The organism is Bacillus sp. EKM206B, from assembly GCF_011066015.1.
GTDB classification, from domain to species: Bacteria; Bacillota; Bacilli; order Bacillales; family Bacillaceae; genus Bacillus; species Bacillus velezensis.
The window spans coordinates 1-55,657 of sequence record NZ_JAAMNL010000014.1; the positions used below are offsets into that span (position 1 = coordinate 1).

Below are 55,657 nucleotides of genomic sequence, written 5' to 3' on the forward strand. Positions count from 1 at the left end.
TGGAGCTGACAGATACTAATCGATCGAGGACTTAACCAATTTGAATGTATGCTTACTGTTATCTAGTTTTGAGAGAACACTCTCAATGGTTTGGTGGCGATAGCGAAGAGGTCACACCCGTTCCCATGCCGAACACGGAAGTTAAGCTCTTCAGCGCCGATGGTAGTCGGGGGTTTCCCCCTGTGAGAGTAGGACGCCGCCAAGCTATCATTATGGTAAAGGCAGCTCATCATGAGCTGCCTTTTTTGTGTTTTTCTGCATACATTATATAATATGAGAAACGTAACGATATGCCTTTTTGCAAAAGCAGGTTTTATGCTTGTGCAAAGTGGAAATAATAGAGATAGAGCGATACAGTTGAAAAATTTTGCGAAACACCTTTATGCTTGTGCAAAGTGGAAATAATAGAGATAGAGCGATACAGTTGAAAAATTTTGCGAAACACCTTATAGTAAGGTTAAAGTCAAATATAGTCAAAGTCAATGAAGGAGGGGGTTGAGTGGGACATAATATTTCTGACATCATTGAACAGTACTTGAAACAAGTATTAGATCAAAATGGCAAAGAAATTTTAGAGATCAAACGCAGTGAAATCGCTGATAAATTTCAATGTGTTCCTTCCCAAATAAATTATGTCATCAACACCAGATTTACAAGTGAAAGAGGATATATTGTTGAAAGTAAACGGGGAGGCGGCGGTTATATTCGTATTATCAAAATTAAAATGAATAACGAAGTCGTCCTCATCAATAATATTATTTCGCAGATTCATACCCACTTGTCCCAGGCAGCCTCTGATGACATTATTCTCAGACTGTTAGAGGACGGAGTTATTTCGGAAAGAGAAGCTAAAATGATGGTGAGTGTAATGGATCGTTCAGTTCTATATATTGATTTGCCCGAACGGGATGAACTAAGAGCCAGAATGATGAAAGCAATGCTCACATCTTTAAAACTAAAGTAAGCGGGTGAAAAGATTGATTTGTCAAGAATGCAATGAGAGACCGGCCACTTTTCACTTTACGAAAGTTGTTAATGGAGAAAAACAAGAAGTTCATATTTGTGAACAATGTGCAAAAGAAAATAGCGATTCATACAGTATAAGTGGAAACCAAGGGTTCTCGATCCATAATTTATTATCAGGGCTGCTGAATATGGAGTCTTCATTTCAAAACACCGGTTCTCAAATGTTCGGCTACTCAGAGCAAGGCACAGCTTGTAAGAAATGCGGTATGACGTTTCAGCAGCTGAGAAAAACAGGGCGTTTCGGCTGTGCGGAATGTTACGATACGTTCTACAGCCAAATTACGCCGATCTTGCGAAAAGTTCACAGCGGGAATACGGTGCATGCCGGGAAAATTCCAAAACGAATAGGCGGAAACCTGCATGTAAGACGGCAAATGGAAATGTTAAAAAAAGAACTTGAATCTTTAATACAACACGAAGAGTTTGAAAGAGCAGCGGAGGTCAGGGATCAGATCCGATCGTTAGAGCAGAAGTTAAAAAGTAAAGACAGTGAGGGGGAACAAGGGTAATGTCGCTCAAGCATTTTATTCAGGACGCACTAAGCAATTGGATGAAGCAAAAGGGACCTGAAAGTGACATTGTACTCAGCAGCCGTATACGGTTGGCCCGAAACTTTGAAAATATAAAGTTTCCTGCCAGGTATACGAATGAAGAAGCCTCATCCATCATTCAGCAATTCGAAGATCACTTTTCAGGAAAAGAACTGCCTGATATCGGTCAATTTCATTTAATCAGAATGAGTGAAGCTCAGCCTTTGGAAAAACGGGTGCTGATGGAGAAACATCTGATCAGTCCTAATTTAACGGAATCTCCTTTTGGCGGCTGTCTGCTTTCTGAAAATGAAGAAGTCAGCATTATGTTAAATGAAGAAGATCATATCAGAATTCAATGCCTCTTCCCCGGCTTCCAGCTTCTCAACGCTATAAAAGCGGCGAACCAGGTTGATGACTGGATTGAGGAGAAAGTGGATTACGCCTTTGGAGAGAAGAGAGGGTACTTAACAAGCTGTCCTACAAATGTAGGGACGGGACTAAGGGCTTCAGTCATGATGCATTTGCCGGGCCTTGTATTAACTAGGCAAATGAATCGAATTATACCGGCAATTAACCAATTAGGTTTAGTTGTTAGAGGAATTTACGGTGAAGGCAGCGAAGCATTAGGAAATATCTTTCAAATTTCAAATCAAATCACACTCGGAAAATCAGAACAGGACATTGTAGATGATTTAAACAGTGTGGCTGCCCAGCTGATTGAGCAGGAACGTTCAGCCCGAGAAGCGCTTTACCAAACCTCGAAAATTGAATTGGAGGACCGGGTATTCAGGTCTTACGGTGTTTTATCCAACTGCCGTATGATTGAATCAAAGGAAACGGCGAAATGCCTTTCTGACGTTCGGCTGGGGATAGACCTGGGGATCATTAAAGGGCTATCAAGCAATATACTTAATGAACTGATGATTTTGACACAGCCGGGTTTTCTCCAGCAATATTCGGGCGGTGCATTACGGCCGAACGAAAGAGACGCGAGAAGAGCGGCGCTTATCAGGGAAAGGCTGCATTTAGAAATGAGTGCAAATAGACAGGAGGATGATTCGATATGATGTTTGGAAGGTTTACAGAGCGAGCTCAAAAGGTATTGGCACTGGCACAGGAAGAAGCACTGCGCTTAGGCCATAACAATATTGGAACTGAACATATCTTATTAGGTCTGGTTCGTGAAGGAGAAGGGATTGCGGCTAAAGCACTCCAAGCACTCGGACTCGGTTCGGATAAAATTCAGAAAGAAGTGGAGAGCTTAATCGGACGGGGACAGGAAATGTCTCAAACGATTCATTATACGCCAAGAGCAAAAAAAGTCATTGAGCTCAGCATGGATGAAGCCAGAAAGCTAGGACATTCTTATGTGGGAACAGAACACATACTTCTCGGACTGATTCGTGAAGGAGAAGGCGTGGCGGCGAGAGTTCTGAATAATCTCGGTGTCAGCTTGAATAAGGCGAGACAGCAAGTGCTGCAGCTTCTGGGAAGCAATGAGACGGGATCTTCTGCATCCGGTACGAACAGCAATGCAAACACGCCGACGCTGGACAGTCTGGCGCGTGATTTAACTGCGATTGCGAAGGAAGACAGTCTTGATCCGGTTATCGGCCGAAGCAAAGAAATTCAGCGTGTTATTGAGGTATTAAGCCGCAGAACGAAGAATAACCCCGTTCTTATCGGAGAACCGGGTGTAGGTAAAACTGCGATTGCTGAAGGCCTCGCACAGCAGATCATCAATAATGAAGTGCCGGAAATTTTACGTGATAAACGCGTAATGACATTAGACATGGGTACGGTTGTAGCCGGGACGAAATACCGCGGAGAATTTGAAGACCGCTTGAAAAAAGTAATGGATGAAATACGTCAGGCCGGCAATATTATTTTATTCATTGACGAACTGCATACACTGATCGGAGCGGGGGGAGCAGAAGGTGCGATTGACGCGTCGAATATCTTAAAACCTTCACTGGCCCGCGGAGAGCTTCAATGCATCGGTGCGACAACGCTTGATGAATACCGTAAATATATCGAAAAAGACGCCGCTCTCGAGCGCCGTTTCCAGCCGATTCAGGTCGATCAGCCCTCAGCCGATGAAAGCATTCAAATTTTAAAAGGACTCCGTGACCGCTATGAAGCGCATCACCGCGTATCCATTACCGATGAAGCGATTGAAGCGGCGGTAAAATTGTCCGACCGTTATATTTCTGACCGCTTCCTTCCGGATAAAGCGATCGATTTAATTGATGAAGCCGGTTCAAAAGTGCGTCTCCGTTCGTTCACAACGCCTCCGAACTTAAAAGAGCTTGAGCAGAAACTCGATGAAGTTCGCAAGGAAAAAGACGCTGCCGTTCAGAGCCAGGAGTTTGAAAAAGCGGCTTCCCTTCGTGATACGGAGCAGCGTTTGAGAGAACAGGTGGAAGACACGAAAAAAACGTGGAAAGAAAAACAAGGCCAGGAGAACTCCGAAGTTTCTGTAGAGGATATCGCGATGGTTGTATCCAGCTGGACCGGGGTGCCTGTATCTAAAATTGCCCAAACGGAAACAGATAAGCTTCTCAATATGGAAAACATTCTGCACTCCCGCGTCATCGGCCAGGATGAAGCCGTTGTAGCCGTTGCAAAGGCTGTCAGACGTGCAAGAGCCGGTCTGAAGGACCCGAAACGCCCGATTGGTTCATTCATCTTCTTAGGCCCTACAGGCGTTGGGAAGACAGAGCTGGCACGAGCGCTGGCGGAATCCATTTTCGGTGATGAAGAAGCGATGATCAGAGTGGATATGTCCGAATACATGGAGAAACATTCGACTTCACGTCTTGTCGGTTCTCCTCCGGGGTATGTCGGCTATGATGAAGGCGGCCAGCTGACAGAAAAAGTGAGAAGAAAACCTTACTCTGTCGTACTGCTTGATGAAATTGAAAAAGCGCATCCTGATGTGTTTAACATTCTCCTGCAAGTGCTTGAAGACGGACGCTTGACTGATTCAAAAGGACGCACTGTGGATTTCCGCAACACGATCCTGATTATGACGTCAAACGTCGGAGCGAGCGAGCTGAAACGCAACAAATATGTGGGCTTCAATGTGCAGGATGAATCACAAAACCATAAAGACATGAAAGACAAAGTCATGGGAGAGCTGAAGCGTGCCTTCAGACCTGAGTTTATCAACCGGATTGACGAAATTATCGTCTTCCACTCCCTTGAGAAAAAACATCTTACAGACATCGTGTCGCTTATGTCTGATCAGTTAACAAAACGTCTGAAAGAACAAGATCTCTCTATCGAGCTGACGAATGCTGCAAAAGCAAAAGTGGCAGAAGAGGGCGTCGATTTGGAATACGGCGCACGTCCGTTAAGAAGAGCGATTCAAAAGCATGTGGAGGACCGGTTATCAGAAGAACTTCTCAGAGGCAATATTGATAAAGGCCAGCACATTGTTCTTGATGTTGAGGACGGCGAATTTGTCGTAAAAACAACTGCTAAAACGAACTAATATAGTGACAAACATGAGGCATACGTAAGCAAGTGTATGCCTCACTTTGTTATATAGAGAAATATTCGATAAGGAAGAGGTCTTACAACATATATGGCTAAATCAAAAACAAAATTCATCTGCCACTCATGCGGTTATGAATCCGCAAAATGGATGGGAAAGTGCCCGGGCTGCGGGGCTTGGAATACAATGGTGGAAGAAACCATAAAAAAAGCGCCGGCGAATCGGCGGGCGGCTTTCTCCCACTCCGTTCAAACCGTCCAGAAACCATCACCCATTACATCAATTGAAACATCGGAAGAACCCCGCGTTCACACAAAGCTTGAAGAATTCAACAGAGTGCTTGGCGGCGGCGTTGTGAAGGGCTCGTTAGTATTAATCGGCGGCGATCCCGGGATCGGAAAATCAACGCTCCTTCTCCAAGTATCCGCACAATTAGCAGATACGGCCGGCAGTGTGCTTTACATTTCAGGGGAAGAATCCGTGAAGCAAACGAAGCTGCGCGCCGACAGACTTGGAATCAACAGCCAAATGTTACATGTTTTATCTGAAACCGATATGGAGTATATTTCGTCTGCTATACAAGAGATGAAACCCGCATTTGTTGTCGTAGACTCCATTCAGACCGTTTATCAAAGTGATATCACCTCGGCTCCCGGCAGTGTATCACAAGTAAGAGAATGTACGGCTGAATTGATGAAAATCGCGAAAACAAACGGCATACCTATTTTTATCGTCGGGCACGTCACAAAAGAAGGATCGATCGCGGGTCCGAGATTGCTTGAGCACATGGTCGATACCGTTCTATACTTTGAAGGAGAGCGGCACCATACATTCCGTATTTTGCGGGCCGTAAAAAACCGTTTTGGCTCAACAAATGAAATGGGTATCTTTGAAATGCGGGAAGAGGGGCTTACGGAAGTGCTGAACCCTTCTGAAATTTTCTTGGAAGAGCGTTCTGCCGGGGCATCGGGTTCGAGTATCGTTGCGTCAATGGAAGGAACGAGACCGATCCTGGTTGAAATTCAGGCGCTCATATCACCGACCAGTTTTGGAAACCCGCGCCGCATGGCTACAGGCATTGACCACAACAGGGTATCGTTAATTATGGCTGTGCTTGAGAAGCGGGTGGGTCTTTTGCTTCAAAATCAAGATGCGTATTTAAAGGTCGCCGGCGGGGTCAAACTGGATGAACCGGCGATTGATTTGGCAGTAGCCGTCAGCATTGCCTCAAGCTTCAGAGATACACCGCCGAATCCCGCAGATTGCTTTATCGGTGAAGTGGGTCTGACAGGAGAAGTCCGCAGGGTGTCAAGAATCGAACAGCGCGTAAAAGAAGCGGCAAAACTCGGCTTCAAGCGCATGATCATACCTGAGGCGAATGCAGATGGGTGGACAATACCAAAAGGGATTGAGGTTGTCGGAGTAGCAAATGTTGCAGAAGCGCTTCGTACTTCATTAGGAGGATCATAATAGATGGAAAAAGAGAAAAAAGGGGCGAAACAAGAGCTTGACCTGTCTGCAATTCTGCAGTTCGTTGCACCGGGCACCCCGCTCAGAGCCGGGATAGAGAATGTACTTCGGGCAAATACAGGCGGCCTGATTGTTGTCGGATACAATGATAAGGTAAAGCAAGTCGTGGATGGCGGTTTTCATATTAATACATCATTTGCGCCCGCTCACTTATACGAGCTGGCCAAAATGGACGGTGCCATTATTTTAAGTGATTCCGGCCAGAAAATTCTTTATGCGAATACGCAGCTTATGCCGGAGGCGACCATTTCTTCTTCAGAAACGGGAATGAGGCACCGTACGGCGGAACGGGTGGCGAAGCAGACCGGCTGTCTCGTCATCGCCATTTCTGAGCGCAGAAATGTCATTACGTTATATCAGGACAGCATGAAGTACACACTAAAGGACATAGGATTTATTTTAACAAAGGCAAATCAGGCCATTCAAACGCTTGAGAAGTATAAAACCATTTTAGACAAAACGATTACGGCTTTAAACGCATTAGAGTTTGAGGAGCTTGTGACATTCAGTGACGTGCTGTCCGTCATGCATCGATATGAAATGGTGCTCCGAATAAAAAATGAAATCAATATGTATATTAAAGAACTCGGAACGGAAGGCCACTTAATCCGTCTGCAGGTGATTGAACTGATTACGGACATGGAAGAAGAGGCGGCACTTTTCATCAAAGACTATGTCAAAGAAAAAATCAAAGATCCGTTCGTGCTGTTAAAAGAGCTTCAGGATATGTCCAGCTATGATCTGCTTGATGATTCCATTCTGTTTAAGCTGCTTGGATATCCGGCTTCTACCAATATTGATGATTATGTGCTCCCGAGAGGATACAGGCTGCTGAACAAAATTCCGCGTCTGCCGATGCCGATTGTTGAAAATGTGGTTGAGGCGTTCGGATTTTTGCCAAGCATAACGGAAGCCACTGTAGAAGAGCTTGATGATGTTGAGGGTATCGGCGAAGTGCGCGCCAAAAAAATCAAAAAAGGCTTAAAACGCCTTCAGGAAAAACACTATATAGATAGACAGCTTTAAGAATCGCTTAAACCTGTCGGAATCCGGGTATATTATTGTTAGTTTTTGTTTATTCTGAATTTGTAGGCTCTGACCCAGTCTGCTGAAAAAATGCTACTTAAAAGGAGGTGGAGGTATGTTAAAACGAATAGTTCAGGCGTTCTTCATTATTGTGGGCGGCGTTGTCGGTATCTTTTTAATACCTGAATTGTTTGTGCTGTCAAATATACAGGACATACCTTTAATAACAAACGCATATACGTCTGCTGCAATTGGTGCTATTATCTTTTTTCTCATCAGTATATGGACGACAGAATATGTGATTAATTGGGTAAAATGGATTGAAGATTCTTTGCTGAGAGCTCCGGTGCCGGATCTGTTATTCGGGAGTCTCGGATTGGTTTTTGGACTTATCATCGCATATCTCATTGTAAACGTGATTCCGCTGGACAATATTCCGTACCGTATATTCAGCACCATCATTCCGGTCTTTCTGGCTTTCTTTCTCGGTTATCTGGGCTTCCAAGTCGGATTTAAGAAAAAGGATGAACTGATCAGTCTTTTCTCCATTTCTGCAAGAATGCAGAAGAAAAAGGGAAGTGCTGATGAGGAGCAGGAGGAACAGGATAAAAGGCTGAAAATCTTGGATACAAGTGTTATTATTGATGGGAGAATTGCAGATATTTGTCAGACGGGCTTTTTAGAAGGCGTCATTGTCATTCCTCAATTTGTGCTGGAGGAATTACAGCATATCGCTGATTCTTCAGATGTTTTAAAACGTAACAGAGGGCGCCGCGGACTGGATATCTTGAATCGCATTCAAAAGGAACTGGATATTACGGTTGAAATTTATGAAGGCGACTTCGAAGACATTCAGGAGGTTGACAGCAAGCTTGTCAAACTTGCGAAGCTGACATCCGGTGTCGTTGTGACGAATGATTTTAATTTAAATAAAGTATGTGAGCTTCAGAAGGTTGCGGTACTGAATATTAATGACCTTGCAAACGCGGTGAAGCCGGTTGTGCTTCCGGGCGAAGAGATGAATGTGCAGGTGATTAAGGACGGGAAAGAGCATAATCAAGGTGTGGCTTACTTGGATGACGGGACGATGATTGTTGTGGAAGAAGGCCGCAATTATATAGGGAAACATATTGATGTGCTCGTAACCAGCGTACTGCAGACAGCGGCGGGACGAATGATTTTTGCCAAGCCCAAGCTGCTTGAGAAAGCTCTTTAAGAGGGAGTTCATATGGAGTATGTTGTCGTTATTCCGGCTGCCGGACAAGGAAAACGGATGAAGGCCGGGAAAAATAAGCTGTTCATCAGCTTAAAAGGTGCGCCTGTTATTATACACACACTGCGGGTTTTTGAAAGCCACGCACCCTGTCAGAAAATAATCCTGGTGATAAACGAGAGTGAACGGGAAGATTTTCGCCAGCTGCTGGCCCAATTTCCGATTCAGACGGAAATTGAGCTTGTTACCGGGGGGGCGGAGCGTCAGCACAGTGTATACGAAGGACTGAAAGTGATTGATAAGGAATCGGTCGTACTTGTTCATGACGGAGCGCGCCCGTTTGTCACACATCAGCATATCGATAAGCTCGTTGAAACAGCAGAGGAGGCGGGAGCGGCTGTCCTGGCTGTTCCTGTGAAAGACACGATAAAACGGGCGGAAGGCTCCCGGGTTGCGGAGACCTTTGATCGTTCAAGCTTGTGGGCCGTTCAAACGCCGCAGGCTTTTCGTCTTTCTTTATTGAAGACGGCGCATATGGAAGCGGAAAACAAAGGCTTCTTAGGGACGGATGACGCCAGCCTCGTCGAGCGTCTTGATGGATATCAGGTGAGTATCGTTGAAGGCAGCTATACCAATATTAAGCTGACAACGCCGGATGACCTTATATTTGCGGAAGCAATCATGAAAGCGGAAAGTGGGAATCATAATGTTTAGAATCGGACAAGGATTTGATGTGCATCAATTAACGGAAGGCCGTCCTCTCATCATCGGCGGAATTGAAATTCCTTATGAAAAGGGGCTGCTCGGACATTCAGATGCTGATGTATTGCTGCATACAGTCGCAGACGCGTGTCTCGGAGCGGCAGGTGAAGGAGATATCGGCAAGCATTTCCCGGATACTGATCCGGAATTCAAGGATGCGGATTCTTTTAAGCTGCTTCAGCATGTCTGGAACATTGTAAAAGAAAAAGGGTACGTACTCGGAAATATAGACTGCACGATTATTGCGCAAAAGCCGAAAATGGCGCCGCATATTGATGCTATGAGAAAACGGATAGCGGAAGGTCTTGAGGCGGACGTCTCTCAAGTAAACGTAAAAGCGACGACGACAGAAAAGCTCGGGTTTACCGGAAGAGCCGAAGGAATTGCCGCTCAGGCGACCGTTCTGATCCAAAAAGCCTGATCATTGTTTTGATGCCCGGTCTATTTGGTGGTAGAATAGATACATATATTCGGCTAGAGGCTACAGACGAGATGAAAGGAAGTATTTGAACATGGGAAATGAAGTACGCGTTCGTTATGCACCGAGTCCGACCGGACATTTGCATATCGGTAACGCCAGAACGGCGCTTTTTAACTATTTATTTGCCCGCAGCCAAGGCGGAAAGTTTATTATCCGGATTGAGGATACGGACAAAAAGCGAAATATTGAAGGCGGAGAGCAAAGCCAGCTCAACTATTTGAAATGGCTCGGCATGGACTGGGATGAAAGTGTGGATATCGGCGGAGAATACGGCCCGTACCGCCAGTCTGAGCGTAACGACATTTACAAAAAGTACTATGAAGAGCTTCTTGAAAAAGGGCTTGCTTATAAATGTTTCTGTACGGAAGAAGAACTTGAGAAAGAGCGTGAAGAGCAAATCGCCCGCGGGGAAATGCCGCGCTATTCCGGCAAACACAGAAACCTGACTCAGGAAGAGCAGGAGCAGTTTTTAGCCGAAGGCAGACAGCCGAGCATCCGTTTCCGCGTGCCGGAAGGGAAAATCATCGCATTTAACGATATCGTAAAAGGTGAGATTTCTTTTGAATCAGACGGCATCGGCGACTTTGTCATCGTCAAAAAAGACGGAACACCGACGTATAACTTTGCCGTCGCGATTGACGATTACTTAATGAAAATGACGCACGTGCTCCGCGGTGAGGATCACATTTCAAATACACCGAAACAGATCATGATTTTCCAGGCATTCGGCTGGGATGTTCCTGTCTTCGGACATATGACGCTTATCGTAAACGAAAGCCGCAAAAAATTAAGTAAACGTGATGAATCAATTATCCAGTTTATTGAGCAGTATGATGAGCTGGGTTACCTGCCTGAAGCGCTGTTTAACTTTATCGGACTTCTCGGCTGGTCTCCCGTCGGTGAAGAAGAGCTTTTCACAAGAGAACAATTCATTGAAATTTTTGATGTAAATCGTTTGTCTAAGTCACCGGCTCTGTTTGATATGCATAAACTGAAATGGGTCAACAACCAATACGTCAAAGCGCTGGATCTTGATCAAGTGGTTGAGCTGACCCTGCCGCACCTGCAAAAAGCAGGAAAAGTCGGCACTGAGCTGTCTGCCGAGGAGCAGGAATGGGTTCGTAAATTAATATCTCTTTACCATGAGCAATTGAGCTACGGCGCTGAAATTGTCGAGCTGACTGATTTGTTCTTTAAAGATGAGATCGAGTATAATCAAGAGGCAAAAGCCGTTCTGGAAGAGGAACAGGTGCCTGAAGTGCTCAGCGTATTTGCTGCGAAGCTTGAAGAGCTTGAAGAATTTACGCCTGAGCTGATCAAAGCCTCAATCAAAGCTGTTCAGAAAGAAACAGGCCATAAAGGCAAAAAGCTGTTCATGCCGATTCGTGTAGCGGTTACCGGTCAGACACACGGTCCTGAGCTTCCGCAGGCCATTGAGCTGATCGGCAGAGAAACAGCCGTCAGACGCCTGAAAAGCATTTAAATATACGATTGTTGACAGGGAAGAGTATAAAACAATGACCATTACAGAAAGAATCTTCATCGGCTGAGAGAGATTCATGCGTCATGTTTTAGAAGTGCGCCCTTAAGACCTTTGAAGAACATTTCTGCGGAAATCAGTATTTAAAGGCGGCCGCCGCCGTTACCGGCTTTTGAGTTGGGAAAACAGTGACTTGTTTTTCAAACAGAGTGGAACCGCGCGGTAAAAGCGTCTCTGTCATGTTTACATGCAGAGACGCTTTTTTTATAGGCGGAAAAACAGACTGGAGCGGGGAGAGAATGGGGGGAAGCATGTGTTTTTTAAAATGCTAAAAGAAGACATAGATACAGTGTTCGATCAAGATCCGGCAGCAAGAAGCTATTTCGAAGTTGTTTTAACTTATTCTGGTTTACATGCTATATGGGCGCATCGGATTGCACATGCTTTATATAAACGGAGGTTTTTCTTCCTGGCGCGCCTGATATCACAGATTGCCCGTTTCTTTACCGGAATTGAAATCCATCCCGGCGCGACCATCGGGAGAAGGTTTTTCATTGACCACGGTATGGGGGTCGTCATAGGGGAAACATGTGAAATCGGCAATAACGTGACGGTATTCCAAGGTGTCACTCTCGGGGGAACGGGAAAAGAAAAGGGGAAGCGGCATCCGACCATAAAAGATGATGCTTTAATTGCAACCGGAGCGAAGGTGCTCGGCTCTATTACGGTCGGGCAGGGTTCTAAAGTAGGGGCCGGTTCCGTTGTGCTTCGTGATGTTCCCGACTTTTCAACCGTTGTCGGCATACCTGGAAAAGTCGTCATTCAGAACGGAAGAAAAATCAAACGCGATCTCAATCACCAAGACTTGCCCGATCCGGTTGCTGACCGGTTTAGAGCATTGGAGCAGCAGATTTTTGAACTGCAGGCTGAACTGGAAGATAAAAAAGAAAGGATCAACCAAAAATGACCATTACACTTTATAATACATTGACACGGAAAAAGGAAACATTCGTTCCTCTTGAGGAAGGAAAAGTAAAAATGTACGTGTGCGGACCGACTGTATACAACTATATTCATATCGGCAACGCCCGTCCGGCGATTGTGTATGATACCGTACGCAACTATTTAGAGTATAAAGGATACGATGTTCAATACGTATCGAATTTCACCGATGTTGACGACAAACTGATTAAGGCGGCCAACGAGCTCGGCGAAGACGTCCCGACCGTTTCTGAACGGTTCATTAAAGCGTATTTTGAAGACGTGGGCGCCCTCGGATGCCGGAAAGCGGATCTTCACCCCCGGGTCATGGAAAACATGGACGCCATTATTGAATTTATCAGCGAGCTGATTAAAAAAGGCTACGCTTATGAATCAGAAGGCGACGTCTATTTCAAAACAAGAGCCTTCGAAGGCTACGGAAAGCTATCTCAGCAATCAATTGATGAACTCAGATCAGGCGCGCGTATCCGTGTCGGCGAGAAGAAAGAGGATGCGCTGGACTTTGCTCTTTGGAAAGCTGCTAAGGACGGAGAAATTTCATGGGATAGCCCTTGGGGAAAAGGCCGCCCGGGCTGGCATATTGAATGCTCCGCAATGGTGAAAAAGTATTTGGGTGACGAAATCGATATTCATGCCGGCGGTCAGGACCTGACATTCCCGCACCATGAAAACGAAATCGCCCAATCTGAAGCATTAACAGGCAAGACATTCGCAAAATACTGGCTTCACAACGGATATATCAATATCGATAATGAGAAAATGTCAAAATCGCTCGGCAACTTTGTTTTGGTGCACGATATCATTAAGCAATATGACCCGCAGCTTTTGAGATTTTTCATGCTGTCCGTTCATTACCGCCACCCGATCAACTATTCGGAAGAGCTGCTTGAGAAAACAAAAAACGCGTTTAACCGCCTGAAGACGGCCTACAGTAATTTAAACCATCGTTTGATTAGCAGCACGAATCTGACTGACAATGATGAGGAATGGCTCGCTAAAATCGAAGAGCACCGCACTGCGTTTGAAGAAGCAATGGATGATGATTTTAATACGGCGAATGCAATTTCCGTTTGGTTTGATCTGGCGAAGCTCGCTAATTACTACATGCAGGAAGACAATACGGCGGATCACGTCATTAAAGCCTTTATCAGCATGTTTGACAGAATCGGATCTGTTCTCGGACTTACGCTCGGCGAAGAAGAGCTTGTCGACGAAGAGATTGAAGAGTTGATTGAGAAGAGAAATGAAGCCCGCCGCAATCGCGATTTTGCTTTGTCAGACCAGATTCGCGATCAGCTGAAAAGCATGAATATCATTCTTGAAGATACGGCCCAGGGAACTCGCTGGAAGCGGGGAGAGTAAGCGGATGCTTCAATTTGAACAAATCAAAGATTCAAAGCAGTTAAACGGTCTTGCGCTTGCTTATATGGGTGATGCCATTTTTGAAATATACGTCCGGCATCACCTGCTTAAGCAGGGCTTTACGAAACCGAATGACCTTCATAAGAAGGCGAGCCGGATTGTATCGGCAAAATCACAGGCAGACATATTGTTCCGCCTTCAGGACGAATCCTTTTTCACGGAGGAAGAGGAAGCCGTGCTGAGAAGAGGCAGAAACGCGAAATCAGGGACGACGCCTAAAAACACAGATGTACAGACGTACCGCCATAGTACAGCTTTTGAGGCTTTACTCGGATACCTTTTTCTTGAGAAAAGAGAAGAAAGACTGAATCAGCTGATTGCTGAGGCTATACAAGTCGGGACGTCAGGGAGGAAAACAAATGAGTCAGCAACATGATTACGTCATAGGAAAAAACGCGGTGATTGAGACGTTGAAGTCAGATCGCATGCTGTATAAGTTATGGATGGCGGAAAACACAGTAAAAGGACAGGCGCAGCAAGTTATGGAGCTTGCTAAAAAGCGCGGCGTCACCATTCAATTTGTACCGAGGAAAAAACTCGATCAGATGGTGGAGGGGCAGCATCAGGGTGTTGTCGCCCAGGTGGCGGCATATGAATATGCACAATTAGACGAATTATATAAAAGAGCGGAAGAGAGAAACGAACAGCCTTTCTTTCTCATATTGGACGAGCTGGAAGACCCTCATAATCTCGGTTCCATCATGAGAACGGCTGACGCTGTCGGTGCACACGGCATCGTGATTCCGAAACGCAGAGCGGTCGGACTGACTTCGACGGTCGCAAAAGCTTCGACCGGTGCGATTGAACACATTCCCGTCGTGAAGGTGACCAACCTTGCCCGGACACTTGATGAAATGAAGGAGCGGGGGATTTGGGTCGTCGGAACGGATGCATCCGCCCGGGAAGACTACCGCTCTATGGACGGCAAGATGCCTTTGGCGCTCGTTATCGGAAGCGAAGGCAGAGGAATGGGCCGGCTTGTGAAAGAGAAATGTGATTTTCTCATTAAGCTTCCGATGGCCGGAAAAGTCACGTCTCTGAATGCGTCGGTAGCGGCCGGCCTTCTCATGTATGAAGTCTACCGGAAGCGCAATCCTTTAGGGGAATGAAGACAGATGGACATCCTGTTAGTAGACGGATACAACATGATTGGAGCTTGGCCGCAGCTAAAGGATTTAAAAGCGAACAGTTTTGAAGAAGCGAGAGATGTACTGATCCAGAAGATGGCGGAATATCAGTCCTACACGGGAATCAGAGTCATTGTGGTGTTTGATGCACACCTGGTAAAAGGCATAGAGAAAAAACAAACGAATCACAGAGTCGAAGTGATTTTCACACGGGAGAATGAAACGGCGGATGAGCGGATCGAGAAGCTTGCCCAGGCGCTGAATAATATTGCGACACAGATTCATGTCGCAACCTCCGATTATACGGAGCAGTGGGCGATTTTCGGACAAGGGGCTCTCCGTAAATCCGCCCGGGAGCTCCTGAGGGAAGTGGATACGATAGAACGCCGGATTCAAAGGCGGGTTTCAAAGATCACTTCTGAAAAACCACCGGGTAAAATCGAGCTGTCCGAAGAGGTTTTGAAAACGTTTGAAAAGTGGCGCCGAGGCGGTCTGGATTAGGTTGACGCTTTTTCGCCCATTAATGTATAATATTTCTATCTACGTGCGCCGGGGGGATCGCAGTGAATCTACAGAACAGCAAGGGAAAGTTCAACAAAGTGCAATTTTGCCAGTTGGAGGACGAGCAGGTCATTGAAAAGGTTCATGTTGGGGATAGTGATGCGTTAGATTACTTGATTACGAAGTACCGTAATTTTGTACGGGCGAAAGCAAGGTCTTATTTTTTAATAGGGGCCGACAGAGAAGATATTGTACAGGAAGGGATGATAGGCTTATATAAGTCTATCCGAGACTTTAGAGAGGACAAGCTTACTTCATTTAAAGCTTTTGCAGAATTATGCATTACCCGCCAGATTATTACCGCAATAAAGACAGCTACCCGTCAGAAACACATTCCTTTAAATTCCTATGTTTCTTTAGACAAACCTATTTTTGATGAAGAATCTGACAGAACACTGCTTGATGTCATTTCAGGCGCTAAAACGTTAAATCCTGAAGAGATGATTATTAATCAGGAAGAATTTGATGATATCGAAATGAAAATGGGAGAACTGCTGAGCGATCTGGAGAGAAAGGTGCTTGTTTTGTACTTGGACGGAAGAAGTTACCAAGAGATTTCAGATGATTTAAACCGACACGTAAAATCAATCGATAATGCCCTGCAGCGCGTAAAGCGCAAGCTTGAAAAGTATTTAGAAATAAGAGAGATCAGCCTGTAGCAGGTTTCTGTGTCATATTGACAGAATTTTTCTGACTGTGCTATTTTATTAAGATAAATGAATGTTTAGGAAAAGGTGTAACGACATGAGAAAAAAGATTACGCTGGCATGCAAAACATGCGGAAATCGTAATTATACGACAATGAAAAGCTCTGCATCAGCGGCTGAGCGGTTAGAAGTTAAGAAGTACTGCAGCACTTGCAATTCACATACAGCTCATTTAGAAACAAAATAGTGTTCGCTTTTTAAATTGTGGAGGTCTTTTACATGCGCATGATGAGTTTCTTTAAAGATGTTGGGAAAGAAATGAAAAAGGTTAGCTGGCCTAAAGGCAAAGAGTTAACGCGCTATACGATCACGGTGATTTCAACGGTTATCTTTTTTGTTATCTTTTTTGCCCTCCTTGATACAGGAATTTCTCAATTAATTCGTTTAATAGTTGAATAATGATCAGCAATACGTGCTATAATAGATCATAATATCGTTTGCCAAAACCCGTTCAGCGGGTTTTTTATTGTGTTGTTGAAAAAAGGATTCATAGGCCCTGAGCCTATTTTTTGTTTTACACTTCATTTTTAAATGCGGGGAGGGAAGGACTGCAGAGTCCTGATAGAATGGAAAAGAATTGGTATGTTGTTCATACGTATTCCGGTTATGAAAACAAAGTAAAAGCGAACCTTGAAAAACGTGTGGAATCAATGGGAATGCAGGATAAAATTTTCCGCGTTGTCGTCCCTGAAGAAGAAGAGACTGATATTAAGAACGGCAAGAAAAAAGTAGTCAAAAAGAAAGTGTTCCCGGGTTATGTGCTTGTTGAAATCGTCATGACTGATGATTCCTGGTATGTGGTCCGCAACACGCCGGGCGTTACCGGATTCGTCGGATCAGCCGGTTCAGGCTCAAAGCCGACTCCGCTTCTTCCTGGCGAAGCGGAAACCATCTTAAAACGCATGGGCATGGATGAGCGGAAAACCGACATTGATTTTGAATTGAATGAGACAGTCAAAGTCATAGACGGACCTTTCGCCAACTTTACAGGATCAATTGAAGAGATTGATTATGATAAGAGCAAAGTGAAAGTATTCGTTAACATGTTCGGCCGTGAAACGCCGGTTGAACTGGAATTTACCCAGATCGACAAATTGTAATGTGAAAAAACTTGAAATTGCTATATATTAATGATAATATAGCAAAGGTACGTCTTGGACTAATCCAAGGCAGCTAGCTTGATATTTCGTCATTCATATAAAGAATGAAACCTTGAGTGGGAGGGTTTACCCTATTACCACATCACGGACTTAAGGAGGTGTGTCTCGTGGCTAAAAAAGTAGTAAAAGTTGTAAAATTGCAAATTCCTGCTGGAAAAGCTAACCCAGCGCCGCCAGTTGGACCTGCACTAGGTCAAGCCGGTGTAAATATCATGGGATTCTGTAAGGAGTTTAACGCTCGTACAGCTGACCAAGCTGGTTTAATCATTCCTGTTGAAATTTCGGTTTACGAAGACCGTTCATTTACATTTATTACAAAAACTCCGCCTGCTGCAGTATTGCTTAAAAAAGCAGCTGGAATTGAGTCTGGTTCTGGTGAACCAAACCGTAATAAAGTGGCAACCGTTAAGCGCGATAAGGTTCGCGAAATCGCTGAAACGAAAATGCCTGACTTAAACGCAGCAGACGTTGAAGCGGCAATGCGCATGGTTGAAGGTACTGCCCGCAGTATGGGTATCGTTATCGAGGATTAATTTGTTTCTTGTCGGGTTGCGAGTTTTCACAAGTTCGCAACCCTTATTCGTGGGAGGTTATTCCGCTATAACCACATAAGGAGGAAATTTTAAAATGGCTAAAAAAGGTAAAAAGTACGTTGAAGCTGCGAAGCTTGTAGACCGTGCGAAAGCTTACGACGTCGCTGAAGCAGTGGCGCTTACTAAAAAAACAAACACAGCTAAATTCGACGCTACAGTTGAAGTTGCTTTTCGTTTAGGGGTTGACCCTCGTAAAAACGATCAGCAAATCCGCGGTGCAGTTGTACTTCCTAACGGAACTGGTAAAACTCAGCGCGTGCTTGTATTCGCTAAAGGCGAAAAAGCAAAAGAAGCTGAAGCTGCCGGTGCAGACTACGTTGGCGATTCTGATTACATCGCGAAAATCCAGCAAGGCTGGTTCGAATTCGATGTAATCGTTGCGACTCCTGACATGATGGGTGAAGTCGGTAAAATCGGCCGTGTGCTTGGACCAAAAGGTCTTATGCCGAACCCTAAAACAGGAACTGTTACATTCGAAGTAGAAAAAGCAATCGGCGAAATCAAAGCTGGTAAAGTAGAATACCGCGTTGACAAAGCTGGTAACATCCATGTTCCGATCGGAAAAGTTTCTTTCGAGGATGAAAAACTTGTTGAGAACTTCACAACAATGTATGATACAATCCTGAAAGCAAAACCGGCTGCGGCTAAAGGTGTTTACGTGAAAAACGTTGCCGTTACTTCTACTATGGGCCCTGGTGTCAAAGTAGACGCTTCTACTTTCAACGTAAAATAATATTTGACTTTAGATCAGCATTCTGATATGATTCAAAATGTTGTAAAATATAATATGTCATTTATACCGTAGACAGCAGGGGCCGTTGAGGCTTAATATCCTGCCGAGGTGTATATATATCACAGCTATTACGTTACGTATGCTTGTATATACAGCCTCCATGTCCACATGGAGGCTTTTTATATGAAATCGTCGTCACAGTCGTGATCACCTAGCGGTATAAGTGTTACACAAAATCTACAGGAGGTGTAACCATGAGCAGCGCAATTGATACAAAAAAAGTTGTTGTTGAAGAGATTGCTTCTAAACTGAAAGAAAGCAAATCAACGATCATCGTTGACTACCGCGGACTTAACGTTTCTGAAGTAACTGAACTCCGTAAACAGCTTCGCGAAGCTAACGTAGAGTTCAAAGTGTACAAAAACACAATGACTCGCCGTGCGGTTGAACAAGCTGAACTTGATGGTTTGAATGATGTCTTAACTGGACCGAATGCGATCGCATTCAGTACTGAAGATGTTATCGCTCCGGCAAAAGTTCTTAACGAGTTCGCGAAAAATCACGAAGCTCTGGAAATCAAAGCGGGCGTTATCGAAGGAAAAGTATCTTCTGTTGAAGAAGTGAAAGCTCTTGCTGAACTTCCTTCACGCGATGGCTTACTTTCTATGTTGCTTAGCGTACTTCAAGCTCCAGTTCGCAACCTTGCACTTGCAGCTAAAGCAGTTGCAGACCAAAAGGAAGAACAAGGCGCTTAATCTGATTTTGCCCTAAAATAAAACAAATGGAGGAATTTCAAATGGCTTTAAATATCGAAGAAATCATTGCTTCCGTTAAAGAAGCAACTGTACTTGAATTGAACGACCTAGTAAAAGCAATCGAAGAAGAATTTGGCGTAACTGCTGCTGCTCCTGTAGCTGTAGCTGGCGGAGCTGCTGCTGGCGGCGCTGCTGAAGAGCAAAGCGAATTCGACCTTATCCTTGCTGGTGCAGGTTCTCAGAAAATCAAAGTTATCAAAGTTGTTCGTGAAATCACTGGTCTTGGCTTGAAAGAAGCTAAAGAACTTGTTGACAACACTCCAAAACCACTTAAAGAAGGTATTGCGAAAGAAGAAGCTGAAGAGCTTAAAGCTAAACTTGAAGAAGTTGGCGCTTCTGTAGAAGTTAAGTAATCTTCACTTGCCTGTAGGGGAAGCTCGCTTTTATGAGGCGGGCTTTTTCTTTGCTTTTCTTTAAGTGCAATTAAAAAAGGAGGTTCTAATAATGAGTGAACACTATTATTCAGAAAAACCTTCAGTTAAAAGCGATAAACAGACATGGTCATTTACACTGCGGAACAGATCTTATACATTCACAAGTGACAGCGGCGTTTTCTCGAAAAAGGAAGTTGATTTCGGTTCGCGTGTCTTAATTGAAGCGTTTGAAGAGCCGGAGATCGATGGTGACTTCCTGGATGCAGGCTGCGGTTACGGCCCGATCGGTCTGTCGCTCGCCGGTGCATTTACAGACCGGACCGTGCACATGATTGACGTGAATGAAAGAGCCGTAGAGCTGTCAAATGAAAATGCAGAAAAAAACGGAATAAAAAACGTTCGGATTTATCAGAGTGATTTATTTTCAAATATTGATTCTGCTCAAACATTTGCTTCTATTATTACAAACCCCCCAATCCGCGCCGGAAAAAAAGTTGTCCATGCCATTTTTGAAAAAAGCGCTGAGCATTTAAGGGCTTCAGGTGAATTGTGGATCGTTATACAGAAAAAACAGGGCGGGCCTTCTGCCATTGAAAAACTGAAGGAGCTTTTTGACGAAGTTTCTGTAGTTCAAAAAAAGAAAGGCTATTATATCATAAAAGCAAAAAAAGTTTGACTTGAATTTTCAGCTATGTTAATATTGTAAAATGCCAATGTATATATTTTGCATGATATGCTCAAATAATCATAGTGCATGTATAAATTATACAAACATGGAAATGCTAATAAAATCGGTATTTGTTTTTGGATGTGGTTTTCTTAATTAGAAACCCTTTTTTCTTTTGTCTTGTAAAAGTATTTCTTTATCGTAAGAGATGCTTATTACACATATAATACGCATGATTTGAGGGGTGAATCAGTTGACAGGTCAACTAGTTCAGTATGGACGACACCGCCAGCGCAGAAGCTATGCTCGCATTAGCGAAGTGTTAGAATTACCAAATCTCATTGAAATTCAAACCTCTTCTTATCAGTGGTTTCTTGATGAGGGTCTTAGAGAGATGTTTCAAGACATATCACCAATTGAGGATTTCACTGGTAACCTCTCTCTAGAGTTCATTGACTACAGTTTAGGAGATCCTAAGTATCCCGTTGAAGAGTCAAAAGAACGTGATGTGACTTACTCAGCTCCGCTAAGAGTGAAGGTTCGTTTAATTAACAAAGAAACTGGAGAGGTAAAAGACCAGGATGTCTTCATGGGTGATTTCCCTATTATGACAGATACCGGTACTTTTATCATCAACGGTGCAGAACGTGTTATCGTATCTCAGCTTGTTCGGTCTCCAAGTGTATATTTCAGTGGTAAAGTAGACAAAAACGGTAAAAAAGGTTTTACCGCGACTGTCATTCCAAACCGTGGCGCATGGTTAGAATACGAAACTGATGCGAAAGATGTTGTGTATGTCCGCATTGATCGCACACGTAAGTTGCCGGTTACGGTTCTTTTGCGTGCTCTCGGCTTCGGTTCCGACCAAGAGATTCTCGATCTCATTGGTGAGAACGAATATCTCCGCAATACACTGGATAAGGATAACACCGAAAACAGTGACAAAGCGCTTCTTGAAATCTATGAGCGCCTTCGTCCCGGAGAGCCGCCTACAGTAGAAAACGCAAAAAGCTTGCTGGATTCCCGTTTCTTCGATCCGAAGCGATACGACCTTGCGAATGTAGGACGCTATAAAATTAATAAAAAGCTTCATATCAAGAACCGCCTGTTTAACCAGCGCCTTGCAGAAACACTGGTGGATCCGGAAACCGGTGAAATTCTCGCTGAAAAAGGGCAGATTCTTGACAGAAGAACACTTGATAAAGTATTGCCATACTTAGAAAATGGAATCGGCTTCAGAAAACTTTATCCTAACGGCGGCGTTGTCGAGGATGAAGTGATGCTTCAATCCATTAAAATCTATGCTCCTACTGATGCAGAAGGAGAGCAGACGATCAATGTGATCGGCAATGCTTACATCGAAGAGGCGATTAAAAACATTACGCCTGCTGATATTATTTCTTCTATCAGCTACTTCTTCAACCTCCTGCACGGAGTGGGCGACACTGATGATATCGACCATCTCGGAAACCGCCGTCTGCGTTCTGTAGGTGAGCTCCTGCAAAACCAATTCCGTATCGGTTTAAGCCGGATGGAACGTGTCGTACGTGAAAGAATGTCTATTCAAGACACGAATACAATTACGCCGCAGCAGCTGATTAACATCAGACCTGTTATTGCGTCTATTAAAGAGTTCTTCGGAAGCTCACAGCTTTCTCAATTCATGGATCAGACGAACCCGCTTGCTGAATTGACGCACAAACGCCGTCTGTCAGCTCTCGGACCGGGCGGTTTGACACGTGAGCGCGCAGGGATGGAAGTACGTGACGTTCACTACTCTCACTACGGCCGTATGTGTCCGATTGAAACGCCTGAGGGCCCTAACATCGGTTTGATCAACTCATTGTCATCATTTGCGAAAGTAAACCGCTTTGGTTTCATTGAGACGCCATACCGCCGCGTTGATCCTGAAACAGGAAAAGTAACGCCTAGAATCGACTACCTGACTGCTGATGAAGAGGATAACTATGTCGTAGCCCAAGCGAATGCTAAGCTGAGCGATGACGGCTCTTTCTTGGATGACAGCATCGTAGCGCGTTTCAGAGGGGAAAACACCGTTGTAGCCCGCAACCGCGTGGATTACATGGACGTATCTCCTAAACAGGTTGTTTCTGCTGCGACAGCATGTATTCCGTTCTTGGAAAACGATGACTCGAACCGCGCCCTCATGGGAGCGAACATGCAGCGTCAGGCTGTGCCTTTGATGCAGCCGGAAGCGCCGATCGTCGGAACGGGTATGGAATACGTATCCGGTAAAGACTCCGGTGCAGCCGTTATTTGTAAACACCCTGGTATCGTAGAACGGGTGGAAGCGAAAAACGTATGGGTGCGCCGCTATGAAGAAATTGACGGTCAAAAAGTAAAAGGCAACCTGGATAAGTACAGCTTGCTGAAATTCGTCCGCTCCAACCAAGGTACGTGCTACAACCAGCGTCCGATTGTAAGTGTCGGCGATGAAGTAGTCAAAGGAGAAATCCTTGCTGACGGACCTTCAATGGAGCTTGGTGAACTTGCTCTCGGCCGCAACGTAATGGTCGGCTTCATGACATGGGACGGTTACAACTATGAGGATGCCATCATCATGAGTGAACGCCTTGTGAAAGATGATGTATACACATCTATTCACATTGAAGAATATGAATCAGAAGCACGTGATACAAAGCTTGGACCGGAAGAGATCACCCGCGATATTCCAAACGTAGGGGAAGACGCGCTTCGCAACCTTGATGACCGCGGAATTATCCGTATCGGTGCGGAAGTCAACGACGGAGACCTTCTCGTAGGTAAAGTAACGCCTAAAGGTGTAACTGAGCTTACGGCTGAAGAACGCCTTCTTCATGCGATCTTTGGAGAAAAAGCGCGTGAGGTCCGTGATACTTCTCTCCGTGTGCCTCACGGCGGCGGCGGAATTATCCACGACGTAAAAGTCTTCAACCGTGAAGACGGCGACGAACTTCCTCCGGGAGTGAACCAGCTTGTACGCGTATATATCGTTCAGAAACGTAAGATTTCTGAAGGTGATAAAATGGCCGGACGTCACGGAAACAAAGGGGTTATCTCGAAGATTCTTCCTGAAGAAGATATGCCTTACCTTCCTGACGGCACGCCGATCGATATCATGCTTAACCCGCTGGGTGTACCATCACGTATGAATATCGGTCAGGTATTAGAACTTCACATGGGTATGGCTGCCCGCTACCTCGGCATTCACATCGCGTCACCTGTATTTGACGGCGCGCGTGAAGAAGATGTGTGGGAAACACTTGAAGAAGCAGGCATGTCAAGAGACGCAAAAACAGTTCTTTATGACGGCCGTACGGGAGAACCGTTCGACAACCGTGTATCAGTCGGAATCATGTACATGATCAAACTGGCGCACATGGTTGATGATAAACTTCATGCCCGTTCTACAGGTCCTTACTCACTTGTTACGCAGCAGCCTCTCGGCGGTAAAGCCCAATTCGGCGGACAGCGTTTCGGTGAGATGGAGGTTTGGGCGCTTGAAGCTTACGGCGCAGCTTACACGCTTCAAGAAATCCTGACTGTGAAGTCCGATGACGTGGTCGGACGTGTGAAAACATATGAAGCCATCGTCAAAGGCGACAATGTTCCAGAGCCTGGTGTTCCGGAATCATTCAAAGTATTGATCAAAGAGCTTCAAAGCTTAGGTATGGACGTAAAAATCCTCTCAGGCGATGAAGAAGAAATAGAAATGAGAGATCTAGAAGACGAGGAAGATGCGAAACAGGCTGACGGCCTTGCATTATCAGGTGATGAAGCGCCGGAAGAAACAGCATCTCCAGACGTTGAACGTGACGCAGTAACGAAAGAATAGTCTCTGATTGATAAAGGCAAGTGACATCGGTTAATCCGAAGATAAAAAGGGAGGTAGGCCCCTTGCTAGATGTGAACAATTTTGAGTATATGAACATCGGTCTTGCTTCACCGGATAAAATCCGTTCATGGTCTTTTGGTGAAGTGAAAAAGCCTGAAACGATAAACTATCGTACATTGAAACCTGAAAAGGACGGCCTGTTCTGCGAACGCATTTTCGGACCGACTAAGGACTGGGAATGTCATTGCGGCAAGTACAAGCGGGTTCGTTATAAAGGCGTAGTTTGTGACCGTTGCGGAGTTGAAGTAACGCGGGCTAAGGTCCGTCGTGAGAGAATGGGGCATATTGAACTGGCTGCCCCGGTTTCTCACATTTGGTATTTCAAAGGTATTCCGAGCCGTATGGGTCTTGTATTGGATATGTCACCGCGTGCGCTGGAAGAAGTTATTTACTTTGCTTCTTACGTCGTAACTGACCCGGCCAATACACCGCTCGAAAAGAAACAGCTTTTATCTGAAAAGGAATACCGTGCGTATCTGGATAAGTACGGAAACAAATTCCAAGCCTCTATGGGTGCGGAAGCCATTAATAAACTTCTGCAGGACATCGACCTTGTCAAAGAAGTTGATATGTTAAAAGAAGAGCTGAAGACTTCTCAAGGACAGCGCCGTACACGTGCGATCAAACGCCTTGAAGTGCTTGAAGCCTTCCGTAATTCAGGAAACAAGCCGTCTTGGATGATCCTCGACGTGCTTCCGGTTATTCCGCCTGAATTAAGACCGATGGTTCAGCTTGACGGCGGACGTTTCGCAACGTCTGACCTGAACGACCTTTACCGTCGTGTCATCAACCGTAATAACCGTTTAAAACGTCTGTTAGACCTCGGCGCGCCAAGCATCATCGTTCAGAACGAAAAACGTATGCTTCAGGAAGCAGTCGATGCTCTGATTGACAACGGACGCCGCGGCCGTCCGGTTACCGGACCGGGTAACCGTCCGCTTAAATCTCTTTCTCACATGCTGAAAGGGAAACAAGGGCGCTTCCGTCAGAACCTTCTCGGTAAACGTGTAGACTACTCAGGACGTTCCGTTATCGTCGTAGGTCCGCATCTGAAAATGTATCAGTGCGGTTTGCCGAAGGAAATGGCGCTTGAGCTCTTCAAGCCTTTCGTCATGAAAGAGCTTGTTGAAAAAGGCCTTGCTCACAATATCAAGAGCGCAAAACGCAAAATCGAACGCGTGCAGCCTGAAGTATGGGATGTACTTGAATCTGTCATTAAGGAGCATCCGGTCTTACTGAACCGTGCCCCTACTCTTCACAGATTAGGTATCCAGGCTTTCGAACCGACGCTTGTTGAAGGACGCGCCATCCGTCTTCACCCGTTAGTATGTACAGCTTATAACGCTGACTTTGACGGTGACCAAATGGCGGTTCACGTACCTTTATCAGCTGAGGCTCAAGCTGAGGCGCGCATTCTGATGCTTGCGGCCCAAAACATCTTGAACCCTAAAGATGGTAAACCGGTTGTTACGCCGTCTCAGGATATGGTATTAGGAAACTACTACCTGACGCTTGAGCGCGCCGGAGCAGTCGGCGAGGGTATGGTTTTCAAAAATACGGACGAAGCGCTTCTTGCTTATCAAAACGGTTATGTTCACCTTCATACGAGAGTTGCTGTTGCAGCGAACTCCCTTAAGAATGTGACATTTACTGAAGAACAGCGTTCAAAATTGTTAATTACAACTGTCGGTAAGCTCGTCTTCAATGAAATTCTTCCGGAATCATTCCCTTACATGAATGAACCAACGAAGAGCAACATTGAAGAGAAGACACCTGACCGTTTCTTCTTAGATAAAGGTGCTGACGTAAAAGCTGTGATTGCTGAGCAGCCGATCAACGCACCGTTTAAAAAAGGTATTCTCGGTAAAATCATCGCGGAAATCTTTAAACGATTCCATATCACGGAAACGTCTAAAATGCTTGACCGCATGAAAAACCTCGGTTTCAGATATTCAACGAAAGCCGGCATCACAGTAGGGGTTTCTGATATCGTCGTTCTCGATGACAAACAGGAAATCCTTGAAGAAGCACAAAGCAAAGTTGATAATGTCCTGAAACAGTTCAGACGCGGTTTAATCACCGAAGAAGAACGTTATGAAAGAGTCATTTCAATTTGGAGTTCAGCGAAAGATGTTATCCAAGGCAAACTGATGAAATCATTAGACGAAGTCAACCCGATCTACATGATGAGTGACTCAGGAGCCCGTGGTAACGCATCTAACTTTACACAGCTTGCGGGTATGCGCGGTCTGATGGCCAACCCGGCTGGACGAATCATTGAATTGCCGATTAAATCAAGTTTCCGTGAAGGTCTGACAGTATTGGAGTACTTTATCTCCACTCACGGTGCGCGTAAAGGTCTTGCCGATACCGCCCTGAAAACAGCTGACTCAGGTTACCTTACACGCCGTCTTGTTGATGTTGCGCAGGATGTTATCATTCGTGAAACTGATTGCGGAACAGACCGCGGTATTCTTGCAAAACCGCTCAAAGAAGGCACGGAAATCATCGAGCGTCTGGAAGAGCGTCTGATCGGACGTTTCGCCAGAAAACAGATCAAACATCCTGAAACGGGTGCTGTGCTCATTAAAGAAAATGAATTGATCGATGAAGATAAAGCGCTGGAAATCGTTGAAGCCGGAATCGAAGAAGTGTGGATCCGTTCCGCGTTCACATGTAACACTCCTCATGGTGTATGTAAACGATGCTACGGACGTAACCTTGCAACCGGAACTGATGTTGAAGTCGGCGAAGCAGTAGGTATTATCGCCGCTCAATCTATCGGTGAGCCTGGAACACAGTTAACAATGCGTACGTTCCACACAGGCGGGGTTGCCGGAGACGATATCACACAAGGTCTTCCGCGTATCCAAGAGCTTTTCGAAGCGCGTAATCCGAAAGGTCAAGCGACGATTTCTGAGATTGACGGTACAATTGCCGAAATCAATGAAGTCCGCGACAAACAGCAGGAGATTGTTGTTCAGGGCGCTGTTGAGACACGTTCATACACGGCACCTTACAACTCACGCCTGAAAGTGGCTGAGGGTGATCAGATTACCCGCGGTCAAGTGCTGACAGAAGGTTCAATCGATCCGAAAGAACTTCTTAAAGTCACTGACCTGACAACGGTTCAGGAATATCTTCTGCATGAGGTTCAGAAAGTTTACCGTATGCAGGGGGTTGAAATCGGCGATAAACACGTAGAAGTAATGGTTCGCCAGATGCTTCGCAAAGTCCGTGTGATCGATGCCGGAGATACTGATGTTCTCCCTGGCACATTGCTTGATATTCACCAATTCACAGAAGCGAACAAAAAAGTGCTGCTTGAAGGCAATCGACCTGCTACAGGACGTCCTGTTCTTCTCGGTATCACAAAAGCTTCACTCGAGACGGATTCATTCTTGTCTGCCGCATCATTCCAAGAAACAACACGCGTTCTTACAGATGCTGCGATTAAAGGCAAGCGCGATGAACTTCTCGGCCTGAAAGAGAATGTTATCATCGGTAAGCTGGTTCCGGCCGGTACCGGTATGATGAATTACAGAAAAGTAAAACCTGTTTCAAACGTTCAGCCTTCGGAAGATATGGTTCCGGCTGAATAATAGAAACTGCTGCAGGAAAGGCTGTTTCGACAGCTTTTCCTCAGTATTAGAATTATTCTGGCGGTGGCCTGCACTAAAAAATGTCATACGTTGTTGACATCCGTCCCGCAGAGTGATAATATAACCAAGGTGCTCGAAATAAAACCTGTTACTTTGGAGGATATGTTTATGTCTTATGATAAAGTATCACAGGCCAAATCAATTATTATTGGTACGAAGCAAACAGTGAAAGCTCTAAAACGAGGTTCAGTGAAGGAAGTCGTCGTGGCAAAAGACGCGGATTCAGTTCTTACAGCTGGCGTTATCCAGCTTGCAAAGAACCAAAATACCGCTGTCTGTATGGTGGATTCCATGAAAAAGCTCGGCAAAGCCTGCGGAATTGAAGTGGGAGCAGCAGCTGTTGCCATTATGTTATAGCGTACTTTTTGTTTTTATATAAGATATCAATCTTGTGTAAAGACATTGTTTTTTGCCTAATGATGAACCACCTGGGTATGTGGGTTATAAAACGTAATGAAGGGAGGAACACAACATGCCTACAATTAATCAGCTAATTCGCAAGGGACGCGTGAGCAAAGTTGAAAACTCTAAGTCACCTGCACTAAACAAAGGATACAACAGCTTTAAAAAAGAGCACACTAACGTATCTTCTCCACAAAAACGCGGGGTATGTACTCGTGTGGGTACAATGACACCGAAAAAACCGAACTCAGCACTTCGTAAATATGCTCGTGTTCGTTTGACTAACGGAATCGAGGTTACTGCCTACATTCCTGGTATCGGTCACAACCTGCAAGAGCACAGCGTTGTACTGATCCGCGGCGGACGCGTAAAAGACTTACCGGGGGTACGCTACCACATCGTTCGTGGCGCGCTTGATACTGCCGGAGTTGAAAACCGTGCGCAAGGCCGTTCTAAATACGGTACGAAACGTCCTAAAGCAAAGTAATCAAATAAATCATTAAAACTATGAAGGGAGGATATTCAGATGCCACGTAAAGGTCCTGTAGCAAAAAGAGATGTTTTACCTGATCCGCTTTACAACTCTAAGCTGGTATCCCGCCTGATCAACAAAATGATGATCGACGGTAAAAAAGGTAAATCTCAAACAATCCTATACAAGTCATTCGATATCATTAAAGAACGCACTGGCAATGATGCAATGGAGGTTTTCGAACAAGCATTGAAAAACATCATGCCTGTACTTGAAGTAAAAGCACGCCGTGTAGGTGGAGCTAACTACCAAGTGCCTGTAGAAGTTCGTCCTGAACGCCGTACAACTCTTGGTCTTCGCTGGTTGGTTAACTATGCGCGTCTTCGCGGAGAAAAAACAATGGAAGAGCGCCTGGCTAACGAAATTCTTGATGCAGCTAACAACACTGGTGCTGCCGTTAAGAAACGTGAAGACACTCACAAGATGGCAGAAGCGAACAAAGCATTTGCTCACTACCGCTGGTAGGATTCATATAATCAAAATAATAATTCCCTAATAAGGAAGGAGAAATTACCCAATGGCAAGAGAGTTCTCCTTAGAAAAAACTCGTAATATCGGGATCATGGCTCACATCGATGCCGGTAAAACGACTACTACAGAACGGATCTTGTTCTACACAGGCCGTATCCACAAAATTGGCGAAACTCACGAAGGTGCTTCGCAAATGGACTGGATGGAGCAGGAACAAGAACGCGGTATCACAATCACTTCTGCAGCAACGACTGCACAGTGGAAAGGTTACCGTGTAAACATCATCGATACACCGGGACACGTAGACTTCACAGTTGAAGTTGAACGTTCACTCCGTGTACTTGATGGTGCGGTTGCCGTACTTGATGCTCAATCAGGTGTTGAGCCTCAGACAGAAACAGTATGGCGCCAAGCAACAACTTACGGAGTGCCGCGCGTTGTATTTGTCAACAAAATGGACAAAATCGGCGCAGACTTCCTTTACTCTGTAGGCACTTTAAGAGACCGTCTTCAAGCTAACGCTCACGCAATTCAATTGCCGATCGGCGCTGAAGACAACTTCGAAGGTATCATCGACTTAGTAGAAAACGTTGCGTATTTCTACGAAGATGACCTTGGAACTCGTTCAGATGCGAAAGAAATCCCTGAAGAGTACAAAGAGCAAGCTGAAGAGCTTCGCAGCAGCCTGATTGAAGCTGTAGCTGAGCTTGATGAAGAGCTTATGGAAAAGTACCTTGAAGGTGAAGAAATCACTATCCCTGAACTGAAAGCTGCTATCCGTAAAGGTACACTGAATGTTGAATTCTACCCTGTACTTGTTGGATCTGCTTTCAAAAACAAAGGTGTTCAGCTTGTACTTGATGCTGTTCTTGACTACCTTCCTGCGCCAACTGATGTTGCTGCAATCAAAGGTGTACGTCCTGACACAGATGAAGAGATTGTTCGTCATTCTTCTGATGAAGAGCCGTTCTCTGCACTTGCATTTAAAGTTATGACTGACCCTTATGTCGGTAAGCTGACATTCTTCCGCGTATATTCCGGTACACTTGATTCCGGTTCATATGTAAAGAACTCTACAAAAGGCAAGCGTGAGCGCGTAGGACGTATCCTTCAAATGCACGCTAACAGCCGTGAAGAGATCTCTACTGTTTACGCTGGAGACATCGCAGCTGCTGTAGGTCTAAAAGATACTTCTACTGGAGATACTCTATGTGATGAGAAGGATCTTGTAATCCTTGAATCAATGGAATTCCCAGAGCCTGTTATCGACGTAGCGATTGAGCCTAAATCAAAAGCTGACCAAGATAAAATGGGTATCGCTTTAGCGAAACTTGCTGAAGAAGATCCTACATTCCGTACACAAACAAACCCTGAAACGGGTCAAACAATCATCTCTGGTATGGGTGAGCTTCACCTTGATATCATTGTTGATCGTATGAAGCGTGAGTTCAAAGTTGAAGCTAACGTTGGTGCTCCTCAAGTTGCGTACCGTGAGACATTCCGTACCGGTGCAAAAGTTGAAGGTAAATTCGTACGTCAATCAGGCGGACGCGGTCAGTTCGGTCACGTTTGGATCGAATTTGAACCGAACGAAGAAGGCGCTGGCTTTGAATTCGAAAACGCAATCGTCGGTGGTGTTGTTCCTCGTGAATACATCCCAGCCGTACAAGCAGGTCTTGAAGACTCGCTTGAAAATGGTGTCCTAGCCGGATTCCCGCTAATCGACATCAAGGCGAAACTTTTTGATGGATCTTACCATGATGTTGACTCAAACGAAATGGCGTTTAAAGTCGCTGCTTCTATGGCATTGAAAAATGCAGTCAGCAAATGTAACCCAGTTCTTCTTGAACCAATCATGAAAGTTGAAGTTGTTATTCCTGAAGAATACATGGGAGACATCATGGGTGATGTTACTTCTCGTCGCGGACGCGTAGAAGGTATGGAAGCTCGCGGTAACGCTCAAGTTGTGCGTGCGATGGTACCTCTTGCTGAAATGTTCGGTTACGCTACTGCCCTTCGTTCTAACACGCAAGGACGCGGTACGTTCACAATGTTCATGGATCACTACGAAGAAGTGCCGAAGAGCATCGCTGAAGAAATTATCAAAAAAAATAAAGGCGAATAATTGATTTTGCCACTTAACTCAAGTATAACTACTATTGTAAGATGAGGAAGTGAGAGCTTGCTTTCACTTTCTATCACTCTATACATTACTAATTAAAAGCTCTTAAGGAGGATTTTAGAATGGCTAAAGAAAAATTCGACCGTTCCAAATCACATGCCAATATCGGTACAATTGGACACGTTGACCATGGTAAAACAACATTAACTGCTGCTATCTCAACAGTACTTCATAAGAAATCTGGTAAAGGTACAGCTATGGCGTACGATCAAATTGATGGTGCTCCAGAAGAACGTGAGCGCGGTATCACAATCTCTACTGCACACGTTGAGTACGAAACTGACACTCGTCACTATGCACACGTTGACTGCCCAGGACACGCTGACTATGTTAAAAACATGATCACTGGTGCTGCGCAAATGGACGGAGCTATCCTTGTAGTATCTGCTGCTGATGGCCCAATGCCACAAACTCGTGAGCACATCCTTCTTTCTAAAAACGTTGGTGTACCATACATCGTAGTATTCCTTAACAAATGCGACATGGTAGACGACGAAGAGCTTCTTGAGCTTGTTGAAATGGAAGTTCGCGATCTTCTTAGCGAATACGACTTCCCTGGTGATGATGTACCAGTTGTTAAAGGTTCTGCTCTTAAAGCTCTTGAAGGTGACGCTGAGTACGAAGAAAAAATTCTTGAACTTATGGCTGCAGTTGACGAGTACATCCCAACTCCAGAACGCGACACTGACAAACCATTCATGATGCCAGTTGAGGACGTATTCTCAATCACTGGTCGTGGTACAGTTGCTACTGGCCGTGTAGAACGCGGACAAGTTAAAGTCGGTGACGAAGTTGAAATCATCGGTCTTCAAGAAGAAAACAGCAAAACAACTGTTACAGGTGTTGAAATGTTCCGTAAGCTTCTTGACTACGCTGAAGCTGGAGACAACATCGGTGCACTTCTTCGCGGTGTAGCTCGTGAAGACATCCAACGTGGACAAGTACTTGCTAAACCAGGTACAATCACTCCACACAGCAAATTCAAAGCTGAAGTTTACGTTCTTTCTAAAGAAGAGGGTGGACGTCATACTCCATTCTTCTCTAACTACCGTCCTCAGTTCTACTTCCGTACAACTGACGTAACTGGTATCATCAATCTTCCAGAAGGCGTAGAAATGGTTATGCCTGGAGATAACACTGAAATGATCGTTGAACTTATCTCTACAATCGCTATCGAAGAAGGAACTCGTTTCTCTATTCGTGAAGGCGGACGTACAGTTGGTTCAGGCGTTGTTTCTACAATCACTGAGTAATCGACTCGTTCATTAATGCGGGGTCCCTTATGGGGCCTCGTTTTTTTGTTTCCCCGCTGATTCCATGTATAATAGAACGTATACAAATTTTAGGAGCAGAGCGATGAACGATAACTTCAAGAAAACCAATCGTATTTCAATGCTTCAGCAATTGCTGATTAATGGCAGTGAACAAACCATTATGATTAATGGTGATGACAGGAGTAATCCGCTGCTTTTGTTTTTGCACGGCGGTCCCGGCACGCCTCAAATCGGGTATGCGAGAAAATACCAGAATAAGCTGGAAAAGCATTTCACCGTTGTGAACTGGGATCAGAGAGGGGCAGGTCTCTCTTATTCAAAGGAAATTCCGGGTTCATCTATGACCTTGGATCAGCTGACAGCCGATACCATTCATTTGACCGAACGCTTATGCAAGCAATTCACCAGGCAAAAAATATATATCGCCGGCTATTCGTGGGGTTCAGTTCTGGCGCTTCATGTTCTTCAAGAGAGACCTGATTTGTATTATGCGTATATCGGTATCAGTCAGGTGGTTAATATTCAAAAGGAAGAAACGGAAGCTTACCGGCTGATGATGGAATGGAGCAGGCAACGCAAACATTTCCTGCTGGAAAAGACGCTGAGCTTTATCGGAGCGCCTCCATGGGAGAAACAGCTGCAGCGAACGTTGTTTCTGCTTTGTATCGAGATGAGGGGAGGGGGGTTTACCCATCATCCGATCGGCGCTCTTAAAGCAGGGGGGCGAATGCTGTTTGGTGAACCGTACGGTGTGAGAGGGAGTTTCTTAGCCGCGCGGGGACAAATGTTCAGCCTGAAACACCTGTGGGAGGATCTCATTTTCTTTGATGCCGGAGAATCAGTTTCTTCTATTATAATACCGTGCTGTTTTATGTCAGGGAGATACGATTTGACGGTCCCGGGGACGACGTCTCATGAATATTATCAGAAGGTTGATGCGCCGTATAAAGAATGGCATTGGTTTGAGAACTCAGCCCATTCGCCTCACTTGGAGGAGCCGGATCGCTTTGCCGAAGTTGTCAGCCGGTTCGCATCGTTCCATCTCTGAAAGAAAACAGGCATATCCTTGATTAATCATGGTATCACCTGTATAATAATCAAAGTGTGAAAACCACAAGGTTCTTTAAATAAACCTTGCAACATGCGTCTATTTTCTGTATAATAGTGTATGTTGGTCTTTGACTGCGATGAAGTGAGAGGTTGCTGACACACCCGGCCGCTTTGCCATGGCAAGGTGATCAGGTTTTTCTCACGGAGAACTGTCTAACGTGATGTAGGCGAAAAGGAGGGAAAATAATGGCAAAACAAAAAATTCGTATTCGTTTAAAAGCATATGATCATAGAATCCTTGATCAATCTGCAGAGAAGATTGTTGAAACGGCAAAACGTTCTGGTGCCAGCGTATCTGGTCCGATTCCGTTGCCAACTGAAAAATCAGTTTACACAATCCTTCGTGCGGTGCACAAATACAAAGATTCTCGTGAGCAATTTGAAATGCGTACACATAAACGTTTAATCGACATTGTGAACCCAACACCACAAACTGTTGATGCTCTCATGCGATTAGACTTACCATCTGGTGTCGATATCGAAATCAAACTTTAATTCTAAAATATAGAATGATCTTAATAGGAGGTGTGACGAATGACCAAAGGAATCTTAGGAAGAAAAATTGGTATGACGCAAGTATTCGCAGAGAACGGTGATCTTATCCCGGTAACTGTTATTGAAGCAGCTCCAAACGTTGTTCTTCAAAAGAAAACAGCTGAAAATGATGGCTATGAAGCGATCCAGCTTGGTTTTGACGATAAGCGTGAAAAGCTTTCAAACAAACCGGAAAAAGGACACGTTGCAAAAGCGGAAACTGCTCCTAAGCGCTTCGTTAAAGAATTACGCGGCGTGGATATGGATGCGTATGAAATTGGTCAGGAAGTCAAGGTTGAAATTTTCTCTGCAGGAGAAATCGTAGATGTAACAGGAGTATCTAAAGGTAAAGGTTTCCAAGGTGCAATCAAGCGCCACGGACAATCTCGCGGACCTATGTCTCACGGTTCACGCTACCACCGTCGTCCTGGTTCAATGGGACCTGTAGATCCTAACCGTGTATTCAAAGGTAAACTATTACCTGGACGCATGGGCGGAGATCAAATCACTGTCCAAAACCTTGAAATCGTAAAAGTAGATGCTGAGCGCAATCTTCTTTTGATTAAAGGTAACGTACCTGGTGCGAGAAAAACTTTAATCACTGTTAAAAGTGCTGTTAAATCTAAATAAGTCTCTTAGGAAAGGAGGAAATTGATCATGCCAAAAGTAGCATTATACAACCAAAACGGTTCTACTGCTGGTGATATCGAATTAAACGCGTCTGTATTTGGAATTGAGCCAAATGAGAGCGTAGTATTCGACGCTATTCTTATGCAAAGAGCTTCCTTACGTCAAGGATCTCACAAAGTAAAAAATCGTTCTGAAGTACGCGGCGGAGGTCGCAAACCATGGCGTCAAAAAGGTACAGGTCGTGCCCGTCAAGGTTCAATCCGTTCACCGCAATGGCGCGGAGGTGGTGTCGTATTCGGCCCAACACCACGCAGCTATTCTTACAAATTACCTAAAAAAGTTCGCCGCTTGGCAATCAAATCAGTATTGTCTTCTAAAGTGAACGACAACAACATTATTGTTCTTGAAGATCTTACTCTTGATACGGTTAAAACAAAAGAAATGGCAGCTATCCTTAAAGGATTATCTGTTGAGAAAAAAGCTTTAATCGTAACTGCGGATGCAAACGAAGCAGTATCTCTTTCTGCACGCAACATCCCTGGAGTTACAGTTGTTCAAGCTAACGGAATCAACGTGTTAGACGTTGTCAACCACGAGAAGCTTCTGATTACAAAAGCTGCGGTTGAAAAAGTAGAGGAGGTGCTTGCATAATGAAAGATCCTCGTGATGTTCTTAAGCGCCCCGTCATTACTGAACGTTCTGCTGATTTAATGACTGAAAAGAAATATACTTTTGAAGTTGATGTAAGAGCTAATAAAACAGAAGTGAAAGATGCAGTTGAAAGTATCTTTGGAGTGAAAGTTGACAAAGTCAACATCATGAACTACAAAGGGAAATCAAAACGTGTCGGCCGCTACACTGGTATGACTAGCCGTCGCAGAAAAGCGATCGTAAAACTTACTGCAGACAGCAAAGAAATCGAAATTTTTGAAGCTTAATTATCTGTAAAAAGAAGGAGGGAAATTCAAAATGGCGATTAAAAAGTATAAACCGACCTCTAACGGACGTCGTGGCATGACAACTTCAGATTTTGCTGAAATCACGACTGACCAGCCGGAAAAATCCTTGCTTGCGCCCCTTCACAAAAAAGGCGGACGTAACAACCAAGGTAAATTGACTGTACGTCACCAAGGTGGCGGACACAAACGCCAATACCGTGTTATCGACTTCAAACGCGATAAAGATGGTATACCTGGACGCGTTGCTACAGTTGAGTACGATCCAAACCGTTCAGCTAACATTGCACTAATCAACTATGTAGACGGAGAAAAACGTTACATTCTTGCACCAAAAGGAATTCAAGTAGGTACTGAAATCATGTCCGGCCCTGAAGCTGACATCAAAGTAGGTAACGCACTTCCGCTTATCAACATCCCTGTTGGTACAGTTGTGCATAACATTGAATTAAAACCTGGTAAAGGCGGACAGCTTGTACGTTCAGCTGGTACATCTGCTCAGGTTCTTGGTAAAGAAGGCAAATACGTTCTTGTACGTCTTAACTCTGGTGAAGTTCGCATGATCCTTTCTGCTTGCCGCGCTTCTATCGGTCAAGTAGGTAACGAGCAGCACGAACTTATCAACGTTGGTAAAGCAGGACGCTCTCGCTGGAAAGGCATCCGCCCTACAGTCCGCGGTTCTGTAATGAACCCTAACGATCACCCGCACGGTGGTGGTGAAGGTCGCGCGCCAATCGGACGTAAATCACCAATGTCTCCTTGGGGCAAACCGACTCTTGGATTCAAGACACGTAAGAAAAAGAACAAATCTGATAAATTTATCGTACGTCGTCGTAAAAATAAATAACGGGGTTGTCTACGGTTCATTTCGGACCGTAGTGCAATCACGAAGGGAGGTTCCAAAATGGCTCGCAGCTTGAAAAAAGGACCATTTGTCGATGGACACTTGATGACAAAAATCGAGAAATTAAATGAAACGGACAAGAAACAAGTTGTAAAAACTTGGTCTCGCCGTTCAACTATTTTCCCACAATTTATCGGTCACACTATCGCAGTATATGACGGACGTAAACACGTGCCTGTATTCATTTCTGAAGACATGGTAGGCCACAAGTTGGGCGAATTCGCACCGACTCGTACTTACAAAGGCCACGCCAGTGACGATAAAAAAACAAGACGCTAAGAGAGGAGGCTTTTAAATGCAAGCTAAAGCTGTTGCAAGAACAGTCCGTATTGCTCCTCGTAAAGCACGTCTAGTAATGGACCTGATTCGAGGTAAGCAAGTAGGCGAAGCAGTATCTATCCTGAACTTAACTCCGAGAGCTGCTTCTCCGATCATCGAAAAAGTTTTAAAATCTGCTATCGCAAATGCTGAGCACAACTACGAGATGGACGCTAACAATCTGGTTATTTCTCAGGCATTTGTTGACGAAGGCCCAACGTTAAAAAGATTCCGCCCGCGTGCTATGGGACGTGCGAGCCAAATCAACAAACGTACGAGCCACATTACAATCGTTGTATCAGAAAAGAAGGAGGGATAAGTAGTGGGTCAAAAGGTAAATCCAGTCGGTCTTCGTATCGGAGTCATTCGTGATTGGGAATCTAAGTGGTACGCTGGTAAAGATTACGCTGACTTCCTGCACGAAGATTTAAAAATTCGTGAATTCATTAGCAAACGCCTTTCTGACGCTTCTGTTTCTAAAGTAGAAATCGAGCGCGCAGCAAACCGCGTTAACATTACGATCCACACTGCTAAGCCTGGTATGGTAATCGGTAAAGGCGGATCTGAAGTTGAAGCACTTCGTAAAGCCCTTAACAGCCTTACTGGCAAGCGTGTACACATTAACATTCTTGAAATCAAAAGAGCAGATCTTGATGCTCAGCTTGTAGCTGACAACATCGCTCGTCAACTAGAAAACCGTATTTCTTTCCGCCGTGCGCAGAAACAACAAATCCAACGCACTATGCGTGCTGGAGCACAAGGTGTGAAAACGATGGTTTCCGGCCGTCTTGGCGGAGCTGACATTGCTCGTTCTGAATACTACAGTGAAGGAACTGTTCCATTGCACACTTTACGTGCTGACATCGACTATGCAACATCTGAAGCTGACACAACTTACGGTAAGCTTGGTGTAAAAGTCTGGATCTATCGTGGAGAGGTTCTTCCTACTAAGAAGAAAACTGAGGAAGGAGGAAAATAATATGTTATTACCAAAACGCGTTAAATATCGCAGAGAGCATCGCGGAAAAATGCGCGGTCGCGCTAAAGGCGGTACTGAAGTACATTTTGGTGAGTACGGTATCCAGGCTCTTGAAGCTTCTTGGATCACAAACCGCCAAATCGAAGCTGCACGTATTGCGATGACTCGTTACATGAAACGTGGCGGTAAAGTTTGGATTAAAATTTTCCCTTCAAAACCTTACACTGCTAAACCGCTTGAGGTACGGATGGGTTCCGGTAAAGGGGCTCCTGAAGGCTGGGTAGCTGTTGTAAAACCGGGCAAAGTTTTATTTGAAATTTCTGGTGTGTCTGAAGAGGTAGCTCGTGAAGCTCTTCGTCTTGCATCTCACAAATTGCCAATTAAAACGAAGTTCGTAAAACGTGAAGAAATTGGTGGTGAATCAAATGAAAGCTAATGAAATTCGTGACCTTACCACTGCTGAAATTGAACAAAAAGTAAAGTCTCTTAAAGAAGAACTTTTCAATCTTCGCTTTCAATTAGCGACAGGACAACTTGAAAATACTGCTCGCATTCGTGAAGTGCGCAAAGCTATCGCGCGCATGAAAACTGTGATTCGTGAAAGAGAAATTGCTGCCAACAAATAATCACTGAGGGGAGGTCGTGAGCATGAGCGAACGTAACCAACGCAAAGTTTACCAAGGCCGTGTTGTTTCTGACAAAATGGATAAAACCATCACTGTTGTTGTTGAAACATACAAAAAGGATCCTATTTACGGTAAACGCGTAAAATACTCAAAGAAATTCAAAGCACATGATGAAAATAACCAAGCTAAAATCGGAGACATCGTAAAGATCATGGAAACTCGTCCATTATCTGCAACTAAGCGTTTTCGTCTAGTAGAAGTTGTCGAAGAAGCTGTTATTATCTAATAAAGTTCGGAATTCTTTTTCCGAAGGGAGGTAACAAATAATGATTCAACAAGAGACTCGTTTAAAAGTTGCTGACAACTCCGGTGCGCGTGAGGTACTTACTATTAAAGTTCTTGGCGGTTCTGGACGTAAAACGGCTAACATTGGTGATGTAATTGTTTGCACGGTTAAACAAGCAACACCAGGAGGCGTTGTCAAAAAAGGTGAAGTCGTAAGAGCTGTTATCGTTCGCACAAAAAGCGGTGCACGCAGATCTGACGGATCATACATCAGCTTCGATGAGAATGCATGTGTTATCATCCGTGACGACAAGAGCCCGCGTGGAACTCGTATCTTCGGACCGGTTGCCCGTGAATTACGTGAAAACAACTTCATGAAAATTGTTTCTCTGGCTCCAGAAGTTATCTAATGAAATAAATGCCTTACTCAAGGAGGTGCGATCAGGATGCATGTGAAAAAAGGCGATAAAGTAATGGTTATCTCTGGTAAAGATAAAGGCAAACAAGGTACGATCCTTGCTGCTTTCCCTAAAAAGGACCGCGTTCTAGTTGAGGGCGTAAACATGGTGAAGAAGCACTCTAAACCAACTCAAGCAAACCCTCAAGGCGGTATTTCTAATCAAGAGGCGCCAATTCATGTATCAAACGTTATGCCGCTCGATCCTAAAACAGGTGAAGTGACTCGCGTAGGATACAAAGTGGAAGATGGCAAAAAAGTTCGTGTTGCAAAAAAATCTGGGCAAGTCTTAGATAAATAGTATTTAAAGGAAGGGAGGTCTATCTCATGAACCGCCTTAAAGAAAAGTACAATAAAGAAATTTCACCTGCTTTAATGACGAAGTTCAACTACGACTCTGTTATGCAGGTGCCAAAAATCGAAAAAATCGTAATCAACATGGGTGTCGGTGATGCTGTTCAAAACGCAAAAGCAATCGACAGTGCTGTTGAAGAATTAACGTTTATCGCAGGTCAAAAACCTGTCGTTACTCGTGCGAAGAAATCAATTGCTGGATTCCGTCTTCGTGAGGGAATGCCTATCGGTGCGAAAGTAACTCTTCGCGGAGAGCGCATGTATGATTTCCTTGATAAACTTATTTCTGTATCTTTACCGCGTGTACGTGACTTCCGCGGGATTTCTAAGAAATCTTTCGACGGTCGCGGAAACTACACTCTTGGTATCAAAGAACAGTTAATCTTCCCTGAAATTGACTACGATAAAGTAACAAAGGTTCGCGGAATGGACATCGTTATCGTAACGACTGCTAACTCTGACGAAGAGGCTCGTGAGCTATTAACTCAAGTAGGTATGCCGTTCCAGAAATAATCAATGAAAGGGAGGCGAAATCGTGGCTAAAAAGTCAATGATTGCGAAACAACAACGTACACCAAAGTTTAAAGTGCAAGAGTACACTCGCTGTGAACGCTGCGGACGTCCGCACTCAGTCATTCGTAAATTTAAACTTTGCCGTATTTGTTTCCGTGAGCTTGCATATAAAGGACAAATTCCTGGCGTGAAAAAAGCCAGCTGGTAATCCCCAAGAATGGGAAGGAGGTAATTATATAATGGTTATGACAGATCCAATTGCAGATATGCTGACTCGTATTCGCAATGCAAACATGGTACGTCATGAGAAGCTTGAAATTCCTGCTTCTAAATTGAAAAGAGAAATTGCTGACATTTTAAAGCGTGAAGGTTTCATTCGTGACGTTGAGTTCGTAGAAGACAGCAAACAAGGTATCATCCGCGTTTTCTTGAAATACGGACAAAACAACGAGCGCGTTATCACTGGTCTTAAAAGAATCAGCAAACCAGGTTTGCGTGTATACGCTAAATCAAATGAAGTACCTCGCGTACTTAACGGTCTTGGAATCGCGATTATTTCTACATCACAAGGTGTTTTAACGGACAAAGAAGCCCGTGCAAAACAAGCTGGTGGAGAAGTTCTAGCATACGTTTGGTAAGAAGTTTAACAAGAATGGAGGTGTTTTAGTATGTCTCGTGTAGGTAAAAAACTGCTTGAGATCCCTTCTGGAGTTACAGTAACGCTGAACGAAGGCAACACTGTAGCTGTAAAAGGACCAAAAGGAGAATTAACTCGTACTTTCCATCCTGATATGGAAATCAAAATTGAGGACAACGTGCTTACAGTTACTCGTCCTTCTGATCACAAAGAGCACCGTGCGCTGCATGGTACGACTCGCAGTCTGCTTGGAAACATGGTTGAAGGCGTATCTAAAGGATTTGAAAGAGGTTTGGAATTAGTCGGTGTCGGTTATCGTGCGGCTAAATCCGGAAACAAACTTGTTTTAAACGTTGGATACTCTCACCCTGTTGAGATCGTTCCTGAAGAGGGCATCGAAATCGAAGTTCCTTCTCAAACTAAAGTAGTTGTAAAAGGTACAGACAAAGAGCGTGTAGGAGCTATCGCTGCTAACATCCGCGCTGTACGTTCTCCAGAGCCTTACAAAGGTAAAGGAATCCGCTACGAAGGTGAAGTTGTTCGCCGTAAAGAAGGTAAATCTGCTAAGTAAGACCGCTTAAAGTGAAGAAAGGAGTGACCTAAGGATGATTACGAAAACTAGCAAAAATGCTGCTCGTCAAAAAAGACATGCCCGTGTTCGTGCTAAACTTTCAGGCACAGCTGAAAGACCTCGTCTGAATGTGTTCCGTTCAAACAAACACATTTATGCTCAAATCATCGATGATGTAAATGGTGTTACACTTGCTAGTGCCTCTACTCTCGATAAAGATTTGAACGTGGAAAGCACTGGTGACAGCGCTGCTGCTGCTAAAGTCGGTGAACTCGTTGCGAAACGCGCTTCTGAGAAAGGTGTTTCTGACGTAGTATTTGACCGCGGCGGATACTTATACCATGGACGTGTAAAAGCTCTGGCCGATGCAGCTCGTGAAGCCGGACTGAAATTTTAATAAAAAAAGGAGGGACACATGATTATGCGTCGTATTGACCCAAGCAAATTAGAGTTAGAAGAACGCTTAGTTACGGTTAACCGCGTAGCGAAAGTTGTTAAAGGTGGTCGTCGTTTCCGTTTCGCAGCTCTAGTCGTTGTCGGTGACAAAAACGGTCACGTAGGTTTCGGTACTGGTAAAGCACAAGAAGTACCTGAAGCAATCCGCAAAGCTGTTGAAGATGCGAAAAAGAATTTGATTGAAGTACCAATGGTTGGAACTACGATTCCACACGAAATCATCGGACGTTTCGGTGCAGGCAATATCTTGTTGAAACCTGCTTCTGAAGGTACTGGAGTTATCGCTGGAGGCCCTGTACGTGCGGTACTTGAGCTTGCTGGCGTTGCTGATATCCTTTCTAAGTCTTTAGGTTCTAACACACCGATTAACATGATCCGTGCAACACTTCAAGGTTTAAGTGAGCTTAAACGTGCCGAAGACGTTGCGAAGCTTCGTGGAAAATCTGTAGAAGAACTGTTAGGATAAGGAGGGAACATTAATGGCTAAATTAGAAATTACCCTCAAACGCAGTGTAATCGGTCGCCCGGAAGATCAGCGCGTTACTGTAAGAACACTTGGTTTAAAGAAAACAAACCAAACTGTCGTTCATGAAGATAACGCTGCGATCCGCGGTATGATTAATAAAGTATCTCATCTAGTTTCTGTTAAAGAACAATAAAAATAAATTATAGGCTAAGGAGGTGTCCTAATGAAACTTCATGAATTAAAGCCTTCAGAAGGTTCACGTAAAGTACGCAATCGCGTAGGTCGTGGTATTGGTTCTGGTAACGGTAAAACAGCTGGTAAAGGTCACAAAGGTCAAAACGCTCGTTCTGGCGGCGGTGTACGCCCTGGATTCGAGGGGGGACAAATGCCTTTATTCCAACGTCTTCCTAAGCGCGGTTTTACAAACATCAACCGTAAGGAATACGCTATTGTGAACGTAGACAAATTGAACGGTTTTGCGGAAGGAACGGAAGTCACTCCTGAACTTCTTCTTGAGACTGGTGTTATTAGCAAACTTAATGCAGGAGTAAAGATTCTTGGCAACGGTAAATTAGAGAAAAAATTAACTGTAAAAGCCAATAAATTCTCTGCTTCTGCGAAAGAAGCTGTTGAAGCTGCTGGCGGTACAGCTGAGGTGATCTAACTTGTTTAAGACAATCTCCAACTTTATGCGTGTGAGTGATATTCGGAATAAAATCATTTTTACATTACTCATGCTTATCGTCTTTCGCATAGGTGCGTTTATCCCTGTGCCATATGTAAATGCTCAGGCGTTGCAGACACAAAGTTCGATGGGGGTTTTTGATCTCCTTAACACATTTGGCGGCGGTGCGCTTTATCAGTTTTCCATTTTTGCGATGGGAATTACGCCTTACATCACTGCTTCGATCATCATTCAGCTGCTTCAGATGGATGTTGTGCCGAAGTTTACCGAGTGGTCTAAGCAAGGTGAAGTCGGCCGCCGTAAATTAGCTCAGTTCACGAGATATTTTACGATTGTGCTTGGTTTTATCCAGGCATTAGGTATGTCTTACGGGTTTAACAACCTGGCAAACGGTATGCTGATTGAAAAATCCGGCATATCGACATATCTGATTATTGCTTTAGTACTCACTGGAGGAACTGCTTTTTTAATGTGGCTGGGAGAACAAATTACTTCCAATGGAGTAGGTAACGGAATTTCGATCATCATCTTCGCGGGGATTGTGGCTAGTATTCCGAAAACTGTTGGGCAGATTTATGAGACTCAATTTGTCGGCAGCAGCGATCAGCTGTTTATTCATATTGTAAAAATCGCTTTACTGGTGATTGCGATTTTGGCTGTTATTGTTGGTGTTATTTTCATTCAGCAGGCCGTACGCAAAATCGCGATTCAATATGCAAAAGGGCAAGGTCGTTCACCTGTTGGCGGAGGCCAGTCAACTCACCTTCCGCTTAAAGTGAATCCGGCAGGGGTTATTCCGGTAATCTTTGCGGTTGCGTTCCTTATTACGCCGCGTACTATCGCGTCATTTTTCGGAGAAAACGATGTGACAAAGTGGATTCAAGCCAACTTTGACAATACACATCCGGTGGGCATGACGGTTTATGTCGCATTAATTATCGCCTTTACGTACTTCTATGCTTTTGTGCAGGTAAACCCTGAACAAATGGCTGATAACCTTAAAAAACAGGGTGGCTATATCCCGGGGGTTCGTCCAGGGAAAATGACTCAAGATAGAATTACGAGCATTTTGTATCGACTTACGTTTGTGGGTTCTATATTCTTAGCCGTGATTTCCATTCTTCCTATCTTTTTCATTCAATTCGCTGGATTGCCTCAAAGTGCACAGATTGGCGGAACATCATTGTTAATTGTCGTCGGGGTAGCCTTGGAGACAATGAAGCAGCTGGAGAGCCAGTTAGTGAAACGTAATTACCGAGGATTTATGAAAAATTAGAGGACTGGTTTTAACCATTCCTCTTAATAAGAGAGGACGGGGGAAATCCGAATGAACTTAGTCTTAATGGGACTTCCTGGAGCCGGTAAAGGCACACAGGGAGAACGAATTGTTGAGGATTATGGGATACCTCATATCTCAACGGGAGATATGTTCCGTGCTGCTATGAAAGAAGAAACACCACTCGGACTCGAAGCAAAGTCTTATATTGATAAAGGCGAGCTCGTACCGGACGAAGTCACAATCGGCATTGTCAAAGAAAGACTCGGCAAAGATGATTGTGAAAGAGGTTTTCTTCTGGACGGATTTCCGCGAACAGTCGCTCAGGCTGAAGCTCTTGAAAACATTCTTGAGGAATACGGCAAGCCGATTGATTATGTCATTAACATTAAAGTAGACAAAGACTCTTTAATGGAACGTTTGACTGGACGCAGAATTTGCAGTGTTTGCGGCACAACCTATCATTTGGTTTTCAATCCGCCGAAAACGCCGGGTGTTTGTGATAAAGACGGAGGAGACCTTTATCAACGGGCAGATGATAATGAGGAAACCGTCTCAAAACGGCTTGAGGTCAACATGAAGCAGACTCAGCCTTTACTCGATTTTTATTCTGAGAAAGGGTATCTTGTCAACGTCAATGGCCAGCAGGACATTAACGACGTGTACAAAGATGTGAAAGAGCTTCTTGGAGGATTGAGCAAATGATTATCTGTAAGACCCCTCGTGAGCTTAGCATCATGCGGGAAGCAGGGCGAATCGTGGCTTTGACTCATGAAGAGATGAAAAAGCACATTAAACCAGGAATCTCGACAAAAGAATTGGATCAAATTGCCGAACGTTTTATTGAGAAGCAGGGTGCAATCCCATCTTTTAAGGGGTATAATGGGTTTCGCGGGAGCATCTGTGTATCAGTTAATGAAGAACTCGTTCACGGAATTCCCGGTAAAAGGGTTTTGCGTGACGGTGACATTATCAGCATTGATATCGGTGCTAAATTAAATGGTTATCATGGTGACTCTGCTTGGACATATCCGGTAGGAAACATCAGTGATGATGATAAACGACTGCTGGAAGTGACAGAGGAGTCTTTATATAAAGGCTTGAAGGAAGCAAAACCAGGTGAACGTTTGTCGAATATTTCCCACGCAATACAAACGTATGTCGAAAATGAGCAGTTTTCAGTTGTTAGGGAGTATGTCGGACATGGTGTTGGTCAAGACTTGCATGAGGATCCGCAAATTCCTCATTACGGTCCGCCAAACAAAGGACCTAGGCTGAAGCCTGGTATGGTTCTCGCTATAGAACCGATGGTTAACGCTGGCAGCCGATATGTGAAAACATTGGCTGATAACTGGACGGTTGTAACGGTAGATGGGAAAAAGTGTGCTCATTTTGAACATACGATTGCGATTACGGAAACGGGTTTTGATATACTGACAAAAGTCTAGATGATGAAATGAATTCCATGACACATGTTTTTCATTCCGCACCTGGGCAGATTGTAGGTTTACAATTGGTCGGAAGAAAAACCGGCTAGCTGCTGTCATAGGAATGAAGATTCATCATCGTGTACTAAAGCAGACGGAGAAAAGCGTACATTTCATTCTCCTTAGAAAAAGAATATCAATCATTCACCCTTTATGATTGCGTATCTCCGGAAGTTCAGAACAGTATAAACGAAACAGGGCGTGTGACAAACGGATAACTGAGATTTTCTCTTTTGAAATTTGTCAGAGAGCAAGTTACTGATTTGAAGAAGGGAGAACACTTGAATGGCGAAAGACGATGTAATTGAAGTGGAAGGTACGATTGTCGAAACACTGCCAAACGCGATGTTCAAAGTTGAACTCGAAAATGGCCATACGGTTTTGGCTCACGTATCTGGTAAAATCCGCATGCACTTCATTCGCATTTTACCTGGAGACAAAGTTACGGTAGAATTATCTCCATATGACTTAACTCGTGGCAGGATTACGTACCGTTACAAATAAAGCACTCCGGAAACTGAAGGAGGTTGGAAACACATGAAAGTGAGACCATCAGTTAAACCAATCTGCGAGAAATGTAAAGTTATTCGCAGAAAAGGAAAAGTAATGGTGATCTGTGAAAATCCAAAGCATAAACAAAAACAAGGATAATTAATAAGGAGGTGCCCAGAGAATGGCTCGTATTGCTGGTGTAGATATCCCACGTGACAAACGTGTTGTTATTTCTTTAACATATGTCTTCGGAATTGGCCGCACAACGGCTCAGCAAGTCTTGAAAGAGGCTGGTGTTTCTGAAGATACTCGTGTGCGTGATCTTACTGAAGAAGAACTTGGTAAAATCCGTGATGTTATTGACAAACTGAAAGTAGAAGGTGACCTTCGCCGTGAAGTTTCTCTTAACATCAAGCGTCTGATCGAAATCGGAAGCTACCGCGGAATCCGCCATCGCAGAGGTTTGCCTGTTCGCGGACAAAACTCTAAAAACAATGCGCGTACTCGTAAAGGTCCGCGTCGTACTGTAGCTAACAAGAAAAAATAAGTAAGGGAGGTACCTAAACAATGGCTGCTGCTCGTAAACAAAACACGCGTAAACGTCGCGTGAAAAAGAATATTGAGTCAGGAATCGCTCATATTCGTTCAACTTTCAACAACACGATCGTTACGATCACTGATACTCATGGTAATGCTATTTCTTGGTCAAGTGCCGGAGCTCTAGGATTCAGAGGTTCTCGTAAATCGACTCCTTTTGCTGCGCAAATGGCTGCTGAAACAGCTGCTAAAGGTTCAATCGAACACGGACTTAAAACTCTTGAAGTAACTGTTAAAGGACCAGGTTCTGGCCGTGAAGCTGCAATCCGTGCTTTACAAGCTGCCGGACTTGAAGTTACAGCTATCAGAGACGTAACTCCTGTTCCTCATAATGGATGCCGTCCACCAAAACGTCGCCGCGTGTAATTTGTTTGTATAGATTTTGTGTCCCTGTCAATAATGGGTTATGATACAGTTATTTATGAAACGAATGCACCGACTCGTTGCCTGAGCACATACGGGACTAAACAATGGGGAATTTCGGATGGAATCTCATATGATTCTATTCGAGGTTTCGACGTTTTGAAGGAGGGTTTTAAGTAATGATCGAGATTGAAAAACCAAAAATCGAAACGGTTGAAATCAGCGACGATGCCAAATTTGGTAAGTTTGTCGTAGAGCCGCTTGAGCGTGGATATGGTACAACTCTGGGTAACTCCTTACGTCGTATCCTCTTATCCTCACTCCCTGGTGCCGCTGTAACATCGATCCAGATAGATGGTGTACTGCACGAATTCTCGACAATCGAAGGCGTTGTGGAAGATGTTACAACGATAATCTTGCACATTAAAAAGCTTGCATTGAAAATCTACTCTGATGAAGAGAAGACGCTTGAAATTGATGTACAGGGCGAAGGAACTGTCACAGCAGCTGATATTACACACGACAGCGATGTTGAAATCCTTAATCCGGATCTTCATATCGCGACTCTTGGTGAGAATGCGAGTTTCCGAGTTCGCCTTACTGCACAAAGAGGACGTGGGTATACACCTGCTGATTCGAACAAAAGAGACGATCAGCCAATCGGCGTGATTCCGATCGATTCAATCTTTACGCCAGTTTCTCGTTTATCTTATCAGGTAGAAAACACTCGTGTAGGCCAGGTTGCAAACTATGACAAACTTACACTTGATGTTTGGACTGACGGAAGCACTGGACCGAAGGAAGCAATTGCTCTCGGTTCAAAGATTTTAACTGAACACCTTAATATATTCGTCGGTTTAACTGACGAAGCTCAGCATGCTGAAATCATGGTTGAAAAAGAAGAGGATCAAAAAGAAAAAGTTCTTGAAATGACGATTGAGGAACTTGATCTTTCTGTCCGTTCTTACAACTGCCTGAAGCGTGCGGGCATTAACACGGTTCAAGAACTTGCGAACAAGACGGAAGAAGATATGATGAAAGTTCGCAACCTGGGACGCAAATCACTTGAAGAAGTGAAAGCGAAACTAGAAGAACTTGGACTCGGCCTTCGCAAAGACGATTGATCTAGTTTCCATGTGAACTAGGATTTTCGTGTGTTTTTTATTTAGAAACAGCATTCCATTAAAGGAGGGGACATCACATGTCATACAGAAAACTAGGACGTACGAGTTCACAGCGTAAAGCTATGCTTCGTGATCTTACAACAGATTTGATCATCAACGAAAGAATTGAAACAACTGAAACACGTGCGAAAGAACTTCGCTCTGTTGTTGAAAAGATGATCACTCTTGGTAAGCGCGGTGACTTGCATGCTCGTCGTCAAGCAGCTGCATACATTCGCAACGAGGTTGCTAATGAAGAAAATAACCAAGATGCACTTCAAAAATTATTCTCTGACATTGCAACTCGTTACGAGGAGCGCCAAGGCGGATACACACGTATTATGAAGCTTGGTCCTCGCCGTGGTGACGGTGCACCAATGGCAATCATCGAATTGGTTTAATCACATATTTTTGTGTATCTAAAGAAGGGCGGGACAGTTTCTAACTGGATCTATGCCCTTTTTTTAGATATCAGAACTTTTTATCATGAGACAGAAAAGCAGAGCTATAGCTGAGAGGAGGTCAGGCGCCCGTGGATCAAAAACAGCTTATATCCGTAAAAGACATTCTATTCCGCTACCGCAAAGATGCAGAAAGACCGGCGCTGGACGGTGTGAGTCTGGAGGTATACGAAGGAGAATGGCTTGCTATCGTAGGCCACAACGGTTCAGGGAAGTCGACTTTGGCCAGAGCACTGAACGGGCTGATTTTGCCTGAGGCCGGAGAAATTGAAGTAGGCGGCATCAAGCTGACTGAGGATACCGTGTGGGATGTGAGAAAAAAAATAGGGATGGTCTTTCAGAATCCCGATAACCAATTTGTCGGAACGACTGTTCGCGATGATGTGGCTTTTGGTTTAGAAAACAATGGTGTTCCGCGCGAAGAAATGATTGAGAGAGTAGATTGGGCTGTCACACAAGTCAATATGCAGGATTTTCTTGATCAAGAGCCGCACCATCTCTCCGGAGGTCAAAAACAAAGAGTGGCGATCGCGGGAATTATTGCCGCGCGTCCTGATATTATGATTTTGGATGAAGCGACATCCATGCTTGACCCGATTGGGAGAGAAGAAGTCCTTGATACTGTCAGACGCTTAAAAGATCAGGGCATGGCCACCGTCATTTCGATAACACATGACCTGGAAGAAGCCGCAAGGGCGGACAGGATCATTGTGATGAACGGCGGCAGGAAATATGCAGAGGGCACGCCTGAAGAGATTTTTAAATTAAACGAAGACTTGGTTCGCATCGGTCTTGATTTGCCTTTCTCATTCCAGCTCAGCCTGCTTTTGAAAGAAAGCGGACTGGCGTTAACGAAAAACCATCTGACTCAGGAAGGGCTGGTGAATGAGCTGTGGACATTAAAATCAAAGATGTAGAACACCGCTATCAAATGAAGACACCGTTTGAACGGCTGGCTCTGTATGATATCAATGCCGTGATAAAAGAGGGCAGCTACGTTGCTGTCATCGGGCATACAGGGTCAGGCAAATCGACGCTCCTGCAGCATTTAAACGGTTTGCTGAAACCGACTAAAGGACAGCTTGAACTCGGGAGCACGATTCTGGCAGCCGGTAAAAAGAATAAAGACCTTAAGACTTTGCGAAAAAAAGTCGGAATCGTTTTCCAATTCCCCGAACATCAGCTGTTTGAAGAGACTGTGCTGAAGGACATCGCATTCGGACCGATGAATTTCGGTGTAAAAAAAGAAGACGCTGAACGGAAAGCAAAAGAAATGCTGGGGCTTGTGGGCCTTCCGGAAGACATTTTGGATCGTTCACCATTTGAGCTCAGCGGCGGCCAGATGCGCAGAGTGGCGATTGCCGGCGTTCTCGCGATGGAGCCGGAAGTGCTGGTTTTGGATGAACCGACGGCCGGTCTTGATCCGAGAGGGCGCCAGGACATTATGGACATGTTCTATGCGCTTCATCAGCGGGGAAACCTGACTACCGTTCTCGTCACCCACAGCATGGAGGACGCCGCCCGTTATGCCGACGAAATGATCGTCATGCACAAAGGAACCATTAAGTCGACGGGGAGTCCGCGTGACTTGTTTGTAAAAGGTGAAGAGATGTCCGAAATGGGACTGGATCTTCCTGAATCGGTGAAGTTTCAGAGACGGCTTGAGAAGGCTCTCGGAGTCAAGTATGAAAAACCCATGCTGACCCTGCAGGATGCGGCCAGTGAAATTAAGGCTTTCTTTCAGGAGGAAAAGGACCAATGATGGACAGCATGATTATCGGAAAGTATGTTCCCGGATCATCGCTTATTCACCGATTGGACCCGCGAACAAAACTTGTCAGCATCTTTCTTTTTGTATGTATCGTTTTTTTGGCAAACAACGTACAGACGTACGCTTTGCTGGGTTTGTTTACATTCGGGGTGATCGCCTTGACTCGCGTGCCGTTCAGCTTTTTGCTGAAGGGGCTTAAGCCGATTATCTGGATTGTGGCGTTTACCTTTTTATTACACATTTTCATGACGCATGAAGGATCTGTCATTTTTCAGCTTGGCTGGTTTAAAGTGTATGAGGGCGGACTTATACAGGGGATTTTTATCTCCCTCCGTTTCGTTTACCTTATCTTTATGACGACGCTGCTGACGCTGACAACAACGCCGATTGAAATAACGGATGGAATGGAGCAGCTCCTGAATCCTTTTAAAAAGGTGAAGCTGCCCGTACACGAACTCGCATTGATGATGTCGATATCATTGCGATTTATCCCGACATTGATGGAAGAGACAGATAAAATCATGAAGGCGCAAATGGCGAGGGGTGCGGACTTTACAAGCGGCCCGGTGAAAGACAGAATCAAAGCGGTTGTTCCGCTGCTTGTCCCGCTGTTTGTCAGCGCCTTTAAACGCGCGGAAGAGCTCGCGGTCGCCATGGAGGCGAGAGGCTACCAGGGCGGTGAGGGGAGAACGAAATACAGAAAGCTCGTCTGGACCGGAAAGGATACCGGAGCTATTCTGCTCATCATCGTATTAGCCGTGTTATTGTTTTTCTTAAGAAGTTAGAGGTGCTGCTGAATGAGAGTGAAATGTACCATTGCTTATGACGGGCATTTATTTAACGGATATCAGGTTCAGCCTGGAAAACGGACCGTTCAAAGTGAATTGGAAAAAGCGCTGGCCGTCATCCATAAAACGGACGGCAGAGTGCCTGTGTACTCATCCGGCCGCACGGACAGCGATGTTCATGCTGCCGGGCAGGTCATTCATTTTGATACGCCGCTGTCCATCCCGGCTGAGAAATGGCCGTTTGCGCTTAATGCCCTGCTGCCTGATGATATTGCCGTCAAAACAGCAGAGATTGCGGATGATGGGTTCCATGCACGATTTAGCGCGGTCCAAAAGGAATATCGCTACTTTGTATATACGGAGAAACACCCGGACGTATTTAAACGACATTACGCTTACCATTTTGCATATCAGCTTAATGTGCAGAAAATGAGGGAAGCTTCAAGGCACCTCGTCGGGACACATGATTTCACAAGCTTTTGCGCGGCTGATACCGCGGTTCAGGATAAAGTCAGAACGATTTACGAGCTGGATTGGACTGAGACCGGAGACGGCCTGCAGATGCGGATCACCGGAAACGGTTTTCTCTATAATATGGTCAGAATCATTGCCGGAACGTTATTGGATACCGGAGCTGGAAAATTTTCTCCCGATGATGTAAAAGCAATGCTCGAAGCGAAGGATCGCGAAGCCGCGGGGCGTACCGCACCGGGGCACGGGCTGTATTTATGGAGCGTTTGCTATGACAACTAAACCAGGTGTAACATTTTCTTGACAGAGTCTGCATAAAGTTATAAGATATCATATGGTATGTATTTCAACCCCACGATAAGCCCCGGAACTTATTGTGTTGTGAAATAGAACGTAATCGAAGATTATTGAAAATGACAGATCATTTAGGAGGGAAATTCAATGCGTACAACACCTATGGCTAACGCAAGTACTATTGAACGCAAGTGGTTAGTTGTTGATGCAGCAGGCAAGACTTTAGGACGTCTTTCTACAGAAGTTGCATCTATCCTTCGCGGAAAACACAAACCGACTTACACACCGCACGTTGATACTGGAGATCATGTGATCATCATCAACGCTGAAAAAATCGAGTTAACTGGTAAAAAGTTAACTGACAAAATCTACTACCGTCACACTCAACATCCAGGCGGATTAAAATCAAGAACTGCTCTTGAAATGCGTACAAACTACCCTGAGAAAATGCTTGAGCTTGCTATCAAAGGCATGCTTCCAAAAGGTTCTCTAGGTCGTCAAATGTTCAAGAAATTGAACGTATACCGTGGTTCTGAGCATCCACATGAAGCACAAAAACCTGAAGTTTACGAACTTCGCGGTTAATTAAAAAGGAGGTTACCAATTTGGCACAGGTTCAATATTACGGTACTGGCCGTCGTAAAAGTTCTGTAGCGCGTGTGCGCTTAGTTCCAGGTGAAGGTCGTATCGTCGTTAATAATCGTGAAATCAGCGAGCACATTCCATCTCCAGCTCTAATCGAAGATATCAAACAACCATTAACTTTAACTGAAACAGCTGGTACTTATGATGTTTTAGTAAACGTACATGGAGGCGGCTTATCTGGTCAAGCTGGAGCAATCCGTCATGGTATCGCTCGTGCTTTGCTTGAAGCAGATCCAGAATACCGTGCAACACTTAAACGTGCTGGTCTTCTGACTCGTGATGCTCGTATGAAAGAACGTAAAAAATACGGTCTTAAAGGCGCTCGTCGTGCACCTCAGTTCTCAAAACGTTAATCGTTTTGGATGGCAAAAACCACAACTTCTTGGTTGTGGTTTTTTTGTATTTTTTCTCATATTCAAGAGGTTATCCGATGTTTTTCTAGAATTGTTTGTTATACTCTATTCATTACCAATAAGGAGCGCAGTTATAATGAATAAGTTAGTCATACATAACAGCAAGGCATGGGATAAAAAAGTCGAAACAGGCAATGAATGGACGATTGCGGTTGATTCTCATACGATTGGTGAAGCGAAAAAAGGCAATTGGAGCATCAGAATGACCCCCGGAAAAGATGTGCCGGCGGATTGGTTTCCGCCCATAGACGGTCTGAAGGTTCTTTGTCTTGCTTCAGGAGGAGGACAGCAAGGGCCGGTCCTTGCTGCTGCAGGAGCGGACGTCACCATCTTTGACAATTCGGAAAAACAGCTTGCGCAAGACAGAATGGTTGCCGGGCGGGACGGTCTTACGCTTCGGACTGTCAAAGGCAGCATGAATGATCTGAGCTGTTTTGATGATGAGTCATTTGATTTTATCGTGCACCCGGTATCGAATTGCTTTGTTGATACGGTTCTTCCGGTATGGAAAGAAGCTCATCGCGTATTGAAAAAAGGCGGATCTTTAGTCTCCGGTTTTGTAAATCCCGTCGTGTTCTTATTTGATATGGATTTAGAGCAGGAAGGCGTACTAAAAGTAAAGTATTCCATTCCGTTTTCGGATGAAAAAGATCTGAGTAAGAAAAAGGTAAAGGAACTTATTGATAATCATGAAGCGCTTGAATTCGGCCATACGCTGGAGGATCAAATTAAAGGTCAGATTGACGCAGGCTTTATGGTTGCCGGTTTTTACGAGGACAAAGGCGGCCTCGTGCTGGATGAATACATTAATACATACTCCGTAACAAGAAGCATTAAAATATAAAAACGGCATCCCGTCAGAGGTGCTGTTTTTTTGCGGCTTTTTCCTGCGGACGGCTGATCACATTAGCCGAAACCGGTTCTATTCCAATTTCTCTGGCCCAAACCGACAGTTGTCCCATATGGTGAATCTCATGCGCAAGGATGTGGCGGAGAATATCTTCTTTAGGAAAGGTTTGGTCCATCCAGCCCGGCTTAACAAGATCCGGTCCTTTGAGGGAGACCGCATGAATGACATCCTCCCGATACTGTTCAGACAGTTTTCTGAGATCCTGAATGCTCGTATAGTCAGACTCAGCAGGTAAAACATCATCTTTACCTAAAATGGCACGAGCCCAGCTGATCTCGACATCAATGATATGAAATAAAGTCCGCAAGATGCTCTTCATTCCGCCCGTCCGGGTTTTCGCCAGTTCCTCCCGGCTCAGCTTTTCACATATCATAAACCACTCGTCACGCACCGTCCAATTGTATTGAAACAGCTTTTTCATAACGTCACCTCAGCTCTTTATTCTTCCAGTTAACATAAAACTCCTTCATTTGGGAGGATTTCCACTATCAACAAAGCATGCTTTTTCCCTTTTCCTTTCAAAATAACAGTAAAAAGGAGCGTGGCTGGCAATGGCAGAAGTATTATCTTTTTCAGACGTGAAACGGCAGAAGGATTTTGAGCTTGAGAAGAGTTTACTAAAGGAGCTGTCACTGACGCAGATCATTCAGTCCGTAAAAGCATGTCTTACCCCTTTGTTTCCCTTTCTTCAAGACGAAAACGGCATTCTGAGTGAAGGATGCATAGATTTTGCAATTGAAGCGTATTTATTAGGCGGCCGGTTCGGCGTCTTTGGCTATTATGGTGAGTCTTTGCAGAGGGCAAACGCCCGTTCGGCAGAAGAAGAGGAAGAACTGACGGTCGATTTTTTTGAATATCTTTGCAATTGGACGCATGAGCAATATTCTTCCGTTAAACAAAAAGAAATCTATGAAGC

71 protein-coding genes, 1 rRNA gene, 1 pseudogene and 2 other annotated features (1 of these 75 cut by a window edge) are annotated in these 55,657 nt (G+C 44.6%); of the genes and pseudogenes, 72 read left to right on the plus strand and 1 reads right to left on the minus strand.

All coding sequences use genetic code 11. The annotated features are described in order from the left end of the window. Positions 1–89 precede the first annotated feature (89 nt). The 71 genes and pseudogenes from rrf to G9F50_RS18590 all read left to right on the plus strand — a co-directional run bounded on the left by rrf (position 90) and on the right by G9F50_RS18590 (position 54,675). Positions 90–205, plus strand: a 5S ribosomal RNA gene (gene rrf / locus G9F50_RS18240). Positions 206–499: 294 nt separating this feature from the next. Further along, positions 500–964 carry a transcriptional regulator CtsR gene (ctsR, locus tag G9F50_RS18245; protein ID WP_003156396.1) on the plus strand — a complete coding sequence of 155 codons (465 nt, stop codon included), beginning with the start codon at positions 500–502 and terminating at the stop codon, positions 962–964. A gap of 13 nt (positions 965–977) precedes the next feature. Continuing rightward, a complete protein-coding gene (gene mcsA / locus G9F50_RS18250; RefSeq protein WP_060562029.1) occupies positions 978–1,535 on the plus strand; it encodes a protein-arginine kinase activator protein McsA in 558 nt (185 codons plus the stop codon). Beyond that, positions 1,535–2,626, plus strand: a complete 1,092-nt coding sequence (gene mcsB / locus G9F50_RS18255) for a protein-arginine kinase McsB (RefSeq protein WP_003156398.1) — start codon at positions 1,535–1,537, stop codon at positions 2,624–2,626. The genes mcsA and mcsB overlap by 1 nt, the downstream gene beginning before the upstream one ends. Further along, the gene (clpC, locus tag G9F50_RS18260; RefSeq protein WP_060562030.1) at positions 2,623–5,055 is read left to right on the plus strand and encodes an ATP-dependent protease ATP-binding subunit ClpC; all 2,433 of its coding nucleotides are present in this window, start codon (positions 2,623–2,625) and stop codon (positions 5,053–5,055) included. The genes mcsB and clpC overlap by 4 nt, the downstream gene beginning before the upstream one ends. Positions 5,056–5,148: 93 nt before the next feature. Then, entirely contained in the window at positions 5,149–6,528 is a 1,380-nt protein-coding gene (radA, locus tag G9F50_RS18265) for a DNA repair protein RadA (RefSeq protein ID WP_014416742.1), read from the plus strand. A gap of 3 nt (positions 6,529–6,531) precedes the next feature. Then, positions 6,532–7,614 (plus strand): DNA integrity scanning diadenylate cyclase DisA, encoded by a 1,083-nt coding sequence (gene disA, locus G9F50_RS18270; RefSeq protein ID WP_007615225.1) that lies wholly within the window; start codon positions 6,532–6,534, stop codon positions 7,612–7,614. Between the two features lie 115 nt (positions 7,615–7,729). Then, positions 7,730–8,830, plus strand: coding sequence for a PIN/TRAM domain-containing protein (locus tag G9F50_RS18275; protein ID WP_003156403.1), 1,101 nt, complete (start codon positions 7,730–7,732; stop codon positions 8,828–8,830). A gap of 12 nt (positions 8,831–8,842) precedes the next feature. Further along, on the plus strand, positions 8,843–9,541 hold the full coding sequence (gene ispD / locus G9F50_RS18280; protein ID WP_015239038.1) for a 2-C-methyl-D-erythritol 4-phosphate cytidylyltransferase: 699 nt from the start codon (positions 8,843–8,845) through the stop codon (positions 9,539–9,541). Further along, positions 9,534–10,010, plus strand: coding sequence for a 2-C-methyl-D-erythritol 2,4-cyclodiphosphate synthase (gene ispF, locus G9F50_RS18285; protein WP_003156407.1), 477 nt, complete (start codon positions 9,534–9,536; stop codon positions 10,008–10,010). The genes ispD and ispF overlap by 8 nt, the downstream gene beginning before the upstream one ends. A 91-nt stretch (positions 10,011–10,101) precedes the next feature. Continuing rightward, positions 10,102–11,553 carry a glutamate--tRNA ligase gene (gene gltX / locus G9F50_RS18290; RefSeq protein ID WP_007410392.1) on the plus strand — a complete coding sequence of 484 codons (1,452 nt, stop codon included), beginning with the start codon at positions 10,102–10,104 and terminating at the stop codon, positions 11,551–11,553. Between the two features lie 2 nt (positions 11,554–11,555). Then, positions 11,556–11,789, plus strand: a binding site (T-box leader). Positions 11,790–11,863: 74 nt separating this feature from the next. Further along, entirely contained in the window at positions 11,864–12,517 is a 654-nt protein-coding gene (gene cysE / locus G9F50_RS18295) for a serine O-acetyltransferase (RefSeq protein ID WP_003156410.1), read from the plus strand. Beyond that, a complete protein-coding gene (gene cysS / locus G9F50_RS18300; RefSeq protein WP_060562031.1) occupies positions 12,514–13,914 on the plus strand; it encodes a cysteine--tRNA ligase in 1,401 nt (466 codons plus the stop codon). The genes cysE and cysS overlap by 4 nt, the downstream gene beginning before the upstream one ends. Before the next feature lie 4 nt (positions 13,915–13,918). After that, the gene (locus G9F50_RS18305; RefSeq protein WP_003156412.1) at positions 13,919–14,350 is read left to right on the plus strand and encodes a Mini-ribonuclease 3; all 432 of its coding nucleotides are present in this window, start codon (positions 13,919–13,921) and stop codon (positions 14,348–14,350) included. Further along, positions 14,334–15,083 (plus strand): 23S rRNA (guanosine(2251)-2'-O)-methyltransferase RlmB, encoded by a 750-nt coding sequence (gene rlmB, locus G9F50_RS18310; RefSeq protein WP_060562032.1) that lies wholly within the window; start codon positions 14,334–14,336, stop codon positions 15,081–15,083. Before G9F50_RS18305 ends, rlmB begins: the two co-directional genes overlap by 17 nt. Before the next feature lie 6 nt (positions 15,084–15,089). Next, positions 15,090–15,602: a ribosome-dependent mRNA decay endonuclease Rae1/YacP gene (gene rae1 / locus G9F50_RS18315; RefSeq protein ID WP_003156414.1), complete on the plus strand. Its 513-nt coding sequence runs from the start codon at positions 15,090–15,092 to the stop codon at positions 15,600–15,602. Between the two features lie 62 nt (positions 15,603–15,664). Next, positions 15,665–16,321, plus strand: coding sequence for an RNA polymerase sporulation sigma factor SigH (gene sigH / locus G9F50_RS18320; protein WP_003156415.1), 657 nt, complete (start codon positions 15,665–15,667; stop codon positions 16,319–16,321). 85 nt (positions 16,322–16,406) lie between these two features. Then, entirely contained in the window at positions 16,407–16,556 is a 150-nt protein-coding gene (gene rpmG / locus G9F50_RS18325; RefSeq protein ID WP_003156421.1) for a 50S ribosomal protein L33, read from the plus strand. Positions 16,557–16,588: 32 nt separating this feature from the next. Next, on the plus strand, positions 16,589–16,768 hold the full coding sequence (gene secE, locus G9F50_RS18330) for a preprotein translocase subunit SecE (protein WP_003156422.1): 180 nt from the start codon (positions 16,589–16,591) through the stop codon (positions 16,766–16,768). Positions 16,769–16,935: 167 nt separating this feature from the next. Further along, the gene (gene nusG / locus G9F50_RS18335) at positions 16,936–17,469 is read left to right on the plus strand and encodes a transcription termination/antitermination protein NusG (RefSeq protein WP_003156423.1); all 534 of its coding nucleotides are present in this window, start codon (positions 16,936–16,938) and stop codon (positions 17,467–17,469) included. Between the two features lie 167 nt (positions 17,470–17,636). Continuing rightward, complete coding sequence (rplK, locus tag G9F50_RS18340; RefSeq protein ID WP_003156430.1) at positions 17,637–18,062, plus strand: 50S ribosomal protein L11; 426 nt, start codon at positions 17,637–17,639, stop codon at positions 18,060–18,062. A gap of 94 nt (positions 18,063–18,156) precedes the next feature. Then, positions 18,157–18,855 carry a 50S ribosomal protein L1 gene (gene rplA / locus G9F50_RS18345; protein WP_003156431.1) on the plus strand — a complete coding sequence of 233 codons (699 nt, stop codon included), beginning with the start codon at positions 18,157–18,159 and terminating at the stop codon, positions 18,853–18,855. A 48-nt stretch (positions 18,856–18,903) separates the two neighbouring features. Further along, positions 18,904–19,046: a sequence feature (ribosomal protein L10 leader region), on the plus strand. Positions 19,047–19,109: 63 nt separating this feature from the next. Beyond that, entirely contained in the window at positions 19,110–19,610 is a 501-nt protein-coding gene (gene rplJ, locus G9F50_RS18350) for a 50S ribosomal protein L10 (RefSeq protein ID WP_007410396.1), read from the plus strand. A gap of 41 nt (positions 19,611–19,651) precedes the next feature. After that, on the plus strand, positions 19,652–20,023 hold the full coding sequence (rplL, locus tag G9F50_RS18355; protein ID WP_003156436.1) for a 50S ribosomal protein L7/L12: 372 nt from the start codon (positions 19,652–19,654) through the stop codon (positions 20,021–20,023). A 91-nt stretch (positions 20,024–20,114) separates the two neighbouring features. After that, the gene (locus G9F50_RS18360) at positions 20,115–20,720 is read left to right on the plus strand and encodes a class I SAM-dependent methyltransferase (RefSeq protein WP_015388780.1); all 606 of its coding nucleotides are present in this window, start codon (positions 20,115–20,117) and stop codon (positions 20,718–20,720) included. 244 nt (positions 20,721–20,964) lie between these two features. Then, complete coding sequence (rpoB, locus tag G9F50_RS18365; RefSeq protein WP_003156440.1) at positions 20,965–24,546, plus strand: DNA-directed RNA polymerase subunit beta; 3,582 nt, start codon at positions 20,965–20,967, stop codon at positions 24,544–24,546. 62 nt (positions 24,547–24,608) lie between these two features. After that, positions 24,609–28,208: a DNA-directed RNA polymerase subunit beta' gene (rpoC, locus tag G9F50_RS18370; RefSeq protein ID WP_060562033.1), complete on the plus strand. Its 3,600-nt coding sequence runs from the start codon at positions 24,609–24,611 to the stop codon at positions 28,206–28,208. A 168-nt stretch (positions 28,209–28,376) separates the two neighbouring features. Further along, a complete protein-coding gene (locus G9F50_RS18375; protein ID WP_003156443.1) occupies positions 28,377–28,625 on the plus strand; it encodes a 50S ribosomal protein L7ae-like protein in 249 nt (82 codons plus the stop codon). Positions 28,626–28,740: 115 nt separating this feature from the next. Next, positions 28,741–29,157, plus strand: coding sequence for a 30S ribosomal protein S12 (gene rpsL, locus G9F50_RS18380; protein WP_003156445.1), 417 nt, complete (start codon positions 28,741–28,743; stop codon positions 29,155–29,157). A gap of 39 nt (positions 29,158–29,196) precedes the next feature. Beyond that, on the plus strand, positions 29,197–29,667 hold the full coding sequence (gene rpsG, locus G9F50_RS18385; protein WP_003156447.1) for a 30S ribosomal protein S7: 471 nt from the start codon (positions 29,197–29,199) through the stop codon (positions 29,665–29,667). A 52-nt stretch (positions 29,668–29,719) separates the two neighbouring features. Further along, positions 29,720–31,798 (plus strand): elongation factor G, encoded by a 2,079-nt coding sequence (fusA, locus tag G9F50_RS18390; RefSeq protein WP_007410399.1) that lies wholly within the window; start codon positions 29,720–29,722, stop codon positions 31,796–31,798. 119 nt (positions 31,799–31,917) lie between these two features. After that, positions 31,918–33,108, plus strand: coding sequence for an elongation factor Tu (gene tuf, locus G9F50_RS18395; RefSeq protein ID WP_007410400.1), 1,191 nt, complete (start codon positions 31,918–31,920; stop codon positions 33,106–33,108). A 103-nt stretch (positions 33,109–33,211) separates the two neighbouring features. Next, entirely contained in the window at positions 33,212–34,177 is a 966-nt protein-coding gene (locus G9F50_RS18400; protein ID WP_060562034.1) for an alpha/beta fold hydrolase, read from the plus strand. A 248-nt stretch (positions 34,178–34,425) separates the two neighbouring features. Then, positions 34,426–34,734 (plus strand): 30S ribosomal protein S10, encoded by a 309-nt coding sequence (rpsJ, locus tag G9F50_RS18405; protein WP_003156464.1) that lies wholly within the window; start codon positions 34,426–34,428, stop codon positions 34,732–34,734. A gap of 39 nt (positions 34,735–34,773) precedes the next feature. Beyond that, positions 34,774–35,403 (plus strand): 50S ribosomal protein L3, encoded by a 630-nt coding sequence (gene rplC / locus G9F50_RS18410; RefSeq protein ID WP_007410402.1) that lies wholly within the window; start codon positions 34,774–34,776, stop codon positions 35,401–35,403. A 27-nt stretch (positions 35,404–35,430) separates the two neighbouring features. Further along, positions 35,431–36,054: a 50S ribosomal protein L4 gene (rplD, locus tag G9F50_RS18415; protein WP_007615239.1), complete on the plus strand. Its 624-nt coding sequence runs from the start codon at positions 35,431–35,433 to the stop codon at positions 36,052–36,054. Continuing rightward, the gene (rplW, locus tag G9F50_RS18420; protein WP_003156467.1) at positions 36,054–36,341 is read left to right on the plus strand and encodes a 50S ribosomal protein L23; all 288 of its coding nucleotides are present in this window, start codon (positions 36,054–36,056) and stop codon (positions 36,339–36,341) included. Before rplD ends, rplW begins: the two co-directional genes overlap by 1 nt. A gap of 31 nt (positions 36,342–36,372) precedes the next feature. Next, positions 36,373–37,206, plus strand: a complete 834-nt coding sequence (rplB, locus tag G9F50_RS18425) for a 50S ribosomal protein L2 (RefSeq protein WP_003156470.1) — start codon at positions 36,373–36,375, stop codon at positions 37,204–37,206. 57 nt (positions 37,207–37,263) lie between these two features. After that, on the plus strand, positions 37,264–37,542 hold the full coding sequence (gene rpsS, locus G9F50_RS18430) for a 30S ribosomal protein S19 (protein ID WP_003156472.1): 279 nt from the start codon (positions 37,264–37,266) through the stop codon (positions 37,540–37,542). A 16-nt stretch (positions 37,543–37,558) separates the two neighbouring features. Further along, on the plus strand, positions 37,559–37,900 hold the full coding sequence (gene rplV, locus G9F50_RS18435) for a 50S ribosomal protein L22 (protein ID WP_003156475.1): 342 nt from the start codon (positions 37,559–37,561) through the stop codon (positions 37,898–37,900). Between the two features lie 3 nt (positions 37,901–37,903). After that, positions 37,904–38,560, plus strand: coding sequence for a 30S ribosomal protein S3 (gene rpsC / locus G9F50_RS18440; RefSeq protein WP_003156476.1), 657 nt, complete (start codon positions 37,904–37,906; stop codon positions 38,558–38,560). A 1-nt stretch (position 38,561) separates the two neighbouring features. After that, positions 38,562–38,996, plus strand: a complete 435-nt coding sequence (gene rplP, locus G9F50_RS18445) for a 50S ribosomal protein L16 (protein ID WP_003156478.1) — start codon at positions 38,562–38,564, stop codon at positions 38,994–38,996. Continuing rightward, positions 38,986–39,186: a 50S ribosomal protein L29 gene (gene rpmC, locus G9F50_RS18450; protein WP_003156482.1), complete on the plus strand. Its 201-nt coding sequence runs from the start codon at positions 38,986–38,988 to the stop codon at positions 39,184–39,186. Before rplP ends, rpmC begins: the two co-directional genes overlap by 11 nt. Positions 39,187–39,208: 22 nt before the next feature. Next, on the plus strand, positions 39,209–39,472 hold the full coding sequence (gene rpsQ / locus G9F50_RS18455) for a 30S ribosomal protein S17 (protein ID WP_003156484.1): 264 nt from the start codon (positions 39,209–39,211) through the stop codon (positions 39,470–39,472). Positions 39,473–39,512: 40 nt separating this feature from the next. Beyond that, positions 39,513–39,881, plus strand: coding sequence for a 50S ribosomal protein L14 (rplN, locus tag G9F50_RS18460; protein ID WP_003156485.1), 369 nt, complete (start codon positions 39,513–39,515; stop codon positions 39,879–39,881). A gap of 36 nt (positions 39,882–39,917) precedes the next feature. After that, positions 39,918–40,229, plus strand: a complete 312-nt coding sequence (gene rplX / locus G9F50_RS18465; RefSeq protein WP_003156486.1) for a 50S ribosomal protein L24 — start codon at positions 39,918–39,920, stop codon at positions 40,227–40,229. A gap of 26 nt (positions 40,230–40,255) precedes the next feature. Next, positions 40,256–40,795, plus strand: a complete 540-nt coding sequence (gene rplE / locus G9F50_RS18470) for a 50S ribosomal protein L5 (RefSeq protein WP_003156487.1) — start codon at positions 40,256–40,258, stop codon at positions 40,793–40,795. Between the two features lie 22 nt (positions 40,796–40,817). After that, positions 40,818–41,003: a 30S ribosomal protein S14 gene (rpsN, locus tag G9F50_RS18475; RefSeq protein WP_003156488.1), complete on the plus strand. Its 186-nt coding sequence runs from the start codon at positions 40,818–40,820 to the stop codon at positions 41,001–41,003. 31 nt (positions 41,004–41,034) lie between these two features. After that, complete coding sequence (gene rpsH / locus G9F50_RS18480; protein ID WP_003156489.1) at positions 41,035–41,433, plus strand: 30S ribosomal protein S8; 399 nt, start codon at positions 41,035–41,037, stop codon at positions 41,431–41,433. Positions 41,434–41,463: 30 nt separating this feature from the next. Then, complete coding sequence (rplF, locus tag G9F50_RS18485; protein ID WP_003156490.1) at positions 41,464–42,003, plus strand: 50S ribosomal protein L6; 540 nt, start codon at positions 41,464–41,466, stop codon at positions 42,001–42,003. A gap of 34 nt (positions 42,004–42,037) precedes the next feature. Further along, positions 42,038–42,400 (plus strand): 50S ribosomal protein L18, encoded by a 363-nt coding sequence (gene rplR, locus G9F50_RS18490; RefSeq protein WP_003156492.1) that lies wholly within the window; start codon positions 42,038–42,040, stop codon positions 42,398–42,400. A 24-nt stretch (positions 42,401–42,424) separates the two neighbouring features. Further along, a complete protein-coding gene (gene rpsE, locus G9F50_RS18495) occupies positions 42,425–42,925 on the plus strand; it encodes a 30S ribosomal protein S5 (protein ID WP_003328273.1) in 501 nt (166 codons plus the stop codon). Positions 42,926–42,938: 13 nt separating this feature from the next. Continuing rightward, on the plus strand, positions 42,939–43,118 hold the full coding sequence (gene rpmD / locus G9F50_RS18500) for a 50S ribosomal protein L30 (protein ID WP_003156497.1): 180 nt from the start codon (positions 42,939–42,941) through the stop codon (positions 43,116–43,118). Between the two features lie 30 nt (positions 43,119–43,148). Beyond that, positions 43,149–43,589 (plus strand): 50S ribosomal protein L15, encoded by a 441-nt coding sequence (rplO, locus tag G9F50_RS18505; protein WP_003156499.1) that lies wholly within the window; start codon positions 43,149–43,151, stop codon positions 43,587–43,589. 1 nt (position 43,590) lies between these two features. Next, positions 43,591–44,886: a preprotein translocase subunit SecY gene (gene secY, locus G9F50_RS18510; RefSeq protein WP_003156501.1), complete on the plus strand. Its 1,296-nt coding sequence runs from the start codon at positions 43,591–43,593 to the stop codon at positions 44,884–44,886. A gap of 51 nt (positions 44,887–44,937) precedes the next feature. Then, positions 44,938–45,591 carry an adenylate kinase gene (locus G9F50_RS18515; RefSeq protein WP_007410407.1) on the plus strand — a complete coding sequence of 218 codons (654 nt, stop codon included), beginning with the start codon at positions 44,938–44,940 and terminating at the stop codon, positions 45,589–45,591. Beyond that, positions 45,588–46,334 (plus strand): type I methionyl aminopeptidase, encoded by a 747-nt coding sequence (gene map, locus G9F50_RS18520; protein ID WP_003156505.1) that lies wholly within the window; start codon positions 45,588–45,590, stop codon positions 46,332–46,334. The genes G9F50_RS18515 and map overlap by 4 nt, the downstream gene beginning before the upstream one ends. Positions 46,335–46,398: 64 nt before the next feature. Next, positions 46,399–46,681, plus strand: a pseudogene (locus G9F50_RS20675) (KOW domain-containing RNA-binding protein). Then, positions 46,659–46,877 (plus strand): translation initiation factor IF-1, encoded by a 219-nt coding sequence (gene infA, locus G9F50_RS18530; RefSeq protein ID WP_003156508.1) that lies wholly within the window; start codon positions 46,659–46,661, stop codon positions 46,875–46,877. The pseudogene G9F50_RS20675 and the gene infA overlap by 23 nt, the downstream one beginning before the upstream one ends. A gap of 33 nt (positions 46,878–46,910) precedes the next feature. Next, positions 46,911–47,024, plus strand: coding sequence for a 50S ribosomal protein L36 (rpmJ, locus tag G9F50_RS18535; RefSeq protein ID WP_003156543.1), 114 nt, complete (start codon positions 46,911–46,913; stop codon positions 47,022–47,024). Positions 47,025–47,046: 22 nt separating this feature from the next. Then, the gene (gene rpsM, locus G9F50_RS18540; protein ID WP_003156545.1) at positions 47,047–47,412 is read left to right on the plus strand and encodes a 30S ribosomal protein S13; all 366 of its coding nucleotides are present in this window, start codon (positions 47,047–47,049) and stop codon (positions 47,410–47,412) included. Between the two features lie 20 nt (positions 47,413–47,432). After that, positions 47,433–47,828, plus strand: coding sequence for a 30S ribosomal protein S11 (gene rpsK / locus G9F50_RS18545; RefSeq protein WP_003156547.1), 396 nt, complete (start codon positions 47,433–47,435; stop codon positions 47,826–47,828). A gap of 176 nt (positions 47,829–48,004) precedes the next feature. Further along, on the plus strand, positions 48,005–48,949 hold the full coding sequence (locus G9F50_RS18550; protein ID WP_003156549.1) for a DNA-directed RNA polymerase subunit alpha: 945 nt from the start codon (positions 48,005–48,007) through the stop codon (positions 48,947–48,949). 77 nt (positions 48,950–49,026) lie between these two features. Continuing rightward, positions 49,027–49,389 carry a 50S ribosomal protein L17 gene (rplQ, locus tag G9F50_RS18555; protein ID WP_003156550.1) on the plus strand — a complete coding sequence of 121 codons (363 nt, stop codon included), beginning with the start codon at positions 49,027–49,029 and terminating at the stop codon, positions 49,387–49,389. Between the two features lie 131 nt (positions 49,390–49,520). After that, entirely contained in the window at positions 49,521–50,366 is an 846-nt protein-coding gene (locus G9F50_RS18560) for an energy-coupling factor ABC transporter ATP-binding protein (protein ID WP_007615256.1), read from the plus strand. Further along, positions 50,342–51,211 carry an energy-coupling factor ABC transporter ATP-binding protein gene (locus G9F50_RS18565; RefSeq protein ID WP_060562035.1) on the plus strand — a complete coding sequence of 290 codons (870 nt, stop codon included), beginning with the start codon at positions 50,342–50,344 and terminating at the stop codon, positions 51,209–51,211. The genes G9F50_RS18560 and G9F50_RS18565 overlap by 25 nt, the downstream gene beginning before the upstream one ends. Continuing rightward, positions 51,208–52,005, plus strand: coding sequence for an energy-coupling factor transporter transmembrane component T family protein (locus G9F50_RS18570; protein ID WP_014304219.1), 798 nt, complete (start codon positions 51,208–51,210; stop codon positions 52,003–52,005). Before G9F50_RS18565 ends, G9F50_RS18570 begins: the two co-directional genes overlap by 4 nt. A 12-nt stretch (positions 52,006–52,017) precedes the next feature. Beyond that, on the plus strand, positions 52,018–52,761 hold the full coding sequence (truA, locus tag G9F50_RS18575; RefSeq protein ID WP_007410413.1) for a tRNA pseudouridine(38-40) synthase TruA: 744 nt from the start codon (positions 52,018–52,020) through the stop codon (positions 52,759–52,761). A gap of 159 nt (positions 52,762–52,920) precedes the next feature. Beyond that, positions 52,921–53,358, plus strand: coding sequence for a 50S ribosomal protein L13 (rplM, locus tag G9F50_RS18580; protein WP_003225844.1), 438 nt, complete (start codon positions 52,921–52,923; stop codon positions 53,356–53,358). A gap of 20 nt (positions 53,359–53,378) precedes the next feature. Then, positions 53,379–53,771, plus strand: a complete 393-nt coding sequence (gene rpsI / locus G9F50_RS18585) for a 30S ribosomal protein S9 (RefSeq protein WP_003225846.1) — start codon at positions 53,379–53,381, stop codon at positions 53,769–53,771. A gap of 136 nt (positions 53,772–53,907) precedes the next feature. Then, entirely contained in the window at positions 53,908–54,675 is a 768-nt protein-coding gene (locus tag G9F50_RS18590; protein ID WP_060562036.1) for a class I SAM-dependent methyltransferase, read from the plus strand. A gap of 13 nt (positions 54,676–54,688) precedes the next feature. On the opposite strand, the gene G9F50_RS18595 is transcribed toward G9F50_RS18590, so the two are convergent. Next, complete coding sequence (locus G9F50_RS18595) at positions 54,689–55,162, minus strand: DinB family protein (protein WP_060562037.1); 474 nt, start codon at positions 55,160–55,162, stop codon at positions 54,689–54,691. Between the two features lie 130 nt (positions 55,163–55,292). On the opposite strand from G9F50_RS18595, the gene G9F50_RS18600 reads away from it, so the two are divergent. Next, a protein-coding gene (locus G9F50_RS18600; protein WP_011996201.1) for a DUF2521 family protein crosses the window boundary here: on the plus strand, positions 55,293–55,657 show its 5' portion. 79 nt of this gene lie beyond the right edge of the window; the window shows 365 of its 444 coding nt (coding positions 1–365); its start codon is at positions 55,293–55,295; the stop codon falls past the right edge of the window.

Bases quoted from the DNA above. Each gene is read 5' to 3' on its own strand.
- rplA (WP_003156431.1), top strand. From the start codon at position 18,157: ATGGCTAAAAAAGGTAAAAAGTACGTTGAAGCTGCGAAGCTTGTAGAC.
- G9F50_RS18400 (WP_060562034.1), top strand. From the start codon at position 33,212: ATGAACGATAACTTCAAGAAAACCAATCGTATTTCAATGCTTCAGCAA.
- ispF (WP_003156407.1), top strand. From the start codon at position 9,534: ATGTTTAGAATCGGACAAGGATTTGATGTGCATCAATTAACGGAAGGC.
- rae1 (WP_003156414.1), top strand. From the start codon at position 15,090: ATGGACATCCTGTTAGTAGACGGATACAACATGATTGGAGCTTGGCCG.
- secE (WP_003156422.1), top strand. From the start codon at position 16,589: ATGCGCATGATGAGTTTCTTTAAAGATGTTGGGAAAGAAATGAAAAAG.
- rpmD (WP_003156497.1), top strand. From the start codon at position 42,939: ATGGCTAAATTAGAAATTACCCTCAAACGCAGTGTAATCGGTCGCCCG.
- G9F50_RS18305 (WP_003156412.1), top strand. From the start codon at position 13,919: ATGCTTCAATTTGAACAAATCAAAGATTCAAAGCAGTTAAACGGTCTT.
- cysS (WP_060562031.1), top strand. From the start codon at position 12,514: ATGACCATTACACTTTATAATACATTGACACGGAAAAAGGAAACATTC.
- G9F50_RS18595 (WP_060562037.1), bottom strand. From the start codon at position 55,162: ATGAAAAAGCTGTTTCAATACAATTGGACGGTGCGTGACGAGTGGTTT.
- rplF (WP_003156490.1), top strand. From the start codon at position 41,464: ATGTCTCGTGTAGGTAAAAAACTGCTTGAGATCCCTTCTGGAGTTACA.
- rplV (WP_003156475.1), top strand. From the start codon at position 37,559: ATGCAAGCTAAAGCTGTTGCAAGAACAGTCCGTATTGCTCCTCGTAAA.
- rpsM (WP_003156545.1), top strand. From the start codon at position 47,047: ATGGCTCGTATTGCTGGTGTAGATATCCCACGTGACAAACGTGTTGTT.
- rplO (WP_003156499.1), top strand. From the start codon at position 43,149: ATGAAACTTCATGAATTAAAGCCTTCAGAAGGTTCACGTAAAGTACGC.
- clpC (WP_060562030.1), top strand. From the start codon at position 2,623: ATGATGTTTGGAAGGTTTACAGAGCGAGCTCAAAAGGTATTGGCACTG.
- G9F50_RS18360 (WP_015388780.1), top strand. From the start codon at position 20,115: ATGAGTGAACACTATTATTCAGAAAAACCTTCAGTTAAAAGCGATAAA.
- rpsH (WP_003156489.1), top strand. From the start codon at position 41,035: ATGGTTATGACAGATCCAATTGCAGATATGCTGACTCGTATTCGCAAT.
- rplC (WP_007410402.1), top strand. From the start codon at position 34,774: ATGACCAAAGGAATCTTAGGAAGAAAAATTGGTATGACGCAAGTATTC.
- rpsE (WP_003328273.1), top strand. From the start codon at position 42,425: ATGCGTCGTATTGACCCAAGCAAATTAGAGTTAGAAGAACGCTTAGTT.
- infA (WP_003156508.1), top strand. From the start codon at position 46,659: ATGGCGAAAGACGATGTAATTGAAGTGGAAGGTACGATTGTCGAAACA.
- rplD (WP_007615239.1), top strand. From the start codon at position 35,431: ATGCCAAAAGTAGCATTATACAACCAAAACGGTTCTACTGCTGGTGAT.
- rplL (WP_003156436.1), top strand. From the start codon at position 19,652: ATGGCTTTAAATATCGAAGAAATCATTGCTTCCGTTAAAGAAGCAACT.
- rpsK (WP_003156547.1), top strand. From the start codon at position 47,433: ATGGCTGCTGCTCGTAAACAAAACACGCGTAAACGTCGCGTGAAAAAG.
- rpmC (WP_003156482.1), top strand. From the start codon at position 38,986: ATGAAAGCTAATGAAATTCGTGACCTTACCACTGCTGAAATTGAACAA.
- rpsG (WP_003156447.1), top strand. From the start codon at position 29,197: ATGCCACGTAAAGGTCCTGTAGCAAAAAGAGATGTTTTACCTGATCCG.
- nusG (WP_003156423.1), top strand. From the start codon at position 16,936: ATGGAAAAGAATTGGTATGTTGTTCATACGTATTCCGGTTATGAAAAC.
- rplW (WP_003156467.1), top strand. From the start codon at position 36,054: ATGAAAGATCCTCGTGATGTTCTTAAGCGCCCCGTCATTACTGAACGT.
- tuf (WP_007410400.1), top strand. From the start codon at position 31,918: ATGGCTAAAGAAAAATTCGACCGTTCCAAATCACATGCCAATATCGGT.
- rplP (WP_003156478.1), top strand. From the start codon at position 38,562: ATGTTATTACCAAAACGCGTTAAATATCGCAGAGAGCATCGCGGAAAA.
- radA (WP_014416742.1), top strand. From the start codon at position 5,149: ATGGCTAAATCAAAAACAAAATTCATCTGCCACTCATGCGGTTATGAA.
- fusA (WP_007410399.1), top strand. From the start codon at position 29,720: ATGGCAAGAGAGTTCTCCTTAGAAAAAACTCGTAATATCGGGATCATG.
- ispD (WP_015239038.1), top strand. From the start codon at position 8,843: ATGGAGTATGTTGTCGTTATTCCGGCTGCCGGACAAGGAAAACGGATG.
- gltX (WP_007410392.1), top strand. From the start codon at position 10,102: ATGGGAAATGAAGTACGCGTTCGTTATGCACCGAGTCCGACCGGACAT.
- rplJ (WP_007410396.1), top strand. From the start codon at position 19,110: ATGAGCAGCGCAATTGATACAAAAAAAGTTGTTGTTGAAGAGATTGCT.
- truA (WP_007410413.1), top strand. From the start codon at position 52,018: ATGAGAGTGAAATGTACCATTGCTTATGACGGGCATTTATTTAACGGA.
- G9F50_RS18570 (WP_014304219.1), top strand. From the start codon at position 51,208: ATGATGGACAGCATGATTATCGGAAAGTATGTTCCCGGATCATCGCTT.
- rplR (WP_003156492.1), top strand. From the start codon at position 42,038: ATGATTACGAAAACTAGCAAAAATGCTGCTCGTCAAAAAAGACATGCC.
- rplQ (WP_003156550.1), top strand. From the start codon at position 49,027: ATGTCATACAGAAAACTAGGACGTACGAGTTCACAGCGTAAAGCTATG.
- G9F50_RS18515 (WP_007410407.1), top strand. From the start codon at position 44,938: ATGAACTTAGTCTTAATGGGACTTCCTGGAGCCGGTAAAGGCACACAG.
- rpmG (WP_003156421.1), top strand. From the start codon at position 16,407: ATGAGAAAAAAGATTACGCTGGCATGCAAAACATGCGGAAATCGTAAT.
- rplN (WP_003156485.1), top strand. From the start codon at position 39,513: ATGATTCAACAAGAGACTCGTTTAAAAGTTGCTGACAACTCCGGTGCG.
- rplB (WP_003156470.1), top strand. From the start codon at position 36,373: ATGGCGATTAAAAAGTATAAACCGACCTCTAACGGACGTCGTGGCATG.
- G9F50_RS18375 (WP_003156443.1), top strand. From the start codon at position 28,377: ATGTCTTATGATAAAGTATCACAGGCCAAATCAATTATTATTGGTACG.
- mcsB (WP_003156398.1), top strand. From the start codon at position 1,535: ATGTCGCTCAAGCATTTTATTCAGGACGCACTAAGCAATTGGATGAAG.
- rpsL (WP_003156445.1), top strand. From the start codon at position 28,741: ATGCCTACAATTAATCAGCTAATTCGCAAGGGACGCGTGAGCAAAGTT.
- G9F50_RS18590 (WP_060562036.1), top strand. From the start codon at position 53,908: ATGAATAAGTTAGTCATACATAACAGCAAGGCATGGGATAAAAAAGTC.
- rplM (WP_003225844.1), top strand. From the start codon at position 52,921: ATGCGTACAACACCTATGGCTAACGCAAGTACTATTGAACGCAAGTGG.
- rpsS (WP_003156472.1), top strand. From the start codon at position 37,264: ATGGCTCGCAGCTTGAAAAAAGGACCATTTGTCGATGGACACTTGATG.
- rpsJ (WP_003156464.1), top strand. From the start codon at position 34,426: ATGGCAAAACAAAAAATTCGTATTCGTTTAAAAGCATATGATCATAGA.
- rplX (WP_003156486.1), top strand. From the start codon at position 39,918: ATGCATGTGAAAAAAGGCGATAAAGTAATGGTTATCTCTGGTAAAGAT.
- rplE (WP_003156487.1), top strand. From the start codon at position 40,256: ATGAACCGCCTTAAAGAAAAGTACAATAAAGAAATTTCACCTGCTTTA.
- disA (WP_007615225.1), top strand. From the start codon at position 6,532: ATGGAAAAAGAGAAAAAAGGGGCGAAACAAGAGCTTGACCTGTCTGCA.
- G9F50_RS18275 (WP_003156403.1), top strand. From the start codon at position 7,730: ATGTTAAAACGAATAGTTCAGGCGTTCTTCATTATTGTGGGCGGCGTT.
- rlmB (WP_060562032.1), top strand. From the start codon at position 14,334: ATGAGTCAGCAACATGATTACGTCATAGGAAAAAACGCGGTGATTGAG.
- rpsQ (WP_003156484.1), top strand. From the start codon at position 39,209: ATGAGCGAACGTAACCAACGCAAAGTTTACCAAGGCCGTGTTGTTTCT.
- rpmJ (WP_003156543.1), top strand. From the start codon at position 46,911: ATGAAAGTGAGACCATCAGTTAAACCAATCTGCGAGAAATGTAAAGTT.
- G9F50_RS18550 (WP_003156549.1), top strand. From the start codon at position 48,005: ATGATCGAGATTGAAAAACCAAAAATCGAAACGGTTGAAATCAGCGAC.
- map (WP_003156505.1), top strand. From the start codon at position 45,588: ATGATTATCTGTAAGACCCCTCGTGAGCTTAGCATCATGCGGGAAGCA.